The following is a 51,749-nucleotide window of genomic DNA, read 5'->3' on the forward strand; positions in this document are numbered from 1 at the left end:
ACGTTACAATTACTGAACCGCAAGTCTCCTAATCCAACAAATAACTCGATCCAAAACCAGGCGCTGCATTTTTTTAAAAAAACATGAGTTGCGTCTTTTTTAGTGTTGCCATTTTTGCGAAGTTTGGAGTTTTATTTTCATGGGAGTTGAATAAGGAAGTTCGCACCATCCTTAATTATTGTTATACAATTCAACTATTCTTTTCCCATCGGTTTTTCCAATAATAGTAGTTAGGGGAACGAGGTTGATAACCACGTTAAAATAAGATACAAAAATGAAACTATCTAAATAGTTACGAAAAACCCAAAATTCATATCCTGTAAACAAATCTAAGATCAACGCAGACAAAAAATTAAAAATTACTCCACCCAAGAAAAAAAATAATTTTTGTTTCTTACTAAATACCTCCTCATTTTCGGAAACAACCCTTCCTCCTGCGAAATAAGCTTTCTTAATAGAAAACGCCTTGACTTTCCATAATGTCTCTCCATTACCTATGGCAAATTCTTTTATTTTCCCTCCAAATAATTTGATAAAAAAAGCGTGACCAGACTCGTGAATTAGTGCAATAAAAGGAAAAATAAATAAGCCAATTATTACGAAGTTTATTAAAAAGTCCATCTTTTAACCCCCTTTATAATCTCCACGAGAATACGGAGTGAATATTCAATAATTTTATCACTAACCTGCACCGTTAGTTTAAGTGAACACTTTCACAATCTTATATTGATTTTAACATAAATAACCAGTGCCGTTATTATATAGGTAAATCCATTTTCCATATTCATTAACGATTAATCAACCTTTTCCTTTAACAGAGTTAATAAAACAAACCGCACTTCTAGTTATCCTTTTAATGAAAGTAATTGAAATGCGAAATACGCTTGCCTAAATAGACCAACCAGCGCAGGCGCATCTTCGTGGTAGCCGAAGCGATAAGACGGAAAGTGCTCTTCTTTCCGGCTTATCGCGAGAGGCATCCACAAAGCGGCGAAGCGGTAATAGTGGAATTACTAATTCTATCCATGTATTGGCACTGTCGTTAAATGCATTCACTCAGTTGATGTACAATATTCGATATTTCAACCTAAATAGTAGTGAATTAAATAGGTTTCAGGCCTAATCCCCGATAAAGAAATGCGATCTCTAAATAGAACATCCAGCGCAGGCGCGTCTACGTGGTAGCCGGAGCGATAAGACTGAAAGCGCTCTCCTTTCCGGCTTATCGCGGGAGGCATCCCCAAAGCGGCGAAGCGGTATTAGCAGCAATTCTAATTCGCTCAATAAATTCAATTCACTCATTAATATTCTTTTAATTTAAAAAAGAACAGCTGTAGCACCTATAAACGGGTGCAACAACTGTTCCTTTTAGTCACTCTGGTTGATCTATTCTTTTTTCGCATTATAACAAACAAGCACAGAACCCGTTTTTGCTTCACCAAAGATATGAAGGGGTGATGTATTTCCTTCCACGTCTTTCTTAAAGCGTATTGTCCGTTGCAACAATTGTTCTAGCTCAACAGTCCGATTGACATCATCCAATTGAAGGTCAAGGCGACCCATGTTGGACGCGATTTCACCTGATAAGGCAGAACCAGCGGGAATATAAATTTCAACCGATCCGCTCATTGTTTTTGCTTCAATTTTTTCTGCGGCAGGATCCGTTGTTGTAACAACGACATGTCCGTTTAGCGATTGTGCTTCTACATCTTTAACAGCCCCGTCGATATACACACGGCCATTCAGTGTTTCCGCTTCAATCGTATTACCCGTAACGCTGTTTAATGCAATTGCACCATTCACCGTTTCAAATTCACCGTTTTTAAACGTCAATTCTGCAATCTCAATTTTCCCATTTGCAGTCTTTACACGCACTTTATCCGCTGTTGCGTCTTTCATCTTAAACGAACCGTTCATCAATTGGACCGATATTTTTGCATAGTCTTTTTTCGGGATATATAATTCAACATTCACTTGTGCCATTTTCATATCACTTGAAAGTCTAATTTTCCCTTCATCGTTAACGAACAACAATTTTTCAAGAAAATCTTTTTTGGCTTTTTCTTCTGATTCACTATTATAACTTTTAACCGTAAAGTCTGCGCGAACTTCTTCCGTTTCACCAGTGTGAATTGTTACTTTACCATTGTCGACATCAATCACTACTTTATCGATACCGCTAGCATTCTTGGCCATCGTATGGGTGAATGTTTGAGAATTTCCAAACGGTGAATCGAATTCAAATGTTTTCACTTTTTGTACGGCAGTCTGCATGAATTGCATAAACCTGTCCCCAACATTAGAGAAATCTTTTCGTAAATCCTCAAGGAATTCATCCATTGAAGGATGTCCCTGTTCCTTATTCTCAGCGTTTGGTTCTACTTTTTCGAACGGATCAACCTTATCCTGTTTTTGGCTCAAAGGTTCTTCGTTAGACTCATATGTTTTCTTTTCAATTGGTTGTGCAGTTGCTGGTTGGTTCGTCTGTCCCAATGTTTCTAGAAGTGTCAATGCTTCGTCAGTCGTGATTGTACCGTTTTCCAACATTGTTAAAATCCGTTTCCGTTCAGTTTGCATAATTACTCCTCCTAGTATGGTGGTGATTCGGATTTCTCCGTAAATTTACATCTAAGTATATATACGAACAGATGTAAAAAAAGTTTCATTTCACAACTTTTTCAGCATCCTCAATCATAATCTCCATCCTTTTTCTTTCCCGTTCAAGAATCGGTTTTAAATAGTATCCTGTATAGGAATCGCTAGATTCAGCTACTTTTTCAGGAGTACCTGTCGCAATAACTTTCCCGCCTTTGTCACCGCCCTCAGGACCTATATCAATAATGTAATCAACGGTTTTTATCACATCAAGATTGTGTTCAATTACCAACACAGTATTGCCCGTATCCACAAGTCTCTGTAACACAACTAGTAATTTGGCAATATCATGGACATGCAAACCGGTGGTCGGCTCATCAAGGATATAAAACGACTTTCCGTTTGAGCGTTTATGCAATTCAGATGCCAGTTTCACACGTTGTGCCTCACCACCTGACAATGTTGTCGCAGGCTGTCCAAGCTTTATATAACCTAGCCCCACATCTACAATTGTTTGAAGTTTACGGTTTATCTTTGGAATGTTTTCAAAGTACAATAATGCGTCATCCACCGTCATCGCTAGAACATCCGCAATGTTTTTCCCTTTATATGTTACTTCCAGTGTTTCACGATTATATCGTTTTCCGTGACAAACCTCACATGGTACATAAACGTCTGGTAAGAAGTGCATTTCTATTTTAATAATCCCATCACCGCGGCACGCTTCACAGCGACCACCCTTAACGTTGAAGCTGAAACGACCTTTTTTATATCCCCGAACTTTTGCCTCATTCGTCGATGCAAAAACATCCCGGACATCATCGAACATGCCCGTGTAGGTCGCAGGATTGGACCTAGGCGTACGTCCGATTGGCGATTGATCAATTTCAATAACTTTTTCAAGTTCCTCAAGACCAGTTACAGTTTTATATTGTCCCGGCTTCTGCTTTGATCTGTTCAGTTTCTGGGCAAGTACTTTATAGAGTACTTCATTGACTAGTGAACTTTTCCCTGAACCTGAGACGCCTGTAACCGCTATAAATTGCCCTAGCGGAATATCTACATTTACATTTTTTAAATTATTTTCAGAAGCGCCCTTAATAACGACTTCACGGCCATCAGGTTTACGTCGTTCCAAAGGCAGCTGTATGAATTTTTTGCCACTTAGATACTGACCTGTCAGTGATTTCGGATCATTCATCACGTGTTCAGGCGTACCCGCAGAAACGATTTCTCCGCCTGCGACACCTGCACCTGGTCCTATATCTATCAAATAATCGGCCGCCATCATAGTATCCTCATCATGTTCAACGACGATTAGTGTGTTGCCAATATCACGCATACTTTTAAGTGTACTAATCAGCCTATCATTATCACGTTGGTGGAGTCCTATTGATGGTTCATCCAAAATGTAGAGGACACCTGTCAGTCTCGACCCAATTTGTGTTGCCAATCGAATTCGTTGCGCTTCTCCTCCAGAAAGAGTTCCCGCTGCTCTTGAAAGCGACAAGTAGTCGAGTCCTACATTAATAAGGAATCCAATCCGCTCTTCGATTTCTCGTAAAATGAGTTTCGCGATTTGTGTATCTTTTTCAGATAGTACAAGGTTTTTGAAAAACCGGTCTGCTTCAACAATGGAGAGTTCCGTCACTTTCCCGATATGGACATCGTTTACTTTGACCGCGAGTGATTCCTTTTTCAATCGATAACCTGCACACGTAGGGCATGGTCGCTGTGACATGTACTTCTCCATTTGTTCACGTATATAATCAGATGATGTTTCCTTAAAACGGCGTTCCACATTTGCTAAAACACCTTCAAAATAAATGTTGTTATCCCGCGTTCCCCCGAATTCGTTTGTATAACGGAATCGGATCTTTTCATCGTCTGAACCATTTAATAGTTTATCAAGGTCGTCCTGTGCTAATTCACTAACCGGCACATTCATGGCTATACCAAAATGATCTGCGACAGTTTTTAAAAGTTCCGGATAGTATTGAGAACTTGTCGGAGCCCATGGAACAATTGCATTATCTTTTAAGGTAAGTGTTAGATCTGGTATCACTAACTCCGGATCTACCTCTTGCTTTGTCCCTAGCCCGTCACATTCCTGACAAGCACCAAACGGACTATTGAACGAAAACATTCTCGGTTCCAATTCACCAATTGAAAACCCGCATAATGGACAAGCATGGTGTTCACTAAACAGGATTTCTTCTCCATCCATAACGTCAACCATTACAGTTCCTTCAGCGAGCCGAAGAGCCGATTCAAGAGAGTCACTCAGACGCGGTGCTATGTCTTCCTTAATGACAATCCGGTCAATGACGACTTCTATTGTATGCTTCTTGTTTTTGTTCAATTCGATATTGTCATCCAAGTCAATGATTTCACCATTTACACGTATACGCACGTAACCTTGTTTCTTTATATCTTCAATCAGTTTGACATGCGTTCCCTTTCGACCCGAAACAATCGGTGCAAGCACTTGAATTCGTGCACGATCTGGCAGTTTCATCAGATGATCGACCATTTGCTCAATTGTCTGCGATGAGATTTCTGTTCCATGAATTGGACAGATTGGTTTCCCTACACGTGCATAGAGAAGTCGTAGATAATCATATATTTCAGTTGCAGTTCCGACAGTAGAACGAGGATTACGACTTGTCGTTTTCTGATCTATTGAAATCGCGGGCGATAGCCCTTCAATAACATCAACGTCAGGCTTGTCCATTTGTCCTAAAAACTGTCTGGCATAAGAGGACAAGGATTCAACGTACCTTCTTTGCCCTTCAGCGTAAATTGTATCGAAAGCAAGTGAAGATTTCCCGGAACCGGAAAGGCCGGTCATAACGACCAGTTGATCACGAGGAATCTTCACATCTATATTTTTCAAGTTATGCGCACGTGCGCCCTGTATGACAATTTCTTTATTTTTCATAAAATCCTACCTTTCAGACTTCAACTCCAAGATCGTATCCCTTATTTCAGCAGCACGTTCGAAGTCGAGTGCTTTTGCAGCTTCTTTCATCTCTTTCTCCAGAGTTACTAATAGTGTCATTTTTTCGTCCTTCGTCAGTTTCTTGCCTTGTGTCACCTTTTCTAGATAAGTAATTGCTTCTTCAGATACGAGCGTTGCACGGATGACGTCGCGAATTTCTTTCTTGATAGTTGTCGGTGTTATGCCATGTTTCACGTTATATTCTCTTTGAATATCACGGCGTCGACGGGTTTCATCAATCGCTTTCGTCATGGAATCCGTCATTCGGTCGGCATACAGGATGACGTGACCATTCGAATTACGTGCTGCACGCCCCATCGTCTGGATGAGTGCACGCTCGGAACGAAGGAATCCTTCCTTATCCGCGTCTAGAATCACAACAAGTGATACTTCCGGAATATCGATTCCTTCTCTCAAAAGGTTAATGCCGATTAGCACGTCATATGTTCCAATTCTCAGTTCCCGAATGATTTCAATTCGTTCAAGCGTCTTGATCTCAGAATGAAGATACTGTACTTTTATACCAATTTCTTTTAGGTAGTCAGTTAAATCCTCTGACATTTTCTTCGTCAATGTCGTAATTAGTACCCGTTCGTTATTTTTCGTCCGTTCTCTAATTTGACCAATCAAGTCATCTATTTGTCCATTAATTGGACGGACTTCAATCGTCGGATCCAGTAGACCTGTTGGACGAATAATTTGTTGAATCATTTCGGGTGTATGTTCAATTTCGTAAGGACCGGGTGTTGCAGAAACATAAATAGCTTCATGTACATGACCTTCAAATTCCTGGAAAGTCAGCGGCCTGTTGTCAAGCGCTGAAGGTAAACGAAAACCATGTTCCACAAGTACTTTCTTCCTTGCCTGGTCACCGTTATACATTCCACGTATTTGAGGAAGTGAGACATGACTTTCATCTACAATGACTAGGAAATCATCTGGGAAATAGTCAAGGAGAGTGTAGGGTGTTGCCCCCGGCGGACGAAGTGTCAAATGGCGGGAATAGTTCTCTATACCAGAACAGAAGCCCATTTCCCTCATCATTTCAAGGTCATATCGCGTCCTCTGTTCAAGGCGCTGCGCTTCTAAAAGCTTATCTTGACTACGGAATTCTTTCAAACGTTCTTCTAGTTCTATTTCAATATTTTCAATTGCCTTTACCATTTTGTCATCACCCGTAACGAAATGGGATGCTGGAAAAATGGCAACGTGTTCTCGTTCACCCAGGATTTCACCAGTAAGTGAATCCACTTCACGAATGCGTTCAATTTCATCGCCAAAAAACTCGATGCGGAGGCATTGTTCGTCCTGTGAAGCTGGCAAAAGTTCGACAACATCGCCGCGCACCCTGAAAGTACCGCGTGTAAAACTTACATCATTCCGTTCGTATTGAATATCTACAAATTTACGGAGCAACTCATTGCGTCCAATCTCCATTCCCGGTCGCAGCGATACTACATGTTCATTATATTCTGTTGGGGAACCGAGACCATAAATACATGAGACGGAAGCGACGATTAGTACATCATTCCGTTCGAATAAAGAAGATGTAGCTGAGTGTCGCAACTTATCAATTTCATCGTTTATACTTGAGTCTTTTTCAATGAAGGTATCTGTATGAGCGATGTATGCTTCCGGCTGATAGTAATCATAGAAACTGACAAAGTACTCAACAGCGTTATCAGGGAAAAACTCTTTAAATTCACTATATAATTGACCAGCAAGTGTTTTGTTGTGGGCAATGACAAGTGTTGGTTTATTAATTTCTGTTAAGACATTCGAGACTGTGAATGTTTTTCCGGTTCCAGTTGCACCGAGTAAAGTCTGGTGCTTCTCTCCCCGTTCATGACCCTCCAAAAGCTTCGCAATTGCATACGGCTGATCGCCTTGCGGAGTGTAAGGGGCTTGCAAATTAAATTTTTGGTTCATCGAAGTCACTCCCATATATACTACTTCTATCTTATCACTTTACCCATCTTTTGACGAGCAAAAAGCGAACATACGTTTTTTGATGGATTTATTTTCTAATTAAAGCGAAAAAAACGCTGCATGTCTATTCAACATGTAGCGTCAACTCACTTTTCAATCATTCTCTTCAATTTTAACAAGTCTTTCTGAATACAATAAGAAGGCGCTTTCATCCCGACAATCGAGTGCTGCATCAATTAAAACCGCGAGTCGATACTTCGTCTGCTCCCTGTGTAAATGTTTTAAGAAAAGATCCAAATAAATTTCATTCAACAACTTTTCCGCTTGAAGCGAAGAACTGTTTTTTCCGACGGCCTTCAAAAACTCGGCATATGAATAGTTGTTCTCCATCGCTCTCACCCCTGATGCCTTTTATATAGTATATCTAATTTCAGAGAGAAGTTGCAAGGGTTTTTTGAATATTCTATTTTTAATCTTTCGCAAAAGATAAATCCCGTCTGCAGTTACTTACAAACGGGATGAATTGACCTTATTCGTCTTCCTTCTTTTCCCCAGTCAATCTAATAGTAGCTTCAGAAGTAATGAGAATGACAGCCCCTACTAGAAATGGTATTGTCGAGACTCCATAAAGATATAGGGAAGCAACTGTAACAACTGCTGCTTGAATCCATTGAACCGAACGAACGATTTTCCTAATTGAGCCAGGTCGCGTGTCTTCCTTCTCAGGAAACAGCATATCCATTCGGAAATCATCCCCCGCCCGCAATGCATAAATAAGCTGAACTGCCGAGGCAAATGCAAGCGCCCCTGAGAAAATGAATACAACGATTGGGAATGGAATGAATATTGCACCAAGTGTTGAAATTACAGTCAACCTCACCCATAACCAAAAAATATCATCGGTTCGAATAAATGTACGCTTAATCAGGTAGGTCTGTGAAACACTCTTGCCGAAAGTGGGAGAACCTGTTATAAATCCAAGCCAACCTCTTCTACTAACGGATCCTTTCAGATGCGGAACGTCCGTAAAGTAGTTAGCGAACCGGTAAAACCGCATCATACGATTCTGTTCAAGTGAAATAAAGTGATCGTATGGGAAAGGCTTTACCATCCTCTTTTTCCGCCAGTAGAAATTGTACATTCCGATAAGGACTGCAATAACTGGAATGTAAAGGAAACTTCCCACAAGGAAAGCATAAATAAGTATTCCCGCCAATAAAAACCGCACGGCCCTGTCCAACCAGACCTTATCTCCTTCTAAAACATGTCTAAAATTATATTCCGACTCAACGAATGCCCACTTAATAAGCACTATGAAGATTGCGATGGCGATGAATTCTGTTTTCGTTCCAGTACCCGTGGCAGAAAGTAACGGGAGTGCCACTATATAAAGAATAAAAGGCAATGGCAATTGTGAGAAAAAGCTCCAACTTAAAGATCGTTTTATATAAGAACCTAGTTTAATTTCTAGCGGCAAAAAGTATACTGTATCTGCCGGTTTCAAGAGTGTCACGGGTGGCGATATAGCAAGGACAGCACCAAGTAAGACAGCCGTCAGTAGAGCCGCTGGAAAGTCTGCTGGCACTTCTTTTAGCCACTCACTATACGTGTATCCCCCCGCTCCAATTGTAAAAACAAGAACAATTGCCAAGTGTCCCGTAAATACATACTTCAAATACTTTTGAAGTTCGGTTATATAATGGACGAACCGAGAACCCCATATTTCACGCAAATTGTTCATTGTCATGATCCTCTGTCATCGCAATATACAAGTCATCCAATGATGCTCCTGGTCGTCCGAATGCTTTTCTCAAGTCATCCATCGTCCCTTCCGCCCGCACTCGTCCTTCGTGCAGCAAAATGATCCTGTCGCAATGTTTTTCCGCGGTCGACAAAACATGGGTCGACATGAGGATGGAAGCCCCGTTTTCTGTTCTTTCCGTCATCTGTTCCAACAGAGATTTGATAGCAATCGGATCAAGACCTACAAATGGCTCATCAATAATATATAAAGAAGGATTAACGAGAAATGCACACATAATCATTACTTTTTGGCGCATCCCTTTTGAAAAATGTGCAGGAAACCAGTTTAAACGCTTCTCCATACGGAATTCTTTCAATAACTCACCCGAACGAGCATCAAACACTTCTTTATCAAGACCGTACGCCATTGCCGTTAACTCCAGATGCTCCTTGAGCGTCAACTCTTCATAAAGAATTGGCGTTTCTGGAATATAAGTGAACGCCTTTCTATACTTCTCGGAATCCTCGCTGAACGTCACCCCATTCACTCGGATTTCTCCGCTATGGGGATTCATCAATCCAATAATATGTTTAATAGTCGTACTTTTACCCGCCCCATTGAGCCCAATTAGACCTACTAGCTCACCTTGTCCGATGTTAAAGGATAAATCATGCAGGACAGGCTTGCGTGTATAGCCTCCTGATACGTCTTTCAATTCAAGAATTTCCATACCCAACCTCCATTCTTCAATTCATTTTAGCAAAATACTGTGCAAAAAGCTTTCTACTTCATGCAGCTGCTAGTTAAAAATATGCTACACTTGTCCCATTCATGAAAAGGAGTGACGAAATGACTGCATGTATTTTTTGTAAAATCATTGAAGGCACCATCCCTAGCGTCAAAATCTATGAAGATGAGCACGTAATCGCTTTCATGGATATTATGCCTGTAACGAAAGGGCATACCCTAATCATCCCTAAAACACATCGCGAAAACATCTATGATTTAACTTCGGAAGAAGCGGCCCAGCTGTTTTCGGTTGTTCCGAAAATTGCCAACGCACTAAAAGATGAATTCAAACCTTCAGGAATGAATTTACTCCAAAACAATGGTGCCCCCGCCGGTCAAGCCGTGTTTCACTTTCACTTGCACCTAATCCCTCGTTACGATGAAACGGATGGGTTCCAACCGACATTTGAGACAAATGAAGCAGAATCAGACAAAGAACGCATTCAGGAAATTGCACAAAGCATCCGCACAAAGTTGAGAAGTTAAGCTTGCAAAGTTTCTGAAAACAGTGTAATATTTGTAATAAGTTTTTCGTTGCCGATCATGAGGATACGTCAAGAAAAACTAAAATACTAGATGAGCCGAGGAGAGATTAGAAATGAAAACAAAAAATCTTGTGTTGATGTCATTATTGACTGCTGTGGGTACTGCATTATATTTAATCATTCCCCCAATTGCCGGTGGAATGAAGCCTGATTTCATGCTAACAATGATGTTTATTGGCATATTGTTATTTCCGGAAGTACGTAGTGTATTTTTACTAGGAATGACAAATGGTATCCTATCTGGAATGTTTTCATCCCTTCCAGGAAGTCTAATCCCGAATGTTATCGATAAATTAGTAACTGCATTTGTAGTCTATCTGGTTATTATCGCCTTCAAAAAGATTGCTAGCAACCTAGTAGCTGCTACTGTCGTTGCAGGGCTAGGTACATTATTATCAGGAACTATTTTCCTTTCAGTCGCAATTTTCATATTCAACATAAATCTACCATTTTCAGTTTTATTCCTAACAGTTGTACTTCCAGCTGTTGCAATGAACGCAGTTGCCTTTTTCCTGATCTATCCAATCGTTACAAACTTGGTAAAACGATCTTCGTTCAAAACTGCATTATCCAATTAAAATGACTACTCAAGCTTTCTGTCTACAAGAGGAAAGCTTTTTTTGATTGCTCAGAAACCTTATAAGTGTTTTAATTAAACTATAGCAAGGAATACTATTCATATACAGGAAGGAGTGCATTTTAGAATGAAAGCATCTACATTTTTCACCGGACTAGCAGCAGGTTCAGTCGCGGCTGCGGTTACGGTATTATATTCAACACCGCAATCAGGAAGACAACTACGAACATCTGTAAAAAGCGCTTCCAGCGACATGAAAGAGATGTTTAAAGATGTAAAAGTTAAAGTTGCTGATTTAAAAGAATCCATTTCACATTTGAAGAAAGAATCACGTGAAACTGTTCCCTCTGCAATTGAAGGGATAAATGATTCTGTTGAAAAATGGCAACAGTCTACTGAGCCAAATAGAGAACGGATGGAGAAAGAAATTGCTGCAATCCAAACCGCTCTTGAAGAACTCGAACAGACTATCGCGGCACAACAAAAATAAATTTAAATCCAATAATGCAGTCAGATTCTCACTTGAAGACTACGCTTTGCAGGTCTTTTTCGTGTGATTGTGACTGCGTTTTTTTCTTTTTACTGCTATTTCCCACTAAAGTTATTATCTAATTAAAAGTTTTTTTGCAATTCTTACTTTTTTCTTCTTTGCTTTCCTGCTATAATAAAAAGAAGCGTAAAAAAATAGGAAGTAGGTGTTACAATGGCAGATCAAAGATATTCACCAAAAGAAGCAATGATTTTCAGTCAAAGGGTTGCGCAGATGTCAAAAGCACTTTGGAAAGCTGTTGAAAAAGATTGGCAACAGTGGATAAAACCTTATGACTTGAATATTAATGAACATCATATTTTATGGATTTCCTACCATCTTCAAGGAGCTACAATTTCCGATATAGCTAAATTTGGAGTTATGCATGTATCGACCGCATTCAACTTTTCGAAGAAGTTAGAAACACGGGGTTATTTGCGCTTTTATAAAAAAGACGATGACCGACGTAATACATATGTAGCAGTGACAGATGAAGGTGAAAGACTCATACTCGAAATGAACGAAAACTACTATAACACCAACCATGGTATTTTGGAGGGCTCTCTGCCGATAAAAAATCTTTACGGCAAATTCCCGGAATTCCTGGAGGTCATGTCTGTGGTTAAAAATATTTATGGTGAGGATTTCATGGAAATCTTTGAACGCGGTTTTGAAAATATTAAAGATGCTTATGATGATTCCACAGGCGAAATGATTGCAGTTAGTCAAACAAAAGATTCCGAAGAATCTAAAAGCCCAGTATTTTCCTCAGAGGAAAATTAATTTCATTTTATACTCACTTCTGCTATGATTACCTTGGTACGTTAAAGGGGAGGAATAGATTTGATCCTATTTATCACAATTCTGTTCTCATTATTCTATCTGTTTCAGATCAATAAAATGACATATGCGCTTTGCGAGTCCAAAGAGATTCCCGAGGAAAAGCAACCGAAAATATACACGACCGTAAACGTTCTTGTAACAATACTGATTGTGTCATTTTACCTAGAAATTCTGTTACAAGTATAAAAAAAGTCCACTCCCTTTTGTACGGGAATGGACTTTTTTCATTTTGAAGCTTCTGACACTAGCGATTTAACGCTTTTCTCATCTTAGTAAACGAAGGCTGCACCGACAATGATTAGTAAGATGAACAATACAACAATCAACGCAAAGCCCGAAGAACCCTGGTTATATCCGCTCATAAGAGCACCCCCTCTCTCTCTATGTATCCTATGCGGAATCATTGAGCCTTTGTAGGCAGATTATCCGAGGGGAACCTTTTTGTTTTAGAATCGTTTTATGATATAGTATCTACTGTTGCACATAAAAGTTAGGGGAGATTTCAAAATGAAAAAAACTGTTTTAGCACTTACAATGGCTGCATCTGTTCTTGTACTTTCAGCATGTAGTGACAAGAATACTGATGAGGAAATCATTGCTACTTCTAATAATGGCGATATTACAAAAGCAGATTTATATGATGAAATGAAAGATGCAATTGGAATCCGAGTTGTTGAAAACCTAATTCTCCAACAAGCGATTGAAAGTGAATATAAAGTTTCAGATGAAGAAGTAAAAGAAGCGATTGCATCACAGAAAGAACAATATGGTGATAGCTTTGAAATGTACCTATTGCAAAATGGCATGACAGAAGAGTTCTTCGATAAAAATGTTAAATCCCAATTGATTCAACAAAAAATGATTGAATCCATTGAAGTAAGTGATGAAGAAATCAATGAAGGTATTGCTAACAAGAAAAAAGAAGTCAATGCACGTCATATTTTAGTAAAAGATAAAAAGACGGCAGACGAAGTTCTTGTTAAATTGAAAGACGGTGGTGATTTCGCGGAACTTGCGAAAGAATACTCCACTGAAGAAGTTGCACAAGAAACAGGTGGCGATTTAGGTTGGTTCGGACCTGGTAAAATGGTACCTGAATTTGAAGAAGCCGCATTCGCACTTAAAAAAGGAGAAATCAGTGAGCCTGTAAAATCAAGCTTCGGTTTCCATATCATTGAACTAGTTGACACACGTGAAGCTAAACTTGAGCAAACAGATGAAGAACTCAAGGCAGAAGTCACGGACGGTCTCAAGAAAGTTAAATTCGAAGAGAAACTTGTCAAGCTGTTAAAAGACTCGGAAATCGATATTAAATCGGAAGAGTTTAAAGATGCGCTTGAGGGTTACCTTCCAGCTGAAGAAGAAGCAAAAACTGACAAGAAATAATACATTAGATAAAGTCACTCGGATGGCTTTCAAATAAAGGCATTCGCGACTTTTCATAATTTCATACCCAACGAAAAAAGCTGTCTCCGTATGTGGGAGACAGCTTTTTTCTATACTCATTAGTCAATCGTTGGTTTATAAAACGAACGGTTGTCGAGTGGGAATATTCTTTCAGTGAATTCACCTGGAGCCGTCTTGCCTAATGCACGATTCAACATATTCATCTTCGCGTCAATATTATCGATATAATGAAGAATTTCTGCCTCTTTCAGCATTGGCCGTTTTGGGCTTCCCCATTCTTCCTTACCATGATGAGATAGAACCATATGTTGGAGCAACATGACTTCTTCCCCAGCTATTTCAAGTTCGTCCGCCGCTTTTGAAATTTCAGTGACCATGATTGTTATATGGCCAAGAAGATTTCCTTCAATTGTATATTGTGTTGCAATCGGCCCAGAAAGTTCAATTACCTTCCCTATGTCATGCAATATAATTCCCGCATACAATAAATCTTTATTAAGCGTTGGATATAAATCTGCCAGTGCTTTTCCAAGTTTCAGCATGGAGACGACATGATCAATTAGACCGGAAACATAGTCATGATGATTTCTAGTTGCGGCCGGATATGTCATGAAAGCAGTCTGATGCTTTTTCAGTAAATGACGTGTAATTCGTTGGATTTGCGGATTTTCCATTTCAAAGAAATACTGCATCAATTCTTCGTAAAGGACTTCTTTACTTGTTGCTGATGACGGGACTAGGTCTGCAATTGCTACTCCCTCAGCCTCCTTTACCGGGCGTATGCTTTTGATGCGCAGCTGATTTTTCCCACGGTATTCATGCACTTCCCCGCCAACTTTGACAATCGAAGCTGCGGCATATGTTTGCGCGTGCTCATCTGTCGTATCCCATAGCTTCGCTTCAATATCACCGCTTTTATCTTGCAAGATAAGAGTCATAAACGGTTTACCTTGTGTGGTAACTCCTTTTGTTGATTGCTTAATTAGTAAGAAAATTTCAAGCGGCTCACCTGCATTATATTCTGCAATTTTCTTCATAAGACGTTCACTCCCTGTGCGTTCCCGATATCGGAAACGTTTAATATTGTTGCCTTCTGCCATTTATCCTTCATCGCTTCGTGGCATGTGAAATAAATGAACTGATGCTTGTTTTGTAGATTGTCCAGTAGTTTAATCATACGCGAAAGTCGCTCTCCGTCAAAGTGAACGAACGGATCGTCCATCATTATTGGAAAAGGAGCAGTAACTAGCATAGATTCCGCCAGGGCTAATCGAAGAGATATGTATGCCTGCTCTTTTGTCGCTTGGCTAAGCTCCACAATCGGGTAGCGCATCCCATCCTTCGATAAAACTTCAAAATGCCCAGACTCCGTTACGGTTAGCGATTCATAGTTCCCTCCCGTTAACTCGCAGAACAATTGCTCCGCTACTTCAAGCACTTTAGGCAGCTTTTTTTCTTTCAAATCGAACATCGTACGTTTGATGGCTTCCGAAATCGCTTTGCGTTCAGACCACTTTCGAGAAAGGTCCGTAAGTTCCGATTTTTTCATTTCAAAGAGTTGCAGTTTATGGCTGTAGTTTTCGTCAGTTAAAAGCTGTTCCGTTTTATTGATAAGTGTAGCCTTCTCATTAACAAGAACACTCAACTCCTCATCGATAGATGATTGGGCTGCGGTATTAGACTCCGCTTTTGTTGTCAGGTCCTCTACAGTAGTTACTTCGCTAGGTAGTTCTAGAGGTCCGTGGGTCGCCAATTGCGCCTTTACATCTTCTAGTTGTCCTTGTAACTGAAGTGATTCCTGGTGCATGTCATATGCGTTGTAAAACGCTTCTTCCGTGTCCGTTTTTGCTTCAGCCAGCAAATCCTGCACCTTTCCTTGCAATGAGCCTGCAAGAGCCGACATATCTTTTAATTCCGTTCCTTTGCGTTCCTGGTTGGACTTCAATGACTTCATTGTTTCCGCCCGTTCCTTCAGTTGAATAAGGTCTCTTCTCAAAATCTCATAAATCGCTTCTTGGGGTACTGCTTTCTGCAATGCTCTTTCAACTGCGTCTACTCTTTCCGTCATATGTTGTCGTGTCATTTGTCGGCGTAAGTCAGCATCATTCAAATCTCGGTTAACCTCTTGAACTTCCCGTATCATCCGGAATAATTCCGGGACAATTCCGGTTGATGGCATTTCCTTGAAACCGTATAGCTGTAAAAACTCTGCTAGTTCCAACTCAATTTGCTGTCTAATGGTATATGCATTGTCTAGTTCGTTTTTCAGCGTATGATGCTTTTTCTTAAGCGCTATTAATGCTTCTTTCAACTCTACTGACTTTCGCTTATGCATAAGGATACGCTCTGTGAGTTCTTCCATCTGCCACTCGTTTCCATCATATGCGGCAATTACGCTTTCCATCTCCTGTTGCTTTGAAGCGTTTGAAGTCTGAGTTTCTTTTTTTGGATATAAAAAGAATCCTAGTCCCGCAACAAGAACCCCAGCTACACTAATGATCCATTCTTTTTGGATGAGACCAAAGATGATGAAAACGATAGCAAGTAAGAACAGAAGTATAGGTACCACTAACACTTTCTGTTCAACAGGTCTCCCACCTAGTAAGATGTATGCTTTCGCTTCAGCAAGTTGCTGGCGTATTCTTGGCCAGTTTTGTACACGTTCTAATTCCTCCTCAGAAGGCGCATGACGTTCACTATCACTGATTTCAGATTCTTTATCCGACAACTCATTTTCTAGTTGCACAAGCTGACGATTTATATACCCAATTTGCTGATCACTATCAGTTAGACCGTGGATAATTTTGTGCATCTGTTCTTCCTTTTGAATTGAAACATCTGCCTGGAATAGAGATTGCTCTGCTTCAACTTCCCTGACACCTAGTCTGTCGAGTAGACGTCTTTTTAAACTGGTTAACTGACTCACTTCGTCATCTGCAGCAGCAACCGTAGTTTGCCATCTATGCCACTCAGATTCTTTGGCCAGCAAAACTTCAAGTTCAGTGATGGATTCAGACTCCTGTTTTTCAGGCATGCGTGCCGCCACGATTGCCAATTCTTCTTCCAATCGTTCTATAGACGCTTCGACTTCTGTCAGCTTTCCGACCAGTGTTTCATAACGTCTTATACCCTCTGAAGGAAAGGTTACGTTTCCAAATTGTGAAAGTCGCGCTTCAATAGCTCGTTTTTTTTGAAGGAGGGGGAGCAGTAAACGCATAACAGCAAGCCTCTGTGCATTTTGTGACAGTACTTTTTCCTGGCTTTGTAACTTAGCTAGACGTTCATCAATTTCCTGGATTCGTTCAATCGAAGGTGCATACTCACCTATTTTTTCCTGTTCTTTCTTCAGTTCGATTTCCAAGTCTCGAAGTTCCGCAATTTTAACGTTCATTTGTGGAATTCTACCTGTCTTTTTAAATAACTCCCCCAACTCTTTGTCCATTCGGCCACCAAGCCGCAATAAGGAGTCAACTCCAGTTGTCCCCGACGCAAGAAGAGTTCGGCTTAACTCGTCTTCATCCATTTTCTCGAATCCCTGCAACTGTAAGAGAGAGAACGAAAAGATAGACTCAAATGAAGCGCGGTCGTACTGCCGAAGGAGCATTTTCAACTCCTCGTCTCCGCCCTTCGTTCCATCTTCAAAATAAACAGTGACATCACCAGCGGATTTCCCGCGGATACGCTCGACGATGCATTTTCCATAGATATCATCTAAAAGATGCACTTGACCGCCGTACTTACCGCCCGATTTCGGTTCGTAGCGTAAGAGCACATTGTTTTTCAGTGGGAACCCAAATAAGATATGAAGGATAAACTGCTGAATCGTCGTTTTTCCAGCTTCATTCAACCCATAAAACACAGTAGTGGCTGGACCAAAATCTACAACGACATTTTCGTGTTTGCCAAATCCAAAAATGTTCAGTCTTTCAATTTTCATATAAACACCTCATTCCATTTCTGACATTTCTGCCGCAAGCAATGCATTCGCCCCAGCTTTTACTTCCTCTATTTCACCATCAGTTAAAATTTCAAGATATTTGACACCCCGTGCGTGCTGATAGACGTCTTTTAAAACATCCTTCCAGTCATCAACCGTCCAGTCGTCCATTAATCCTACAACAGACTGTACAAGCGCACTTGAAGCCGTTGTGAGATTCATCTGTCTGGCAAATGAAATCTTCTGTATCCAGACGTACGGTTCGTTATCCCCGACAAAATCGCGTAAAACTTCGAGCCATTCTTCTTCAGGCGATTGGTCGAAAAGAATTACGGACTCACTATCGATATCAATCATCAATAGCTCTACAATTCCCGCTCCATTCTGTTGTCGGAATAACTCAAGCGCTTTCGAACAAGCTGACAGCCATTCATTGGCATGACTCATTCCCGCACACGACACTTCTAATCTGCCAAATACAATCGCTGACGCCTCGATAAAATGAAGTGAGGATTCTGTTTTCGAAAGTTCGACTTCATAAAAACCTTTTTTACCTTGTTCGTTGCGATGACGTCCCTGCAAGTTACCAGGGTAGACGATAGGAGGGGCATTATGTAACTGTTGCCGTAGATGAATATGCCCAAGAGCCCAGTAATCATAGTGCTTGGCAAGTAAATCACTTTTTGTAAAGGGCGCATAGACTGCATGTGTTTCATCTCCCGCTAAACTGCCATGCAGCATACCGATATGAAATGGTTCATGATTTTCAGCAACGGGATAACGGTCGATCACCCTATCACGAATATGCCTTTCTTTATAGCTGAAACCATGAATTACAATGTCTTGTCCTTTCACGGTGAGTTGAACCGATTCAACCTCCTCAGTGAAAACATGGGTATTGGGCGGCAAGTCAAATCGAGTCCATCTTCCACCAAGGTGATCATGGTTCCCGTGCGATATAAATACGGGAATACCCACTGCATCCAATTTCTTCATTCCTTCGTGAAATTTCATCTGTGCTCGTAAACTACGATTTTCACCATCATAAATATCACCCACGATTAAAACAAAATCTGGTTTCGTTTCTACCGCATGATCAATCAATTTTTTGAATGCGGAAAAAGTACTCTCGCGTACTTGAGTCAAATGATTTTCCGCAAGTCCTGTCATACCTTTAAAAGGGCTATCGAGATGCAAATCAGCCGTGTGGATAAATCGAATTGTTGACAAATGAAACACCTCCTTAATTCAACGAATACTTGTTCTAATTTTACCATATATAAAAAGAATCCGTGAATGAAAGTCTACATGTCTACTTAAATCTCTCATTAACAAAAAAGTTGCAGGTCAAATCAATATGACCCACAACTTACATTGAACCTATTATTCCTTACCGAGTTGGATTGCTTTTTTAATATCCTTCAATGAACGTGACGGACCGTACATCAGAACACCGCCTCGGTAAACGCGTGCGCCGAAGAAGCCAAGAAGGAAAATCGTCACAAGCATAATTCCAATTGCTAATAGCGGTTCCCATACTGGTAATTCAAGCATACCGACGCGTAAGAACATAACAAGTGGAGCAAAGAATGGGAAGAAGGAAGCATATTTTATATACGCCATCTCAGGATTCCCAAGTCCCGTTGCTGCAATCATGAACCCTGCCACAATTAACAGTGTCATGGGCATGATGATTTGCTGGACATCTTCCGTACGACTTACCAAAGACCCTAGAAGAGCCGCTAACGTCGCATAGAGGAAGTATCCTAACAGGAAGAAGATTACTGCATAAACAAGCGTACCGATATTCATATTTGAAAAGCCGAAAACAGAAAATAACCCATCTGCCATTTCAGAAGTTGTTGTTTTCAAAGCAATGAATCCTGCTAATCCAAGCAGCACCATTTGCAAAAGACCGAGTGACCCTATCCCTGCAACTTTTGCAAACATATGTTTAACCGGTGAAACACTAGAGATTAGTATTTCCATAACACGTGACGATTTTTCTGTTGCCACTTCAGTAGCAATCATGCTCGCATAGACAATGACCGCAAAATAAATTAAAAACATTAATACATAGACGAGACCGCGTGCCTGGCTTAGCTCTTCTTCAGACTTCGCTGAAGGAGATACCGATTGCTGTTCAAACTGTATAGGGGCAAACAACGTTTGAACTTGTTCACCGGACAATGAGAGCTCTTGCGCTTTCATCTCCGTCTGAATTGATTGGAGTGCATCTTGCAACATCATCGGAAGGTCAAATTCCATGGCACTCATCGATGAATAACTTGCTTGAATCGTATTACTATCGTTCAGGTCAAGCGTCAAAAAAGAATCAATTTCCCCTTCTTTTACCTGAGCTGTCAGACTCTCTTCCGACTTTGTGGAGACTTCCATCTTAATATCTGAGTCATTCGCATCGAACTGCAGTTTCAGTCGATCCGCAAGTACCCCACTGTTATCGACAACTTGCAACACTTCCGTTGATTCACTGTCTCCACCAGTCATGCTATTAACCTTATCGATGATTTTTCCCATATTTGCAAAAAGAAATACTGCAGCAATCATGATGGTCGTTGTGATAACGAATGATTTTGTTTTCGCTTTCGTCATGAAAGCCTGCTTAAAGATGATCATAAATTCACGCATGTTGTTTTCCCACCTTTTCGATGAAAATGTCCTGCAGCGACGGCTCTTCAATTGCAAAGTGGCGAATTGGTCCGGATTTCAAAGCCTCTGTCAGGAGATTGTCCGCAACCATTTCGGATTCCACTTGGTAAAGCGCGCCTTCTATGGATTTATGTACGGATGTTACACCTGCAATTGAGTCCAAAAGCGATAAGTCATTGTCTGAATTTATACGTACATTCTGCTTTCCAAATGATCGTTTTACATCACGCAGAGTGCCACTTACAATTTGTTTCCCTTTATCAATAATACTTAGTTGCTCACATAATTCTTCAACGTGATCCATTCGGTGACTCGAGAAAACAATCGTCGCGCCTTCGTTTCTAAATTCTATTATTGCTTTTTTCAGCATTTCAACGTTAACGGGATCCAAACCTGAAAATGGTTCATCAAGGATTAACAGCTGAGGATTATGCATGAGAGAAGCCACTACTTGTATCTTTTGCTGATTTCCCTTGGATAACTCTTCAACTTTTTTATTGGTATAATGCGTAATTTCCATTCGCTCCAGCCATTTATTCATTGCTGCTTTGGCATCCGACTTTTTCATCCCGCGCAATTGGGCTAGAAAAATGAGTTGTTCTTCCACTTTCATTTTAGGATAAAGCCCACGTTCTTCAGGCAAATAACCGATCTCAGGACTTGTTGCATAGGAAATCGGTTTCCCGTTCCAGGTTATCCGTCCTTCATTGGCGTTCAATAAACCAAGAATCATCCGAAATGTTGTCGTCTTGCCCGCTCCATTCGCCCCTAGAAACCCGTACATCGTTCCTTTGCCGACGGAGAGTGTTAAATCATCTACTGCAGTGAAATCCCCAAACCGTTTTGTTACATTTTCAAGTAATAATGACATCTTATTGCTCCTTTCATCTTCCCTATTGTTAACTATACGTATCTAGTACGCCGAAGTTTCAATTTAATTACTTTTGTTAAAAATCAGTTTCACTATACGAAGTGTTCAATTCAAATTTCTTTTCCGATTTTTTAGTAGTATAATGAAGGTAATTAGAATGGAAAGGATGAATTAGGTGAGGACATATAAATTGACAGCTTTCGAACCAACAGGGGAATTAATTATTGAAGAAACATTCATGTCTGATACAGACGATGAAGCTAAAGAAAAAGGACAAGTAATACTAGAAGAGAAAAGCCTTTTAGAAAAAACACACCGCCTCGCATCTCCTGCAGGTAAGTTACTATTATTCCATTCATGACAAATAGCACTTCTAAGTAGTTTTAACTTCATAGATGTGCGTATGATTGAAGCAATCATATTTGGTTTAAGCCGAAGTCATTCTATAATAGAAGTAAATATTTATTGCTCAAACCTATAAAAGTGAGGTGCGTAAAATGGAAATCGCATTAATAGCACATGATGAAAAGAAAAATGAAATGGTGAATTTTACGATTGCTTATGAACATATCTTTTCGAAACATACTTTATTCGCAACTGGGACAACTGGAAAAAGAATTATGGAAGAGACCGATTTAGTTGTCACACGATTAAACTCAGGACCTTTAGGAGGAGACCAGCAAATCGGCGCAATGGTTGCGACAGGCGAGCTGGATCTAATCTTATTTTTCCGCGACCCCCTGTTTGCACAGCCTCATGAACCAGACGTCAGTGCATTGTTGCGTCTGTGCGACGTTTACGGAATTCCACTCGCTACAAATATCGCAACAGCTGAGCTTCTGATTCGCTCTGTTGAAGAAGGCTATTTTTCATGGCGTGAAGTGACTGATAAATACAAGTAAGTTGTAGAGTATAAACAAATCTCTGTGTTTGAGAATAAAGTAATTTGATCAAACACTGGGTACTACGTGTATAGTTGTCTTTGGATCGCTTTGGATTGAACAACTTCTATACCTTTATCGAGATGTTTTAATAAGTAGGGATGCGACTTCGTCGCATCCCTACTTATTTTTCCAATAATCGTATGGTATTTGTTCATCCGTCGCTCTCCAAAGACACGGCTACAAGAAGTACTAAAGCTTTTTGGGACGAAATAATAGCTCGCTTCTCAAATGGAGAGAAGCGTCCAAAGATACAATTTTGGACGCTCGAGTATTCTACTATAGTTTCTCTATTTTTATTATAAGGAAGTGTCACTTTCTATTAGAGCATCCCATAGTTTTTGCTAAAAGTAAGTAGACAATAAAATGCGCAAGGCGCAAGAGTGCCCGAAATTACATCTTCGGGCACTTACACCCTATATAGAAAGCCATCTATTCACTTCTTCCAAAGAACCTGCATTTTTCACTTGTATATTGTAGGACCGCGACAGGCGATTGATCACAACAAGATAACCGAAAAATGTGTGGCTAGAAGTGACGGAGTCACTTCTAGCCACACTTGCTCCTTGGTTAAGGTGTCATGATTAATTAGCCGAAAGCGGGCCGAAAATAATCCAGTGAAAATGTCGACTTCCAAGTCCTACTCTCTAGTGTTTTACGCAAATACATAGTTAATCAACAGACGTACTGCACAAAATTACTTTCCTGTAAAATCAGGTTTGCGCTTCCCTATAAATGCTTGCACGCCTTCTAGGTGATCTTCCGTTTTCCTCATTGCTACTTGTGCTTCACTTTCCATTTCCAACACACTTTCAAGTTCTTTCGTTTTTTGTTCATGAAGTATATTCTTCGTTGCAATCATAGCAGCAATCGGTGATGCAAGTAGTTTATGGGCAAATTTCTCTCCGGTTTCAATGCTTTTTCCCTCTGCAGTCACTTCATCAATTAACCCTTTTTCAAGTGCCTCTTGTCCATTCATCACTTTTCCTGACCAAATAAGGTTTTTCGCTTGAGGAACTCCTACACGTTCTTTTAAGAAGAAATGACCGGCTCCGTCCGGAATTAGGCCAATACCAATAAAATTCATTGCAAGTTTAGTCTCTTCTTCAACAATAATGTGATCACAACCAAGTACCAAGCTAAACCCAAGTCCCGCTGCTGCACCGTGGACGACTGCAATTGTAATCTGTGGTAACGTGTAAAGCGCTTTTGCAAGGCGGCTCACATCCACCATTACTTCACTGATTTCAAATGGACTGTCCGGATCCACCATCGCCTTAATATCTCCGCCTGCCGAAAATGCGCGACCCGCCCCATGAATTATCAGTACTTGTACCGTCATATCCTTTTTCAAGTCTTCAAATGCATCAGCAATCTCTTTCATCATTAACATGTTCATAGCATTCATCGATGTCGGTCTATTCAACGTAAGACGCGCAAGACGCCCTTCTTTTTTCAATTCAATTGTTGTATACAAAAAAACGCCCCCTGTATGAAATGAATTACCATTCACTTCTTACATTCGATGTTTTTTCTGTAAATCCTTTATTTAGTGACAATCTTCGGAAAAATTGAATCTAGATGAGCGAGCTTTTTTTCGATTGACTCTTCATACGTCAGAATATAAGCCGCAGGATCTTTCGGATTGTAGAATTGTGTGATTTTCCCTGAGATTGGATCGATGAACTTACTTGAAGCCCCGCATCCAACACCAATGATCGTCTGTACTTCTTCCATAATAATGATATTATAGATGCTTTCTTCATTTGGTTTTGCGTATCCGACATTTTCCAAGTTGCCTAAAATATTTTTTTGGCGATATAAATAATAAGGTTCATAACCATTCGCCGCGTTCCACTCTTCTCCGAGATGCATCATCTGTTCAACCGTTTCACGATCCGCTACTTTGTATTTATCTTTATTGCGCGTCATTTCAGATGCCCGTTTAAATGATAATGTATGAACAGTCAGTGATTCTGGTTGCATCTTTTCAGTCTCTGCTAGTGAATGCCTGAACTCATCCATTCCTTCATTTGGTAAACCAATAATAAGATCCATATTGATATTTTTCATGCCCATGTTACGGGATAACCAAAACTTATCAATTGTTTCTTGGACAGAGTGATGACGTCCGATTGCTTTCAATGTTTCATCAGTATACGATTGTGGATTGACACTAATTCGGTCAATACCCCATTTTTTCAGCACATCAATTTTAGCAGGTGTAATCGTGTCAGGACGACCCGCTTCTACTGTGATTTCCCGTACTTTATCCATATTCGGGAATGAAGCATACATGGTTTCATATAGCGCATCCATTTCTTCCGCTTCTATAGAAGTAGGTGTGCCCCCACCGAAGTAAATCGTAGTAATCTTCGTATCATGCTCTGTCATCCATTTTCCCATTTCTCGGATTTCATCATGTAATCCGTCTAGGAAAGTTTCAACTCGTCCATTTTTCCGATTAATTGCATAGGCCGGGAATGTGCAATAGGCACATTTCGTTGGACAAAATGGGATTCCGATGTAAATACTTACTTCATTTCTTAGGTCATGCAGATCAGGTACTGTTCGTAACTGCACATTGGCAATTTTTGCGAGAAGTGCACTTTTTTCACTTGAAAGGCGATGCCGCCTCATCAGCAATTGCTGGGCTTCTTCACTGCTATGTCCTTCAAGGCGATATTTATGATACAGCTTCATGGGACGGATTCCGGTAAGAATTCCCCACGATTGTTGCATTCCTGTTGCCTGTTCAAGCGTTTCAAGAAAGACGTGTGAATAGATTCGTTTCAACTGGCGGGTTATCACTTTTTCATCGTCAGTTTCTTCCATTTCAGAAAACACGGCAGAATATTCTTCGCCTTCCCACGTAAGAATTGCCTTCCCCGAAAGGTGCCCATCAAGCGTCCGCTCCAATGTGAGCTCTGCCAGAATTGCACCCTCTTCGTCTTCATCGACTATTTTTGATTGTTCAAAGAATAGGTTTGCAAGATGTGTGAACATCCTAATCCAACCCTGTTCATATTTTTCTTTCATGACTATTTTTTGCATTGTGTAAACCCAACTTTCTATTGATAAAGTGAACCCTTTTATTACGCCTTTTGATTAACTAAGAATATCCAGTAAATAATTTGATCGACCTGGGCACTACGTGTAGAGTTGCTTAGAATCGCTTTGAATTGAACAACTTCTATACCATTATCGAGATGACTTTATATGTAGGAACGCGACAGGCTAATAATCACAATAGTAAAACCGAGATGAGTGTGGCTAGAAGTGACGGAGTCACTTCTAGCCACACTTGCTTCTCGGTAAAACCGTCGTGATTAATTCGCCAATAGCGGGCCGAAAATAGTCCAGTGAATATTGCGGCTTTCAAGCCCTACTCACCAGCGTTTTATGCTAGTAAATGGTCAATCAACAGACTTGCCCTTTTGTAGAGGAATATACCATTCATTATAGCAAATTTACGGGATGAATGAAGAAAAACCGGCCGAGGCCGGTTTTTAGATGGATTCGTATAATTGTTGAACTGGTTTCATAAGTACGCGGTTAACTTCTTCAATTAGACCGCTCAAACCCATTTCTGACTCAAGCATTTTCATTATCTTAGGATTTTGCTGTGCAAGCTGTGCCGTTTTTTGCGCATACTCTAGTTCTTCAGCTAGCGGTTCTTCACCAGCCATTTGTTTTTCCTGCAGACTCAATTGGATTTTACGGAAACTCTTGAACAATTCAAGTGCGTCTTTATCGGCTTTCACTTCTTCAACCGCTTGTGCTACTTCTTTAAACTCCGCTGTTTGTCTAAGCGTTCCTTCTAACTTGTTTAAATCATCGTAAATATTTACTGTCATTTAAAGTCCCCCTAAGCTAAATTTGTTGCATAGACGATAAGGCCTTGAACAATTCCAATCACACCGCCAAGTAATGCCCCGAGTACGGTAATCATCTTAAATTCCCGTTTCGAAATACCTAGCATGAGATCCTCAAGAACAGCAACCGGAAACGTATCGACTTGCTCCTTAACCATATCATCTATTTTCAATTTGCGGAGCGATATTTCTATTTGTTCTTCTGCTTGTTTGAATGCAAAACTCGTCAACGCTGGTGTCACATTGACAGCTGTCCATTCAGACCCTTCCGGCCAATAATCTCGGATCGTCTTATTCAGCCGGTCTTCCAATACAAGTTCTTCTTTCGCATAAGTTCGAATCGAATCGAACAATCCATTCCAATCAAATCCTGAAAGAAGTTCTTCGACTGGACGTGTTTGAAGCTTTTCCCACTCATTTAGTATAATCGTGTTTACAAGCTCGTAAGTACCTGGAGCTGCGACAAACTTCAATGCTTCCCCTTGCACTTTTCCAACCAGTGATTCCGATTCTCCAAAAAACATGTTTACCATGCTTCCAAGTTTACCTTTGGATGCTAGGAACTCATCAATCATTTTACGGAACATTGCTTTTCCTTCATCCGATTCGAAATATTGTTCCGACCTGCCTAAAATATATGCTGTCACATCCGGAATGCGCCCTGCTGCTTCAACCCGCCACTTTTGCGGTAGCACCTCTTCTACCGATCCCGTCGTCAGTTTTGCACGAACGGCGTTAAGCTGGGTATCGAGTACTTCCAACACTTTCCGCTCTGCTTTAACGGCTACGTTTGTCGCTCCGGCAGTATCGAGCCAATCATTCAACGTTCTATCGGAGAGGAGAATATGTTGCTCCAGTTTTGCCTGTAGAAAGTCTTCCGTTTTTTTCTCCATGTCAGGTGTCAACAATTTTTTTCGAAACGTTTCCGGTGTCAATAAATAATTCGTTACTGTCTTGCCAAGTTGCGTTGCCAGTTCGCCACGCCGTTTTGGTATCAAGCCCGGTGTGAATGGCAAGCGCCATTTCCCAATATATTTCGCTTCATGCGGCCTGAATAACATTTTAATCGCCAAATGATTTGTAAGTCCACCGATTAATGCACCAATGAAGGCCATAAATAACAATGTCCATAAAAAGCCCAATTTCTTCACCTTTTCCCGTTTCATTAAGTCCTAATTATAGCAGAACTCAACCCAACGGAAAAATGACAAGCCTTGTTAAAGTGCATTGTACATTGTTGACATACGAATGGCATGCTCCATCTCATCATGCATAGCAATGAATAACGGATTGTAGGCATGCTGAATAGGAATGGTCAGTAACATTTCTTTATAGGTTTCAACTGCTTCCAACTCATCTACAAGCGCTCGTTGGACACATACCTTCAGGTTATAACAAGGCAAAGGTTTCTTAGGGTTTTGTACAAATGTCCCCGTCATCATATAATAGAGTTGTTGGAACATTTCATAGTGGCTTTTTTCATCTTCGTACATATGTGTGAGGAAGTCTTGCCAGAGCGGATCATTTGTCATGCCGTGCATGGATTTATAAAAATAATAATCTTTGTACTCGTCTTCGATGGCCTGCTTTAATTTATCAACAAACAAGTCAGCACCCTTTCGCTTTCTTTTCTTGATTTTATGCGGTTGGGCGACGTCTTATGAGAGGAGTATTATATGCTACAGCATTTCAGTTACAAACCAATGTTTGAGAATACACAATTGCCAGGATGGACATTTTCATTTTTCTACCGTAATTCAAGGTATACGGGTGAATATATGCCTGATGGCGCAATTACTTGGAGCGGAAACACACCCTCTGAAGAAGAAAATCTAAAAAAGATGATTCATGAATTAATGATTTTTCACGTCTACGACTGAATCATGGTAATGTCGGGAATACTACGCTTGATGACGAATAAGGAGGCGCAGTATGAACAAAGAAAAATCCCCTGAAGAGTTGCTCAAAGAAAAGGAACAGTTAAAAGTACAAGATCAGAAAACCGAAAATGTATTTGAAGATAAGAGTCGCGTTCCCAATGAGCAAAACGCTTGGAAAGAAACGCAATATAAAAGAGGCGAATAAGTACAAAACTCCCTGCATATTCGTTGCAGGGAGTTTTGTTTTCATTTCACAATTCTCGTTTTTTTTTGCAAAAAAAGCAGGGAGTCCCCCACTCAATTAAGTTTCAATTTGAGTGGAAGTACCTGCCTGCAATTTATACATTTGTGCATACTGCCCGCCTAGAGCGAGCAATTCATCATGTGATCCTTCTTCGACAATCTCTCCGCGATCTAACACTAAAATACGATCTGCGTTTTTAATGGTGGAGAGTCGATGGGCAATAATGAAAGTTGTACGCCCTTTTTTTAGAACGTCCATTGCGTGTTGGATAATTTCTTCTGTTTCCGTGTCAATGTTGGAAGTTGCTTCATCCAGTATAAGAATGGCTGGGTCGAAAGCTAGTGCCCTTGCGAATGAAATTAATTGGCGTTGTCCAGAAGAGAGCGTGCTCCCTTTCTCGACAACTTCCTCGTCAATTCCACTTGGCATATGCTTCAATACGCGTTCCCCTCCGACTGCATCAAGAGACTGCTGCACTTTTTCACGACTGATACGTGAGTCTCCTAGGCTTATGTTAGATTCTACAGTTCCGCTAAATAGATACGGATCCTGCAAAACGATGCCCATATGATCACGGACCGTTTGGCGCGGCATTTCGCTGATATCCATGTCATCAATCGTTATTTTCCCTTTTGATGCATCATAGAAACGAAACAGCAAGTTCATAATCGAACTTTTTCCGGATCCAGTATGGCCGACTAGCGCTACCGTTTCTCCCTGCTTCGCTCCGAACGCAAGATTTTTCAAGACATATTCATCTTCGTTATAGGCGAACCAAACATTCTCAAAACGGACATTTCCACTGTAGCGAGCTATTTTATCGTCGCTTACGGGCTCACCAATACGATCCAACAATTTAAATACCCGCTCCGCAGCTACTAGTGAATGCTCCAGGTTCGCGAATTGGTTAACGATACCCGTGACAGGATTGAACAGCCTTGTAATGTAATCCACGAATGCATAAAGCATCCCCACTGAGATGACGCTTGTGACAGACATCGATGCGCCGCCAAAATACCAGATAAAGAATACAAACGTTAATGATCGGATAACGTCGACAAGATTATGTGATGTAGCCGCCTCCACTTTCAATAACTTGTTCTGGTAACGGAAATGCTCATCATTCAACTCCTGGAATTCATCTTCCATCTGCTTTTCACGACGGAATGCCTGAATGATTGTCATGCCATTAATTGATTCATTGATCATTGCATTCATATCACTTACTTTTCCACGAATGATATGGTTCACTTTCGAAGCAAACTTCCTATACGTTTTCATCCAAATATACAAAATGGGTAGGACAAATAAAGTGATGGCACCCATTTTAGGTTCTAAGATAAACATCGCAATGAAAATACCTAAAATGTACATCCCACTAATCGCAAACTGCGAAACAACTGTTACATATAGATTACGGATTGCCTCCGTGTCATTTGTAATTCGTGCCACAACTTTACCGGCAGGCAAATTATCAAAGTAACGGATCGGCAATGTCTGAATATGTTCATATAAGTCATTCCGCATTTTTTGAATTATACGGTTAGCCGCTTTTTGCATCAAAAGATATTGAAAATACCTCATAATTGCAGTAACAACAGCTAGCCCGAAAAAGACCGCTAGCAGTTTAAAAATCGGATTAAAATCAATTCCACCACCAGGAGCTCCGGCAATATGTTCATCAATGATTTTCTTAGCAATCATCGGTCCCATCAAATCCGCCGCGACTGCGATCCCAAGAAGGAGAAGACCTGTAATAATTATTTTTTTATAGACCAGTGCATATTTTACTAATCGTTTGCCAGTACTCATATTATTCAACCTCCCCAGTCTGTTGGCGGTCGAATTGTTCTTTGTACCAGCCGTTCATCCGAAGTAAGTCCTCATGTGTTCCTTCTTCAATCATTCGACCATCATCGAGAACGATAATCCAGTCCGCATGCTGTATGGCAGACAGACGGTGCGTGGTAATAATTGTTGTTTTCCCAGCTCGTTCTGCTTGGATATTTTCTATAATTTTTGCTTCCGTTTTTGCATCAACTGCAGAAAGCGAGTCATCTAAAATGAGTATTTCAGGATTTTTCACAAGTGCCCGAGCGATGGAAATTCGTTGTTTCTGTCCCCCCGAAAGTGCGACACCCTTCTCTCCAACAAGCGTTTCAAGTCCTTTAGGAAGCATTTCAAGGTCTTTTTCAAAATAAGACAATCTAATTGTTTCTACAATTTCTGCTTCCGTTGCATCAGGCCGGCCGAATAAAATATTCTCCCTGACCGATCGTGAAAACAGAACATGATCTTGAGGAACATAACCAATCCAATCCCTCACTTGGTTTTTTGTCATGGATTGCAAAGGTACACCTGAGAAGGCAATTTCTCCTTCACCTGGAGGATATTCACGTAATAGTTGTTTGACGAACGTTGTCTTTCCGCTACCTGTTTTCCCAACAATACCAAGCGTGTCACCACGGTTCAAATGAAGTTTTATCGCTTCTAAATTAATCGAATGTGAGGTTGGGTACGTGAACGTAACGTCCCGGAAACCAACACTATCAGGATGCTCCACTTTTATTGGATGTTCGGGGTCTTTCACATCTTCCGCGCTATCTAGCGTCTCTGTCACACGGTCAAGTGATGCATTGCCGCGTTGAAGGACGTTGATCAGTTCACCAATCGCAAACATCGGCCAAACGATCATTCCGAGATAGACATTGAAGGTAACGAGTTTTCCGAGCGTCATATCACCTATCGATACGAGATAAGCACCATAACCGAGCCCAATCATATACGTTAGACCTGTCAATACTTTCGAAATTGGCATGAATAGCGCATCAATCTTCTCGACATGCATATTTTTCTGATATACGTCTTCCGTCATTTCTGCAAATCCTTTTTCAGATGCACGCTCCTGAACGTAGGCACGAACAACTCGGACTCCAGCAACTGCTTCCAGGACGTTATCATTTAAATCACCGAATGCTTGCTGAGCTACCATGTATCTTTCGTGGATTTTCTTTCCTAACACTTGCATGATAAAAGCGAGTAGTGGAAGCGGTAAAATTGCAGCAAGTGTTAATTTCCAAGAAACGAGAAAACCCATTGTCAGAATGAGCGTCATCAGGTAGAGTGTCGAATCGACAAGTGTCATAATGCCGAAACCCGCTGTCTCAGAAATCGCCCTTAAATCATTGGTCGATCTTGCCATCAAATCGCCTGTCTTATTTTTTTCATAAAACGTTGGGGTCATCCTCAAAAATTGTTGCATGAGTTTCCCGCGTAGTTGCCGTTCAATTACATAAGCCCCACCAAACAACTGGTATTGCCAGACGAAGTTACAAGCATAATTGAAAATCATGATAAAAATCATAGAAGCTATAAATATAATAAGTAATCTTGCAGTCAATGATTGCGTATAAATCGAGTCAATCGCTTGACCAATCAGCCACGGGGGGATAACGACTAGAATATTCGTCACCATCAGTAGGAGTAGTGCTACAACGTACCTTTTTCTATTTTCTTTGAAAAACCATTTCAATTTAAATAACACTGAGAACATAATTCAATCTACCTTCTTCCATATTCTCTTACAGCTATCCGCTTTCAAGAGATTCCTTTTTCAATAGTTTCCTTTGCTGTTTGATGATTAACATCGTCAACACTCCTTTTCTATTTTTTTATGAAACACGCAAAGCGTGATAACACCGAATTTTCTTTAAACTTAAAATTAAAAAAGAGCACACGCCTTTTAAAATAAGCGTGTGCTCATAGAAAGGAACGGTATTGCACCGCTCCATCTGATATTAGTGACAGATTACTAGTGTATGAGTAGGCACGGCTTTTCTATGCAATTGTTTTTAGTCATCATACCTTTTTTCATTTTCCGTACCTCCCTTTCTATTTCGAGTATCTAACTATTCCAGATTAGCATTTCCATTTCCTAGTTGTCAATACCTTTTGAAAATGAGGATAGTTCCTAATAGTGGCACACTACCGATTATCCAAAAGTAACTTGATTAAACACCGGGCACTACGTGTAGAGTTGGTTTTGGATTGCTTTGGATTGAACAACTTCTATAGAATTATCGAGGTGTCTTAGTAAATAGGGATGCGACGTTGTCGCATCCCTATTTACTTTTTCGGTAATCGTATGGTGATTGTTCATCCGTCGCACTCCAAAGATACTAATACAAGTATTGTCTAAGCTTTTTGGGACGAAAGAATAGATCGCTTCTCACATCGAGAGAAGCGGCCAAAGATACAATTTTGGCCGCTCGTGCCTTCTCTAATAGTGTCTCTACTCTTAATTTAGGGATGTCATCACTTACTAACAGAGTATAGTAAAGTAGAGAATACATTATCCAGCGTGCAATAGTGCCCGAAATTGCATCTTCGGGCACTTACACTCTTTAAAGAAAGGTATCTATTCGTTTCTTTAAAAGCAACAGCATTTTTCACTTGAATAGTGTAGGTACGCTGCAGGCAGTTATTCACAACAAGATAACCGTAAAGGGTGTGGACAGAAGTGACGGAGTCACTTCTGTCCACACTTGCCCCTTGGTTAAGATGTCGGGATTAATTCGCCGAAAGCGAGCCGGAAATAGTCCGTGAAAACATTGGCTTTTAAGTCCTTCTCGTCAACCTTTTCTACACGTAAATACTAATAGAAGTTCCTTGGTTTCCTACAATTATACGCTAGAAAAGCGTAACTAATTGTTTTTTTCTTGTAAATAAATTATCATAGACTTAACTAACGATTTTACTACTATAGGAGGTGTACACTTTGTTCTCCCCCTCATCTGGGTTTGGAACAAAGGATTTACTTGGAAATTGCCATACGATTGACAGCATTTGCTGTCTTGATCGCTCTCACCGCATTTTTTGTTGCGAGTGAATTTGCAATTGTAAAGATTAGAACTACACGGATAGACCAACTGATTGCGGAAGGAAATCCACGTGCGGTAGTTGCGAGAAAAGTGGTCGGTAACCTGGACGAATACTTATCCGCTTGCCAATTGGGTATTACCATTACCGCTCTAGGGCTTGGGATGCTTGGGGAACCTACGGTCAAACTTATGCTAGCTCCCCTTTGGGAAAGCTTAAACATTTCAGCTAGCACTTCAAGTATTATTTCGTATATTATTGCTTTTTCAATCGTCACATTTTTGCATGTGGTCGTTGGTGAGTTGGCTCCAAAATCGATTGCAATACAAAGAGCGGAAGAGATTACTTTAAGCTTTTCAAAACCGCTTATTATCTTTTATCGCATCGCCTACCCAATCATCAGAGGAATGAACGGTTCTGCTCAATTTCTTATTAAACTTTTCGGATATAAGTCAATGTCCGAATCAGAAGTCGCCCATACAGAAGAAGAACTTCGGATGATTTTGTCCGATAGTTTAAAAAGCGGTGAAATCAATCAGGCTGAATATAAATATGTAAATAAGATCTTTGAATTCGACGATCGAATTGCCAAAGAAATCATGGCTCCTCGGACAGAAATGATTACAATAGAAAAAGACATGACATTACGTGAAGTGTTCGAAGTAATGGGTGTTGAGCAATATACGCGCTACCCAGTGACAGACGGCGATAAGGACCATATCATCGGTCTCGTCAATATGAAGAACCTTTTAACCGCATTCATTAAAGATCCCGACACTGCGGGTAATCAAGCGGTGACAAGCTATATGCTACCGGTTATACATGTGATTGAGACAATGCCAATCGGAGACTTGCTTCTTAAAATCCAGCGAGAACGGATTCATATGGCAATTTTGATGGATGAGTATGGTGGTACATCCGGTCTTGTAACAATCGAAGACATTCTCGAAGAAATTGTCGGTGATATTCAAGATGAATTTGATATGAACGAAGTACCCGAAATTCAAAACCTCGGAGAAAACCATTATATTTTAGATGCAAAGATTCGGATTGAACATGTAAATGAAATTCTAGGCATTTCGATTGATGAAGAAGATATCGATACAATCGGCGGTTGGTTCATGACACAACGTTTCGAAGCTATACAAGGTGAAAAAATTATCGAACAAGGATTTGAATTCACTGTTAAAGATGTGGAAGGTCATCACATTCTTTACTTGGAAGTTATGAAATTTGAAGAGGAAGAAACCGACGACACTACGGAATTATCGATGTAATCCTAACTTTAGGTGGTCTCCTTTTTGGAGGCCGCTTTTTTGTTATGTATTTGAGTGTAAGCAAACCAATCTTCAGTCCGTTACTTCCTTATACCTTTCATAACTTCACAAAACGCTACAAAACGACGCAATTCGAAACGGCTCATTTTTTCCTTTTTTGGAACAAAACTACAATTTACATTTCCACTGCAATAATTTTAGTCCCTTTTCTAAAAACTATGCAAAATTTTGATTGCTAAAATGAAACTATCAAGTTATAATTACCCTAGTTACACCATTCGTACAATTGTACGTATAACGTACAGCCATTATTCTCTATTTATAACATTTCAGAATTGCAAATTTCCACTAATCTTTGAAAAGAAATGTAAGGGGTTACATGACTGACTATTTCTTTATAAAGAGCAAGGATAACTTGCACAGATTACTAGTTACACCCAAAGAGCCATTTATCATGTCACCGGTGGCCAATCACTGCGAAAAATGTCAGTTCTACACTTATTACTGATTTTGCATGATTAAAACGAACAATTTGGCATCGCGACACTTTGTGTTGGTGGAGGTCAAGGAAAGTCAGTTAGAATCCCTTCAGTCATGATCGGTTCTTTCACTACAAACTTAGGAGGTATTTTTATGACAACGCAGCTTGATCAACAACTTCTTCCACCAAAAACGATTGGGGAAAAATTGAGAAATATCGGTCCAGGGATTGTTGTTGCAGCTACTGGGGCAGGAACAGCGGATTTAATCACTTCGCTTGTAATCGGGACTCAATTTGGAATGACATTTGTTTGGGCCGTAATCGTCGGTTCTATTTTGAAGTATTTTTTGAACGAAGGCGTTGGTAGATTCACCTTGGCAACTGGCAGAACCATCTTAGACGGATGGCAGCAGCTAGGAAGTTGGGCTACTGGTTATTTCGGGGGGTATTCGATTATTTGGGGCTTCGTCTACGGCGCTGCCGCATCTTCAACATCCGGAATGGCGATGCATGCTATGTTCCCTATCATGCCAATTTGGGCATGGGCTATCATACACGCGGTCGTCGGTTTTATCTTAATTTGGTTTGGTCGCTATCTCCTCTTTGAAAAAGTTATGACTGTCTTAATTGGCGTCATGTTCGTTACGATAATCGGAACAGCAGCCCTTTTCTTACCGAGTTTCGGTGAATTTGCATTCGGCTTAGTACCTCGTGCTCCGCAAGGTTCCTTTATTCTCATGCTCGGTTTAATAGGTGGTGTGGGTGGAACGATTACGATGGCATCCTATGGGTATTGGCTAAGAGAAAAAGGTTGGAGCGGTAAACAGTGGATTCCCGCAATGCGAACGGATGCAAAAATTGCTTATATCCTGACTGGTCTTTTCACATTAGCTGGACTTATCATAGGTGCACAGTTTTTAGCTGGAACTGGCGTCAGCATTCGAGATGATGAAGGATTGGTTAAATTAGCGGGTATGCTTGGAGCTGAGTTCGGAACTCCAATGAAATGGATGTTCCTAGTCGCATTCTGGTCCGCAGCCTATTCATCACTTCTAGGCGTATGGAATGGCGTGCCTTATCTTTTTGCTGATTTTGTGAAAACTGTACGTAAAAAGAAACAACCTGGGAAACAAGAAGTGTCCGCAAAAGATCCTGCTTACCGATTTTATTTGATTTGGCTGACATTCCCTCCATTGATTTTAATGTATTTCGGAAAGCCTGTTGAACTCATTATTCTATACGGCGCATTAGGAGCTCTGTTCATGCCGTTTTTGGCAGCTTCATTGCTATTCCTATTGAATTCGAAAGATGTAGAAAAAGAATCAAGAAACAAATGGGTGCCAAACACAGTCTTAATTGGTTGTCTTATCATGTTTGGATACCTTGGTGTGCAAGAACTGACTAAACTAATTATGAGATTTATTTAAAAGAGACTAGTAAGTTAAATGAGGCTGTCCAGAAAGTCAGTACACTGACTTGTTGGACAGCCTTTTGGTTTTCTATCAAAATTAATCCCAAAATATCTTCGCTAAGAGCAGAATTTAGTGTGACCTGTTTGGAATGTGTTGTTAAATTCAGGGAAAGTTTTTTCTTCTATAAGTAGAGTGAAAAGTCTGCATTGACTTACCTCTTTCATTTTGTTAATATTAATTCATCTTACAGAAAGCAGGTGAAGTTTTATGGCTAATTTAAATGTACCTAATGTCAATTTGATCGGACCCATACTTTCACCTGCCGTGCTTTTTTAGTAAGCATGCTTCTTCTGTTATGCGCGTGAAAGCCGTGGTGTCCGATCAGGACCTACGGCTTTTTTATTGTTTAGCGCTCTGCGCTTTTCTAGCATGCACATAATAGGAGGAAAACAAATTGATTAACTTAAACGAGTACGGTTGGAATATATCCCACGAAGCTAATTGGGCAAAATTAAATGAAAACGCAAAAATGAATAAATACGTCCCTGGGCGTGTCACACTTGAACATAAGAGGATGTATCGCGTTGTTACAACTGAAGGTGAATGGCTTTCTGTTTGTTCAGGTACGATGCAATATGTTGCTGATGATCGACGGGACTTCCCTGCTGTCGGTGATTGGGTTGCGGTTGAAAAGATGCCAGGTGAGGAACGGGGCATCATTCATGCCATTTTACCTCGCACGTCACTGTTCTCCAGAAAAGCGGCGGGTTCAACAATTATCGAACAGATTATAGCAGTCAATATTGATGTTGTTTTTCTGGTTATGTCGATGAATAAAGATTTCAATCCACGACGATTAGAACGGTATTTGGTTGCTACCTATGACTCAGGTGCAAGCCCTGTTGTTGTTTTAACAAAAAAAGACGTTTGCGATAACCCATCACATTATATAGAAGAAGCACGTAATATTGCACTGGGTGCCGATGTTTTTGCAGTGAGTAACGTCACGGGTGAGGGTATTAAAGAACTAACGACACTATTAGTAGGCGGTAAAACTGCTGCGCTGTTAGGCTCCTCTGGCGTTGGTAAATCCTCACTAACAAATGCCATTTGTGGCGGTCAAACAATGGTTGTACAAGATATTCGCGATGATGACGACAAAGGGCGGCATACAACGACACATCGTGAACTTGTTAAAATTCCTGGCGGTGGTGTACTTATCGATACGCCAGGAATGAGAGAGTTCCAGCTCTGGGATAATGGCGAGAGCTTGGATTCAGGTTTCAAAGACGTGGAAGCATTTGCAGATGCATGTAAATTCAACGATTGCCAACATAACAATGAACCCGGATGCGCTGTGCAGGAAGCACTTGCTACCGGCGCTTTACCCGAAGACCGCTATGCAAGCTATTTAAAGCTTCAAAAAGAATTAGCATTCCTCGAGCGCAAAATGGACACCGCCGCTCAAGCTGAAGAACGAAATAAGTGGAAAAAGATTACAAAAAGCATGCGGAATCATCCTTCCAAGAAGAATTAATTCAACAAAAAAAGCGCCACGCACACCGGATTTCTCGGAATGCGTGGCGCTTTTCAACTATTAATCCTTCTTATACTCAATATGATACACGTCATGCCTTCTATCTTTCAATTGCTTAACAGTTCCATCTTGACGCTGACGGCGTAATATCTCAAGGTCGACATCACCGATAAGAACCATTTCCAAGTTAGCATTCGTTTCACCGACGATGCCATCACGGGCAAATTCGAAATCGGATGGTGCGAATATGGCTGATTGCGCATATTGGATGTCCATATTTTCCGTTTGTGGCAAGTTGCCGACTGTCCCTGATATCACGGTATAAATTTGATTTTCAATGGCACGGGCTTGTGCACAATAACGGACGCGTAAATAACCTTGGCGGTCTTCAGTACAGAATGGTGTGAAAATAATATTAGCACCCATATCGGTCGCAATACGTGCGAGTTCCGGGAATTCGATATCATAGCAAATCTGAATCGCGATTTTCCCACAGTCCGTATCAAACACGCGCACCGCATCACCTGCACTAATCCCCCACCATTTCCGTTCATTTGGCGTAATGTGAATCTTATATTGTTTTTCAATTGAACCGTCTCGACGGAACAAGTAGGAGATGTTATAGATTTCTTCATTCTCTTCTTCTACAAAGTGGGATCCACCGATAATATTCACGTTGTAACGCACCGCTAAGTTCATAAACATCTCAATGTATTGTGGCGTATACTCTGTCATTTTACGAACCGCTTGGCTCGGTGATACTTCATCCATAAAGGACATGAGCTGGGTCGTAAATATTTCCGGAAAAACCACGAAATCAGAATTGGCATCCGAAGCGACATCCACGAAGTATTCACACTGATGAGCCATCTCTTCAAACGAATTGATTTTACGCATTAAATATTGAACAACACAAATACGGACGGGATAACTCGTTTTAAAATGTCGTTTTGTCAGTGGTTTATAATCAACATTATTCCATTCCATAAGTGTTGCATATTTCTTAGATGCTTTATCATCCGGTAAATAATTCGGATTAACCCGCATCAATGTAAAGTCGTTCATCAACTGAAAAGTTAGTACAGGGTCATAGATTTTATGGCGTGACACAGAATCCACATATTCTCGTGGGGACATTTCATCCGCAAATTTATGATAGTTCGGAATACGCCCTCCGAGGATAATCGACTTCAAGTTGAGCTCTCTTGCAAGCTCCTTACGCGCTTCATACAAACGCTGACCGACTTTCATACGTCGATAGTCCGGATGAACCATCACTTCAATACCGTACATATTATAACCGTCGGGATTATGATTGGTTATATACCCTTCATCTGTTACATCATCCCATGTGTGCCGGTCGTCATACTCGTCGAAGTTGATAATCAGACTTGAACAAGAACCTATGATTTCTCCATCTAACTCAGCAATTAGCTGTCCTTCTGGGAACTTCTCCAAATGACTTTTCAGATGACCTTCTTCCCATGGATCCATACCCGGAAAACACAATTCCTGCATACCTAAAAGCTTCTTTATATCCTCAAATTTCATCTGACGGATAATCATACTAATTTCAAAATTGGACAAATCAAATTCCTCACTCACCTGAAACACCTCTTCCAAACTTGTTTGTATTCATTATATCGCAGTGTCCCGTTAGTTAATAATATTTTACTTGATTCACTTCACGCTCTATAATCAAACATGTATGAAGTTACTAAAGCGGGAGTTGAAACTATGCAAAAACGAATGGAAAACAGTCTAATTCTTATTTGGACAGTTTCGCTGGTGGCAACACTCGGTTCGTTATACTTTTCGGTAGTAAAAGGGTATGAACCATGTACCTTATGTTGGTACCAGCGGATCCTGATGTACCCTATCGTACTCATTTCAGGTATTGCCCTTTTCCAAAAAAATGCGAAGATTGCTTTAACCACAGCAGTTTTTTCTATTATTGGAGGCAGCATTTCTCTATATCATTATGGACTCCAAAAAATTAGTTTCTTGGGCGACAGTGCGCCGACATGTGGAAATGTTTCTTGCACCGGGCAATACATAAACTACCTAGGATTCATCACTATTCCTTTTTTGGCGTTAACAGCATTTTTAATCATCTTTATCACAAGCCTTTTCATGTTAAAATGGCAGAAGGAGTCGAAGTAATTTGAAAAAACTATTGATTATCGGCGGAGTTATTATTGCTATTTTTATTCTAATTGTCGTCTTAGCGAACAAAGCAAACGAAACAAAATTGAAAGACAATCCTTATGATACGGACAATCTCGAGAAATCAACCATTGATTTGATTGGCAATGAAAACTATAGCAATATCGTACAACCAGATGAACTTTTCAAAAAAATCGAAGCTGGTGAATCAGTTACTGCTTACTATTTCCATCCTGAATGTCAATATTGCATAGCAATGACGCCCGTAATGATGCCAATCGCCAAGGAAATGAATGTCAATGTACAGCAATTTAACATGCTAGAATATGGAGATAAAGTAGGAATGAATACAGACTACAAAATCGAATCTTGGCCAGCACTTGTCCATTATGAGAATGGAAAAGAAGTTGGACGAATGCTTGGTGGACAACCAGAGGAAAATATTCGTGCGTTTTTCAATGAATTCGAAGGAAAATAATGAATACGTGTAGGAAGGTTGATTTGGATGACGTTATTTCATTATAAGACAACAGAAGACAATATGACGGTCGAGCATTTGCTCAAGGATAAATGGCAGGGTGGGAAAAAGACAGTCCATTTAATGCGAATGGGGAAAAGTGTACTAGACTCAACTGGCGAGCCTGTCGATGATTGGCGGGAACCCCTCGTTTCTGGTACAGAGTTGGTTTTCACTTTTCCCGACGCAGCATCAACATACGTTCCTGACGAAGAAGTCGACGTAACTGTGTTATTCGAAGACGAACATATCCTCGCAGTCGTAAAGCCCGCCGGCATTTCAACCCATCCCGATGGACCGCGTGAAACCGGTACACTGATGAACGCTGTCATGGCGTATATAAAAAGCAATGGCGGTACATATGCTGAGCATATCCATCGTCTCGATAAAGGTACTTCCGGTGTCGTCCTTATTGCGAAGCATCCAATTGCGAAAGCACTTTTCGACCGGATGATTGAGAATAACGACATCAGCAGAAAATACATTGCAGAAGTAGACGGATACCTGAAAAGGCCTAAAGGTTCAATCAGACTGCCTATCGGACGCGATCGACATCATCCAGCGAAACGTTTGGTCTCAACGTCAGGACAATCTGCTGTTACAAACTTTCGACTCATTGAGCGCAAAGAAGATACGTCCATTGTTGAAGCTGAACTGGAAACAGGACGCACACATCAGATTCGTGTGCACTTGTCTCATCTTGGACATCCCGTTAAAGGCGATACATTATACGATGGCAGTGAAACGGAAGATGGCAATTATCGATTAACTGCAGCTGCAGTATCGTTCATCCATCCATTTACAGAGCAACAGACACTAGTTGAAATGAAAGATATGTAAAAAATGCCATGGAGGGTGTTTCTCCATGGCATTTTTTTTGTATTATAAGGTCAATTGACAGATGCCAATCTCAAAACGCTCGTCCATTTTCAACTTAATAAGTATCCGGATCAGTTCCCGTTCGTTCGTCGAGATTTAGTGCATTAATCGAATCCATCTCTTCAGGCCTTAGTTCAAAATCGGCAACTTCACTATTCTCCCGAATTCGTTCAGGCGTCACTGATTTGGGTATGACGATAAGATTATTCTGCAGATGCCAACGAATAATTACTTGTGCAGCGGTTTTATCATATTGTTCACCAATTTGAAGAAGTGTTGGTTCCATAAGCAATTTCCCACGTGCTAGCGGAGACCAAGAAGTGACAGCAATGTCGTTCTCTTTACAAAACATACGTAGCGGTTCCTGCGTCAGATGTGGATGAAGTTCAATCTGATTTACCATTGGTGCAACATTCGCTTTAACAAGTATTTTTTCAAGATGATGTATGTGATGATTGGAAACACCCGTTGCACGAATGAGCTTCTCATCATATAGTCGTTCGATTGCTTTATATGTATCCGTGTATTTTCCAGTGATTGGCCAATGTGTTAAATAGAGATCCAAATAATCTAAGTTCAATTTCTTTAAGGAAGTCTCAAACGCACGCAATGTATCATCATATCCTTGATCCGTATTCCAAACTTTTGATGTAATGAACAGCTCTTCCCTTGGAACTCCGGAATGTCGAACAGCTTCTCCTGTTTCTCTTTCATTGTCATAGATGGCCGCTGTATCGATTGCACGGTATCCAGTTTCGATTGCATAGGAAATTGCTTCGACCGTCTGCTCGTGTTCTGTCATTTTATAAACACCAAGACCTAATTGTGGCATTTCCACACCATTTCCAAGCTCAATTGTTCCAGTAAATCGTTTTGACATTGTGTATTTCCCCTTTCTAACCTTTATACTACTAATTGTACAAGCGTCATTCGAATAGTACGAATTCCCTGATTAAAAGTCAGAGTTGAATTTAATTGTAAAAACGAATATTATTGTAATTGAACCTCATTTCGTTCGTATTTTGAAAGGAGAATTACGTTGTTCCATTTAAAAAAGAATAATACCACAGTAAAAACTGAACTATTAGCCGGTATGACTACTTTTTTAACAATGGCTTATATCGTCATTGTTAACCCCATTATACTTGCTGACGCAGGTGTACCGTTCGAACAAGTATTCATTGCGACGATTATCGCGGCTGTTGTTGGTACACTCTGGATGGCCCTTTTCGCCAACTATCCAATTGCGATTGCTCCTGGGATGGGATTGAACGCTTATTTCACATCTATTATTCTTGCCTCTGATGGACAACTCGATTATATGACCGCTTTTTCCGCAGTTTTCGTTGCTGGACTATTATTTGTTCTCTTATCATTGACATCTTTCCGCGAAAAATTAATCGAATCCATTCCCGAGAGCTTGAAACTGGGAATTACGGCCGGGATAGGATTATTCATTGCCTTTATTGGTTTACGGCTCTCCGGACTCGTTGCTCCACATGAAGCGAATCTTGTTAAGCTTGGCGACCTCACCTCACCACCGGTTCTACTTGCTTTATTCGGCCTTCTAATTACGATAATTCTTATGACGCTGAATATCTATGGCTCGATTTTCATCGGAATGATTTTGACGGGAATTGTCGCAGCATTTACAGGTCAGCTTAAATTTGAAGGCGCTTTATGGAAAATGCCTCATTTACCTGAGGGTATTTTAGTCTGGAATCCCATTACGGCAGTCGGGGATGTTATCTCACACGGTTTGTATGGTGTCGTCTTTGCCTTCCTTATCGTGACCTTGTTTGATACAACTGGTACGATGATTGGCGTTGCAAAACAGGCTGGCCTGATGAAAGGAAACAAGCTACCACGTGCACGTCATGCATTACTTGCAGATTCTATTGCAACGACATTTGGCTCCATGTTTGGAACGAGCCCTACATCAGCTTACATTGAATCTTCCTCTGGCGTAGCAGTAGGTGGCCGGACAGGTTTGACAACACTGACAGTGTCAATTCTATTCCTTGTCGCGGCATTTTTTGGTCCGCTCGTAAGTTCGTTATCGAGTGTCTCAGCGATAACCGCTCCTGCTTTAATCATTGTCGGAAGTCTGATGATTGGCGCTGTCAAAGATGTAGACTGGGATTCTTTCGATGAAGCATTCCCGGCATTTTTAGTTATTCTGACGATGCCGCTTACTTCAAGCATTGCGACAGGTATTGCACTAGGCTTCATCACCTACCCGCTTTTAAAAGTGGTTAAGGGGAAAGGGAAACAAGTTCCTGTGCTGTTGTATATTTTCGCAGTACTGTTCACCTATCAACTGTTCTTTTTACCACATTAAAAAATGCGCTTCCGTTTTTAGGCGGAAGCGCATTTTCTTATATCTTTACTCTGCGGCTAGAAGTGATTGCCGATAGTAAGAGCGCTCCTGCAGTCAGTAGGTGCATGAACCAGCCTATAAGTGGGATGGCACTCACTACGCTTGTTACAAGACCTAGGATCGATGCAGACTTGCCTTGCATCTCACGGATTGAAAGAATTAACGTAATTGCGTGTAGTACAAACATGACGACAAGTGCCGAATAGCCAGTACCTATGACAAAAGCTCCCCCAATGAGTGGAATTGCGAGAAACCCTTCAGCAATTGCTGTTACCCATTTCATTCCTGTAGAACAATTCATATATATCTTACCTCCATATCGTTTTAGTCGTTATGTTATATACGGACAAGCGAACAAAAAGTTTCACTATTCTCTGCTCTGTCACAATTTTTCCAGACGGTCGTTTCAATTCCAATAAAAATAGGGTATACTTAATAAAGCTACTAATGAATTTACAGGAGGTACCTATCATGACAGTAATTCTAATTATAGGTGTTTGCTTCGCATTCCTATCTGCAATTTTTACAGGTGGATACGATGATAAGCCTGGTAAAGTTAAGATACCTGGTCAAAGAAAATAATGATTAATACACGGGACATGCCTTCTGGCTGTCCCGTTTTTTCATGCCAGTCCTGGATAATTTTGCTGTCTAAGTGCTTCATAAATAAGAATAGCAGCAGCATTCGATAAATTGAGTGACCGTATATTATCATTCATTGGAATCCTAAGACATCTATCTTCGTTTTCACGTAAAACGTCATCAGGTAGTCCGCTCGTCTCTTTTCCAAAGACGAAAAATATATCTTGTGAAACATTTGAATAATCAAAAGCAGTATGAGGTTTATCTCCATGCTTCGTCAAAAAATAAAACAGGGCATCGGGATTATCTGCAAATAATTCACGAATTCCTTCATGATACGTAATATCTACATGTTCCCAGTAATCAAGCCCCGCCCGTTTCAACATTTTATCATCTGTCGAAAAACCGAGTGGCTTGATAAGATGCAATTTTGTTCCTGTTCCCGCGCATGTCCGTGCAATATTCCCTGTGTTTGCAGGAATGAGCGGTTCAAATAATGCTACATGTATTGCCATTTCAACACTTCCTCCACTTAAACTCTTTCTTTCCAGCTATTTGCCGCCTTTTCTAATTCAGCGCGCACTTCCGGATCTTCCTCTTTCAATAATGCTTCCTTAATAGCTACATGTCCTTCTTCCAAACCAATTCGACCAAGTGCCCAAGCAATCGTACCACGAATGACGGGCCTCGGATCATTCTCTAGCATACTGATTAATTCAGGTACCGCAGACTCCTCCTTGAAATGCGCGAGTGCAATGATTGCATTTCGTTGAATCGGGTTTTTTCCGCGCCAAGATCCTGATACATGGCCAAACTTCTCTTTAAATTCACGATTCGACAACTTAAGAATCGGCTGAAGAAGCGGCTTAGCCAGTTCAGGGTCCGGTTGGAAAGCGTGCTGATGTAAATTATGCTTACCTTTATTTTTCGGACATACCGTTTGACATGTATCACACCCGTACACTCGATTACCAAACTCCATCCGAAATTCTTCCGGGATTGGGAGTTTCGACTGTGTTAGGAAAGCAATGCAACGCTGCGCATTTAACTGCCCTCCTTGAATCAAAGCACCCGTTGGACATACGTCAAGACAGAGTCTACATTCCCCGCATTCATCTTCCATCGGAACGTCTGGCGCAAATGGGATATTCGTGATCATTTCACCTAGGTATACATATGAACCAAACTCCGGTGTAATAATTGAACAGTTTTTTGCAGACCAACCGATGCCTGCTCGTTCTGCAACAGCACGATCAGAAAGTTCCCCCGTATCGACCATAGACTTTACTCTAGCGGTGGGTACTTGTTCCAATATAAATTTCTCAAGAAGTCCCAACTTCTCCCGTAAAACCGTATGATAATCTGTACCCCAGGATGCACGGCAAAAGATTCCTCTTCTTTCCCCTTTTTTCCCTTTCGGTGAATCAGCCATTTTGGATGGATACGCAATAGCTATTGAAATGATACTCTCTGCTTGATCTAGCAGAAGTCCAGGTTCAGTCCGTTTGTCTAAATCTTTTTCCTCAAAACCCGACTGAAAGCCAAGATCTTGCTGGCGCTTCAAGCGGTTTTTCAATTCACGAAATGGTGCAGCTGTTGTAAAACCGACTTTATCAATCCCAATCGACTCCGCATAAGCCCTCACCAACTGTTGCACTAGAACAGCATTCACACTGTATCACCTCCACTATGCTACTATTGAATTAAACTATATAAAGGGTGAATTTATTGAATATTAAATTAGCGAAAGACCTATTAGAAGCCGTGCCCGATTTAAAATTGGGCATTAACCATTATACCAAAATTACAGTGTCAGAATCGCCTCAAATGTTAAAAGGAAAATTGCAATTATTCCAAGAGCAACTTTTCTTTGAATTTGAGGATAAATCTATTACTGATTTACCCGCTATTAAGGAATGGCGTACGATATGGAAAACACTTGGCGCGGATCCAAATCGCTACCGCAATTCTTCAGAAGCACTTATGCGTCGGATCAAACAGGAAAACTTCATTAACCCATTCCATAATGCCGTCGACTTAAACAACTTCTTATCCTTGCAGCATTCAATTCCAATGGGCATCTATGATTTCCAAAAAATCGTCGGTGATGTATTGGTTACGACAGGTACCAACGATGATGGATATGATGGGCTAAATGGCCGTTTCAATTCGTTAAAAGACATTATACTCTTGAAAGATGATTATAGCTCATTTGGAAGTCCCTATGTCGATTCAATCCGAACAGCAGTAACTGAAGAAACGACTGAAGCAATGCATATCTACTTTCTACGCCCATCCATGGATGCGGCTAAAGCTTTTGAACTGACGAGAGCATGTGGAAATATGTTCACAAGCCTTAGCGGCGGAGACGTTCGTTCTTATGTTTTACATAAGGAACAGACATCTATTGAAGTAGGCTGATAGTGTTTATAATTGAGGGGAATGAACCGAAAAGCTACCAAGCTAACTGCAATGGTCAACCCCAATGTAGTATAATCTGATCTCCCATAATGGAAATCGCCCCTTCCGCATCGACGGAAAGGAGCGATTTTTTTAGCTTCAATTTTTGAATGGCTTTGTTTTCTCACCATCGATGAGTAATGTCCAGGTGCCATGCTCTGGTAATTTTAAATTCCCTTGATAGTGATAAATAAATGAACCCGCTCCAATATAGCTGCCGCCTTGGGCAAAAACATGTTCAGACACTATACTTCCTTTCTTATTCAGTAACTTCACTTCTATTTCCTTCCCACTATCCACTGAACTTTCAATTGTGATTTCAGTCTCCTCACCTACTTTAAGTTCCATTGGTTGATTAATCAAAGTATAATGTTCGGTCTTTGGAAATGGTGGAAGGACTTCAATTGTGAATTCCTCTAGTAATTGATCATTCACAAGGAAGGAAAGTTGCCATTCACCCTCTGTCGGAAATGGTGGAAAACTAGTCAATATCTGTTGAATATCTTCAGCAAATAAAAACCCATCAAAAATCCCTTCAGACATTGTAATCTTTTTATTGTAAGTATTTCTAGCTTCAACTGTGTAATTTTCACCTGCGAGTTCTGACGCATCCCCCCAAAAGTAGAGCATCATCTTTGCTCCTCTTCTAGCATCTTCTGCAACAAATTTCTCGTTAAATAACATTCCCACCTTACCTTCAATTCCAGTCACTTGATAATTACTATCTGCTAAGTTGAAGGTTTCCGCTTCTCCCGATGTAAATTCGACTTGAGGCTGAAACGACTGTCTCAGTTCATAAAACCAATTATTTGATAGGGCAAGAACAAATACAGTCGCACATAGTAAAGTGAATACAATGATAGGGTTAACAAATTGTGCTCTCTTTCTAGATTTCGTCCTCCTTTTCAAAGCCAGGCTGACTCTTTCTTTCTGTTCTACATTCAATGTGTATTTAGGAAGGTTTTTCAGATTTTCTTGTAAGTTCTCCACCCTCTTCATTAGCATAGCCCTCCTCCACAAGTATTTCCCTTAGTCTCTTTAACGCTCGATGAAACGTGACATTCACTTGATTCACATTACTTTTCAGTATTTCACTCACTTCTTTAGGCGTTAGCTCTAATATGCCCCTAAGTATTACCACTTCTTTATATCGCGGAGAAAGTTGATGAATTGCTTTGTATAATTGGATAATCTCCTGGTTCTGAATTGTTTGGTCTTCCAATTCATTTGAATGTCTTTGCTCACGGAAAAATAAGTATTTGATTTTCCCCCATACTTTCCTTCTGCGATATTCATCGACGACCTTGTTCCTTGCGATTGAAATCAACCACGTTTTCGGATGGGATTGATTTTTGAAGCTAGACATCTTTTTCATAGCAATCATGAAGGTCTCTTGTACAAGGTCCTCGACGTCCAGTGAACCTGTATAGTAAGTTAGGAAACTCGTGATATCCCTTTCGTACAGTCGAAACCACTCCTCGATTTTATGGTTCGTCACACAATCTCCCCCCCTTTAATTATTAGACGATTTATTATGTAAATTATTACAGATAAATAAGAAGACATGTTACTTCAAAGGTTAGAATGAAACTTCGCCTATTTCTTCCCCCAAAAAACTCCCTTTACCAATTTAAAAAAAGTTTTGGTAAAAGGAGTTTTTTCACTATATTAGTTTAAATATTGAATCCGGTTAATAGCCTGAGCGTAGGTGCCCTAAAAGGTCTAGTCGAAGCGGGTTGGAAGGAATTCTTGATTTCAATTTATATAGTAGATAAATTCAATACTTATTTATCAAGTCACCTTTTCGTGACGAAACACCCGTTACTCACTTTCTGCAATATCCTTCAGAGCTATAGCCCGACTCATGATAAAATTCTTCATATAGCTTTCCAAGAACAACTTATCTGCTATAACACCAATCAGTCCAAAAGGTGATGTATATTGAAATCTGTCAATCATCAGAGTGCCATTATCCTTTTCAATAAACTCATGAATATGTGTGAAAGAGTGAAAGGCGCCTTTCACCAATATATCTTCAAACAGATAGGGTCTATTCATTACTGTTATTTTTGCAGTCAGCCTTTGCTTTATACCGAAATGAACAGCTTCCCATGTGACAACATCCCCAGCCGACAATAAACCTGTCGTAATGCCACCCACGGCTTTCTCTTTCGTACTTTCTGTTGTACGAGTATGAATATCCACATCACGTGTAAGATCAAAGCAGCGTTCAATAGGGGCATGAATAAACTGCTGATGTTCTATTAAAGGCATATTGATTCCTCCACCCGATTTTCTTTCAATCACTTTAGAAAAACCATACCACAGTAGTTAAAAGTAAGCATAAAAAAACACAACCGAAGTTGTGTTTTTTCCATATGATACCCGAGGCCGGACTTGAACCGGCACGCCTCGCGGCATCGCATTTTGAGTGCGACGTGTCTGCCATTCCACCACTCGGGCATAGTAATATTCATTTTCCATACTGTAGTAATAAAATATGGAGGCGGCAACCGGAATCGAACCGGTGGTAAGGGTGTTGCAGACCCATGCCTTACCGCTTGGCTATGCCGCCGTAGAAATTGGAGCGGAAGACGGGATTCGAACCCGCGACCCCGACCTTGGCAAGGTCGTATTCTACCACTGAACTACTTCCGCAAAACTGGGGTAGCTGGATTCGAACCAACGAGTAACGGAGTCAAAGTCCGTTGCCTTACCGCTTGGCTATACCCCAAAAAGATAAATGGGGCGACTGAAGGGAATCGAACCCTCGAGTGTCGGAACCACAATCCGATGTGTTAACCACTTCACCACAATCGCCATGATATCTCATTTGAATTGAAAAAATATAAAAATGGGGCGGCTGAAGGGAATCGAACCCTCGAGTGTCGGAACCACAATCCGATGTGTTAACCACTTCACCACAACCGCCATGATGTTTATTTTGATTTGAGAAAGTGTAAAAAATGGGGCGACTGAAGGGGATCGAACCCTCGAATGTCGGAACCACAATCCGATGTGTTAACCACTTCACCACAATCGCCAAAATAATAAGTTGAATTAAAAAAATGGCAGGGGCAGTAGGAATCGAACCCACATCAAAGGTTTTGGAGACCTCTATTCTACCGTTAAACTATGCCCCTAAATGGAAATTCATTTCAACACATAATTCATGTTAAAAAAAGTTGGTGGTGGGGGGCGGATTCGAACCGCCGAACCCGTAGGGAGCGGATTTACAGTCCGCCGCGTTTAGCCACTTCGCTACCCCACCACAATAGGTGTATATGGTGCCGGAGAAAGGACTTGAACCCTCAACCTACTGATTACAAGTCAGTTGCTCTACCAGTTGAGCTACTCCGGCATATTAAGTTAAATGGTGGCTCAGGACGGAATCGAACCGCCGACACAAGGATTTTCAGTCCTTTGCTCTACCGACTGAGCTACTGAGCCACATGTTTGGCTTTTGTTAAGCTATGCACCTTTATGTCTAATTCAATCATTCGGTCAGTCACGTAACTACATACGTTCTATCCTATATTCGATTGCTTCAACTATCTGCTTGCTTATTCTAAACCTTTAATATAAAAAATGGCGGTCCCGACCGGGATCGAACCGGCGATCTCCTGCGTGACAGGCAGGCATGTTAACCGCTACACCACGGGACCATTTGGTTGCGGGGGCAGGATTTGAACCTGCGACCTTCGGGTTATGAGCCCGACGAGATACCACTTCTCCACCCCGCGACAACAATATAAAATATCAATAAATGTATATGAACCTGAACCTTCTATTGTACAAGAATTGTGTATAAAAGGCTGTATTCACAATAAAATTTGGTTGCGGGGGCAGGATTTGAACCTGCGACCTTCGGGTTATGAGCCCGACGAGATACCACTTCTCCACCCCGCGACAATAGTATTTATATAAGTAAATATATGGAAGTTTATTTAAGCGGTGGATCTGCTTAAAAAACTTAATGGTGGAGAATGACGGGCTCGAACCGCCGACCCCCTGCTTGTAAGGCAGGTGCTCTCCCAGCTGAGCTAATCCTCCTGGGTAAAATATTGATAAACTCTTTTTAAAACTTCGTTTAAAGTACTTATGGATTACTCTTTTCAAAACTTCGTTTTGAAAAAGCATTGGTGACCCCTACGGGATTCGAACCCGTGATACCGCCGTGAAAGGGCGGTGTCTTAACCGCTTGACCAAGGGGCCATTATTATGAAAGTAAATTCTGGTGGAGAGCAAGGGATTTGAACCCTTGAAACAGCGTTAGCCGCTTACACGATTTCCAATCGTGCTCCTTCAGCCACTCGGACAGCTCTCCTAAATGGCTCCGCAGGTAGGACTCGAACCTACGACCGATCGGTTAACAGCCGATTGCTCTACCACTGAGCTACTGCGGAATAATATAAAGATCATACAGTAAGTATGTTCTTTTGGAATAACAGACCAGCGACGTCCTACTCTCACAGGGGGAAACCCCCAACTACCATCGGCGCTGAAGAACTTAACTTCCGTGTTCGGTATGGGAACGGGTGTGACCTCTTCGCAATCGTCACTAGACTATTTTCCACAAGACAAGATTAATTATATCAAGACTTGTTGGCTATTGCAAGCGTTTTTACAAAATAATTAATTTTGTTCGCTCAAAACTGAATGAAACAGACATTGTGTGCATGAATCAGGGTAATCAAACCTTCTTCAAAATGGTTAAGTCCTCGATCGATTAGTATCCGTCAGCTCCACACGTCGCCGTGCTTCCACCCCAGACCTATCAACCTCATCTTCTTTGAGGGATCT

47 protein-coding genes, 18 tRNA genes, 2 rRNA genes and 1 pseudogene are annotated in these 51,749 nt (G+C 40.7%); 18 read left to right on the forward strand and 50 right to left on the reverse strand.

Annotated elements, in window-relative coordinates; genetic code table 11:
- Nucleotides 1-171: 171 nt before the first annotated feature.
- The 7 genes from AC1TO4_RS16675 to AC1TO4_RS16705 form a co-directional block, all read right to left on the reverse strand.
- Nucleotides 172-621: a site-2 protease family protein gene (locus AC1TO4_RS16675; RefSeq protein ID WP_482106247.1), complete on the reverse strand. Its 450-nt coding sequence runs from the start codon at nucleotides 619-621 to the stop codon at nucleotides 172-174.
- A 765-nt stretch (nucleotides 622-1,386) separates the two neighbouring features.
- Nucleotides 1,387-2,577, reverse strand: coding sequence for a DUF4097 family beta strand repeat-containing protein (locus tag AC1TO4_RS16680; RefSeq protein ID WP_482106248.1), 1,191 nt, complete (start codon nucleotides 2,575-2,577; stop codon nucleotides 1,387-1,389).
- An 85-nt stretch (nucleotides 2,578-2,662) separates the two neighbouring features.
- Entirely contained in the window at nucleotides 2,663-5,536 is a 2,874-nt protein-coding gene (gene uvrA / locus AC1TO4_RS16685; RefSeq protein ID WP_482106249.1) for an excinuclease ABC subunit UvrA, read from the reverse strand.
- A gap of 6 nt (nucleotides 5,537-5,542) precedes the next feature.
- The gene (gene uvrB / locus AC1TO4_RS16690) at nucleotides 5,543-7,525 is read right to left on the reverse strand and encodes an excinuclease ABC subunit UvrB (RefSeq protein ID WP_482106250.1); all 1,983 of its coding nucleotides are present in this window, start codon (nucleotides 7,523-7,525) and stop codon (nucleotides 5,543-5,545) included.
- Between the two features lie 153 nt (nucleotides 7,526-7,678).
- Nucleotides 7,679-7,915 (reverse strand): IDEAL domain-containing protein, encoded by a 237-nt coding sequence (locus AC1TO4_RS16695; RefSeq protein ID WP_482103283.1) that lies wholly within the window; start codon nucleotides 7,913-7,915, stop codon nucleotides 7,679-7,681.
- 139 nt (nucleotides 7,916-8,054) lie between these two features.
- Entirely contained in the window at nucleotides 8,055-9,266 is a 1,212-nt protein-coding gene (locus AC1TO4_RS16700) for an ABC transporter permease (RefSeq protein ID WP_482106251.1), read from the reverse strand.
- Nucleotides 9,250-9,999, reverse strand: a complete 750-nt coding sequence (locus AC1TO4_RS16705; RefSeq protein ID WP_482106252.1) for an ABC transporter ATP-binding protein — start codon at nucleotides 9,997-9,999, stop codon at nucleotides 9,250-9,252. Before AC1TO4_RS16705 ends, AC1TO4_RS16700 begins: the two co-directional genes overlap by 17 nt.
- A 119-nt stretch (nucleotides 10,000-10,118) precedes the next feature.
- Here AC1TO4_RS16705 and AC1TO4_RS16710 point away from each other — a divergent pair, with 119 nt between their 5' ends.
- The 5 genes and pseudogenes from AC1TO4_RS16710 (at nucleotide 10,119) to AC1TO4_RS16730 (ending at nucleotide 12,738) form a co-directional block, all read left to right on the forward strand.
- Nucleotides 10,119-10,544 carry an HIT family protein gene (locus AC1TO4_RS16710; protein ID WP_482103280.1) on the forward strand — a complete coding sequence of 142 codons (426 nt, stop codon included), beginning with the start codon at nucleotides 10,119-10,121 and terminating at the stop codon, nucleotides 10,542-10,544.
- A gap of 112 nt (nucleotides 10,545-10,656) precedes the next feature.
- The gene (locus AC1TO4_RS16715) at nucleotides 10,657-11,181 is read left to right on the forward strand and encodes a tryptophan transporter (RefSeq protein WP_482106253.1); all 525 of its coding nucleotides are present in this window, start codon (nucleotides 10,657-10,659) and stop codon (nucleotides 11,179-11,181) included.
- A gap of 126 nt (nucleotides 11,182-11,307) precedes the next feature.
- Nucleotides 11,308-11,670 carry a YtxH domain-containing protein gene (locus tag AC1TO4_RS16720; protein ID WP_482103278.1) on the forward strand — a complete coding sequence of 121 codons (363 nt, stop codon included), beginning with the start codon at nucleotides 11,308-11,310 and terminating at the stop codon, nucleotides 11,668-11,670.
- Between the two features lie 213 nt (nucleotides 11,671-11,883).
- A pseudogene (locus AC1TO4_RS16725) lies at nucleotides 11,884-12,391 on the forward strand (HTH-type transcriptional regulator Hpr); the annotation flags it as partial.
- A gap of 161 nt (nucleotides 12,392-12,552) precedes the next feature.
- Nucleotides 12,553-12,738: a hypothetical protein gene (locus tag AC1TO4_RS16730; RefSeq protein WP_482103277.1), complete on the forward strand. Its 186-nt coding sequence runs from the start codon at nucleotides 12,553-12,555 to the stop codon at nucleotides 12,736-12,738.
- An 83-nt stretch (nucleotides 12,739-12,821) separates the two neighbouring features.
- On the opposite strand, the gene AC1TO4_RS16735 is transcribed toward AC1TO4_RS16730, so the two are convergent.
- Nucleotides 12,822-12,914, reverse strand: a complete 93-nt coding sequence (locus AC1TO4_RS16735) for a YjcZ family sporulation protein (RefSeq protein ID WP_179393195.1) — start codon at nucleotides 12,912-12,914, stop codon at nucleotides 12,822-12,824.
- Between the two features lie 145 nt (nucleotides 12,915-13,059).
- On the opposite strand from AC1TO4_RS16735, the gene AC1TO4_RS16740 reads away from it, so the two are divergent.
- A complete protein-coding gene (locus tag AC1TO4_RS16740) occupies nucleotides 13,060-13,938 on the forward strand; it encodes a peptidylprolyl isomerase (RefSeq protein WP_482106254.1) in 879 nt (292 codons plus the stop codon).
- Nucleotides 13,939-14,057: 119 nt separating this feature from the next.
- Here AC1TO4_RS16740 and yhaM read toward each other — a convergent pair whose 3' ends face one another.
- From yhaM to AC1TO4_RS16765, 5 genes are all read right to left on the reverse strand, one after another.
- Nucleotides 14,058-14,996 carry a 3'-5' exoribonuclease YhaM gene (gene yhaM, locus AC1TO4_RS16745; protein WP_482106255.1) on the reverse strand — a complete coding sequence of 313 codons (939 nt, stop codon included), beginning with the start codon at nucleotides 14,994-14,996 and terminating at the stop codon, nucleotides 14,058-14,060.
- Nucleotides 14,993-17,896 carry an ATP-binding protein gene (locus tag AC1TO4_RS16750; RefSeq protein ID WP_482106256.1) on the reverse strand — a complete coding sequence of 968 codons (2,904 nt, stop codon included), beginning with the start codon at nucleotides 17,894-17,896 and terminating at the stop codon, nucleotides 14,993-14,995. Before AC1TO4_RS16750 ends, yhaM begins: the two co-directional genes overlap by 4 nt.
- Nucleotides 17,897-17,905: 9 nt before the next feature.
- Nucleotides 17,906-19,126, reverse strand: a complete 1,221-nt coding sequence (locus AC1TO4_RS16755; RefSeq protein ID WP_482106257.1) for a metallophosphoesterase family protein — start codon at nucleotides 19,124-19,126, stop codon at nucleotides 17,906-17,908.
- Between the two features lie 153 nt (nucleotides 19,127-19,279).
- Nucleotides 19,280-20,545 carry an ABC transporter permease gene (locus AC1TO4_RS16760; RefSeq protein ID WP_482103272.1) on the reverse strand — a complete coding sequence of 422 codons (1,266 nt, stop codon included), beginning with the start codon at nucleotides 20,543-20,545 and terminating at the stop codon, nucleotides 19,280-19,282.
- Nucleotides 20,538-21,437 (reverse strand): ABC transporter ATP-binding protein, encoded by a 900-nt coding sequence (locus AC1TO4_RS16765; RefSeq protein ID WP_482106258.1) that lies wholly within the window; start codon nucleotides 21,435-21,437, stop codon nucleotides 20,538-20,540. Before AC1TO4_RS16765 ends, AC1TO4_RS16760 begins: the two co-directional genes overlap by 8 nt.
- A gap of 175 nt (nucleotides 21,438-21,612) precedes the next feature.
- Between AC1TO4_RS16765 and AC1TO4_RS16770 the strand changes: the two genes are divergently transcribed.
- Both AC1TO4_RS16770 and mgsA read left to right on the forward strand, forming a co-directional pair.
- Entirely contained in the window at nucleotides 21,613-21,798 is a 186-nt protein-coding gene (locus AC1TO4_RS16770) for a YhzD family protein (RefSeq protein ID WP_482103270.1), read from the forward strand.
- Nucleotides 21,799-21,934: 136 nt separating this feature from the next.
- On the forward strand, nucleotides 21,935-22,339 hold the full coding sequence (gene mgsA / locus AC1TO4_RS16775) for a methylglyoxal synthase (protein ID WP_482103269.1): 405 nt from the start codon (nucleotides 21,935-21,937) through the stop codon (nucleotides 22,337-22,339).
- Between the two features lie 62 nt (nucleotides 22,340-22,401).
- Here the strand turns inward: mgsA and AC1TO4_RS16780 are convergent, their stop codons facing one another.
- From AC1TO4_RS16780 to AC1TO4_RS16805, 6 genes are all read right to left on the reverse strand, one after another.
- Nucleotides 22,402-22,536 (reverse strand): hypothetical protein, encoded by a 135-nt coding sequence (locus AC1TO4_RS16780; protein ID WP_482103268.1) that lies wholly within the window; start codon nucleotides 22,534-22,536, stop codon nucleotides 22,402-22,404.
- A 539-nt stretch (nucleotides 22,537-23,075) separates the two neighbouring features.
- Nucleotides 23,076-23,855 (reverse strand): enoyl-CoA hydratase, encoded by a 780-nt coding sequence (locus AC1TO4_RS16785; protein ID WP_482103267.1) that lies wholly within the window; start codon nucleotides 23,853-23,855, stop codon nucleotides 23,076-23,078.
- Between the two features lie 68 nt (nucleotides 23,856-23,923).
- Nucleotides 23,924-25,432, reverse strand: coding sequence for a coproporphyrinogen III oxidase (locus AC1TO4_RS16790; RefSeq protein WP_482106259.1), 1,509 nt, complete (start codon nucleotides 25,430-25,432; stop codon nucleotides 23,924-23,926).
- 455 nt (nucleotides 25,433-25,887) lie between these two features.
- Nucleotides 25,888-26,235 carry a YlbF/YmcA family competence regulator gene (locus tag AC1TO4_RS16795; RefSeq protein ID WP_482106260.1) on the reverse strand — a complete coding sequence of 116 codons (348 nt, stop codon included), beginning with the start codon at nucleotides 26,233-26,235 and terminating at the stop codon, nucleotides 25,888-25,890.
- Nucleotides 26,236-26,246: 11 nt separating this feature from the next.
- Complete coding sequence (locus AC1TO4_RS16800; RefSeq protein WP_482106277.1) at nucleotides 26,247-27,404, reverse strand: DUF445 domain-containing protein; 1,158 nt, start codon at nucleotides 27,402-27,404, stop codon at nucleotides 26,247-26,249.
- Nucleotides 27,405-27,470: 66 nt separating this feature from the next.
- Nucleotides 27,471-27,860: a ferritin-like domain-containing protein gene (locus tag AC1TO4_RS16805; RefSeq protein WP_482106261.1), complete on the reverse strand. Its 390-nt coding sequence runs from the start codon at nucleotides 27,858-27,860 to the stop codon at nucleotides 27,471-27,473.
- 69 nt (nucleotides 27,861-27,929) lie between these two features.
- Between AC1TO4_RS16805 and AC1TO4_RS16810 the strand changes: the two genes are divergently transcribed.
- A complete protein-coding gene (locus AC1TO4_RS16810; protein ID WP_482103262.1) occupies nucleotides 27,930-28,133 on the forward strand; it encodes a YheE family protein in 204 nt (67 codons plus the stop codon).
- Nucleotides 28,134-28,185: 52 nt separating this feature from the next.
- The gene (locus AC1TO4_RS16815) at nucleotides 28,186-28,338 is read left to right on the forward strand and encodes a hypothetical protein (protein WP_482103261.1); all 153 of its coding nucleotides are present in this window, start codon (nucleotides 28,186-28,188) and stop codon (nucleotides 28,336-28,338) included.
- A gap of 96 nt (nucleotides 28,339-28,434) precedes the next feature.
- Here the strand turns inward: AC1TO4_RS16815 and AC1TO4_RS16820 are convergent, their stop codons facing one another.
- The 3 genes from AC1TO4_RS16820 to AC1TO4_RS16830 all read right to left on the reverse strand — a co-directional run bounded on the left by AC1TO4_RS16820 (nucleotide 28,435) and on the right by AC1TO4_RS16830 (nucleotide 32,536).
- Nucleotides 28,435-30,189, reverse strand: a complete 1,755-nt coding sequence (locus AC1TO4_RS16820; RefSeq protein ID WP_482106262.1) for an ABC transporter ATP-binding protein — start codon at nucleotides 30,187-30,189, stop codon at nucleotides 28,435-28,437.
- 1 nt (nucleotide 30,190) lies between these two features.
- Nucleotides 30,191-31,930: an ABC transporter ATP-binding protein gene (locus tag AC1TO4_RS16825; RefSeq protein WP_482106263.1), complete on the reverse strand. Its 1,740-nt coding sequence runs from the start codon at nucleotides 31,928-31,930 to the stop codon at nucleotides 30,191-30,193.
- Between the two features lie 471 nt (nucleotides 31,931-32,401).
- Nucleotides 32,402-32,536, reverse strand: a complete 135-nt coding sequence (locus AC1TO4_RS16830; protein ID WP_482106264.1) for a hypothetical protein — start codon at nucleotides 32,534-32,536, stop codon at nucleotides 32,402-32,404.
- 658 nt (nucleotides 32,537-33,194) lie between these two features.
- On the opposite strand from AC1TO4_RS16830, the gene AC1TO4_RS16835 reads away from it, so the two are divergent.
- The 3 genes from AC1TO4_RS16835 to rsgA all read left to right on the forward strand — a co-directional run bounded on the left by AC1TO4_RS16835 (nucleotide 33,195) and on the right by rsgA (nucleotide 37,962).
- Nucleotides 33,195-34,532, forward strand: a complete 1,338-nt coding sequence (locus AC1TO4_RS16835; RefSeq protein ID WP_482106265.1) for a hemolysin family protein — start codon at nucleotides 33,195-33,197, stop codon at nucleotides 34,530-34,532.
- Nucleotides 34,533-35,165: 633 nt separating this feature from the next.
- Nucleotides 35,166-36,440, forward strand: a complete 1,275-nt coding sequence (locus AC1TO4_RS16840) for an Nramp family divalent metal transporter (RefSeq protein ID WP_482106266.1) — start codon at nucleotides 35,166-35,168, stop codon at nucleotides 36,438-36,440.
- A gap of 442 nt (nucleotides 36,441-36,882) precedes the next feature.
- Nucleotides 36,883-37,962, forward strand: coding sequence for a ribosome small subunit-dependent GTPase A (rsgA, locus tag AC1TO4_RS16845; RefSeq protein WP_482106278.1), 1,080 nt, complete (start codon nucleotides 36,883-36,885; stop codon nucleotides 37,960-37,962).
- 60 nt (nucleotides 37,963-38,022) lie between these two features.
- Here rsgA and AC1TO4_RS16850 read toward each other — a convergent pair whose 3' ends face one another.
- The gene (locus tag AC1TO4_RS16850; RefSeq protein WP_482103256.1) at nucleotides 38,023-39,567 is read right to left on the reverse strand and encodes a GNAT family N-acetyltransferase; all 1,545 of its coding nucleotides are present in this window, start codon (nucleotides 39,565-39,567) and stop codon (nucleotides 38,023-38,025) included.
- 132 nt (nucleotides 39,568-39,699) lie between these two features.
- Here AC1TO4_RS16850 and AC1TO4_RS16855 point away from each other — a divergent pair, with 132 nt between their 5' ends.
- The 3 genes from AC1TO4_RS16855 to AC1TO4_RS16865 are packed head-to-tail and all read left to right on the forward strand — an operon-like array spanning nucleotide 39,700 to nucleotide 41,485.
- Nucleotides 39,700-40,125, forward strand: a complete 426-nt coding sequence (locus AC1TO4_RS16855; protein WP_482106267.1) for a disulfide oxidoreductase — start codon at nucleotides 39,700-39,702, stop codon at nucleotides 40,123-40,125.
- 1 nt (nucleotide 40,126) lies between these two features.
- Complete coding sequence (locus AC1TO4_RS16860; protein ID WP_482103254.1) at nucleotides 40,127-40,606, forward strand: thioredoxin family protein; 480 nt, start codon at nucleotides 40,127-40,129, stop codon at nucleotides 40,604-40,606.
- Nucleotides 40,607-40,633: 27 nt separating this feature from the next.
- Complete coding sequence (locus AC1TO4_RS16865; RefSeq protein ID WP_482106268.1) at nucleotides 40,634-41,485, forward strand: RluA family pseudouridine synthase; 852 nt, start codon at nucleotides 40,634-40,636, stop codon at nucleotides 41,483-41,485.
- 94 nt (nucleotides 41,486-41,579) lie between these two features.
- On the opposite strand, the gene AC1TO4_RS16870 is transcribed toward AC1TO4_RS16865, so the two are convergent.
- On the reverse strand, nucleotides 41,580-42,404 hold the full coding sequence (locus AC1TO4_RS16870; protein WP_482106269.1) for an aldo/keto reductase: 825 nt from the start codon (nucleotides 42,402-42,404) through the stop codon (nucleotides 41,580-41,582).
- A gap of 159 nt (nucleotides 42,405-42,563) precedes the next feature.
- Here AC1TO4_RS16870 and AC1TO4_RS16875 point away from each other — a divergent pair, with 159 nt between their 5' ends.
- Nucleotides 42,564-43,865, forward strand: a complete 1,302-nt coding sequence (locus tag AC1TO4_RS16875; protein WP_482106270.1) for an NCS2 family permease — start codon at nucleotides 42,564-42,566, stop codon at nucleotides 43,863-43,865.
- A gap of 37 nt (nucleotides 43,866-43,902) precedes the next feature.
- Here the strand turns inward: AC1TO4_RS16875 and AC1TO4_RS16880 are convergent, their stop codons facing one another.
- From AC1TO4_RS16880 to queG, 3 genes are all read right to left on the reverse strand, one after another.
- Nucleotides 43,903-44,205 carry a hypothetical protein gene (locus AC1TO4_RS16880; protein WP_482106271.1) on the reverse strand — a complete coding sequence of 101 codons (303 nt, stop codon included), beginning with the start codon at nucleotides 44,203-44,205 and terminating at the stop codon, nucleotides 43,903-43,905.
- 322 nt (nucleotides 44,206-44,527) lie between these two features.
- Entirely contained in the window at nucleotides 44,528-45,001 is a 474-nt protein-coding gene (trmL, locus tag AC1TO4_RS16885) for a tRNA (uridine(34)/cytosine(34)/5-carboxymethylaminomethyluridine(34)-2'-O)-methyltransferase TrmL (protein WP_482106272.1), read from the reverse strand.
- A 17-nt stretch (nucleotides 45,002-45,018) separates the two neighbouring features.
- Entirely contained in the window at nucleotides 45,019-46,158 is a 1,140-nt protein-coding gene (queG, locus tag AC1TO4_RS16890; RefSeq protein ID WP_482106273.1) for a tRNA epoxyqueuosine(34) reductase QueG, read from the reverse strand.
- 47 nt (nucleotides 46,159-46,205) lie between these two features.
- Here queG and AC1TO4_RS16895 point away from each other — a divergent pair, with 47 nt between their 5' ends.
- On the forward strand, nucleotides 46,206-46,907 hold the full coding sequence (locus tag AC1TO4_RS16895) for a B3/B4 domain-containing protein (RefSeq protein ID WP_482106274.1): 702 nt from the start codon (nucleotides 46,206-46,208) through the stop codon (nucleotides 46,905-46,907).
- 138 nt (nucleotides 46,908-47,045) lie between these two features.
- Here AC1TO4_RS16895 and AC1TO4_RS16900 read toward each other — a convergent pair whose 3' ends face one another.
- From AC1TO4_RS16900 to AC1TO4_RS17010, 23 genes are all read right to left on the reverse strand, one after another.
- A complete protein-coding gene (locus tag AC1TO4_RS16900) occupies nucleotides 47,046-47,945 on the reverse strand; it encodes a hypothetical protein (RefSeq protein ID WP_482103246.1) in 900 nt (299 codons plus the stop codon).
- Nucleotides 47,899-48,444 (reverse strand): RNA polymerase sigma factor, encoded by a 546-nt coding sequence (locus tag AC1TO4_RS16905; RefSeq protein ID WP_482106275.1) that lies wholly within the window; start codon nucleotides 48,442-48,444, stop codon nucleotides 47,899-47,901. Before AC1TO4_RS16905 ends, AC1TO4_RS16900 begins: the two co-directional genes overlap by 47 nt.
- Before the next feature lie 323 nt (nucleotides 48,445-48,767).
- A complete protein-coding gene (locus tag AC1TO4_RS16910) occupies nucleotides 48,768-49,220 on the reverse strand; it encodes an SRPBCC family protein (RefSeq protein WP_482106276.1) in 453 nt (150 codons plus the stop codon).
- 108 nt (nucleotides 49,221-49,328) lie between these two features.
- A tRNA-Leu gene (locus AC1TO4_RS16915) sits at nucleotides 49,329-49,409 on the reverse strand.
- Nucleotides 49,410-49,447: 38 nt separating this feature from the next.
- Nucleotides 49,448-49,521 (reverse strand) — tRNA-Cys (locus tag AC1TO4_RS16920).
- 8 nt (nucleotides 49,522-49,529) lie between these two features.
- Nucleotides 49,530-49,604 (reverse strand) — tRNA-Gly (locus tag AC1TO4_RS16925).
- A 4-nt stretch (nucleotides 49,605-49,608) separates the two neighbouring features.
- Nucleotides 49,609-49,680: transfer RNA gene (locus AC1TO4_RS16930), tRNA-Gln, on the reverse strand.
- Between the two features lie 10 nt (nucleotides 49,681-49,690).
- Nucleotides 49,691-49,766 (reverse strand) — tRNA-His (locus AC1TO4_RS16935).
- A 35-nt stretch (nucleotides 49,767-49,801) separates the two neighbouring features.
- Nucleotides 49,802-49,877, reverse strand: a tRNA-His gene (locus tag AC1TO4_RS16940).
- 36 nt (nucleotides 49,878-49,913) lie between these two features.
- A tRNA-His gene (locus tag AC1TO4_RS16945) sits at nucleotides 49,914-49,989 on the reverse strand.
- 26 nt (nucleotides 49,990-50,015) lie between these two features.
- A tRNA-Trp gene (locus tag AC1TO4_RS16950) sits at nucleotides 50,016-50,089 on the reverse strand.
- Nucleotides 50,090-50,132: 43 nt separating this feature from the next.
- Nucleotides 50,133-50,217 (reverse strand) — tRNA-Tyr (locus tag AC1TO4_RS16955).
- A 14-nt stretch (nucleotides 50,218-50,231) separates the two neighbouring features.
- Nucleotides 50,232-50,307 (reverse strand) — tRNA-Thr (locus AC1TO4_RS16960).
- A gap of 13 nt (nucleotides 50,308-50,320) precedes the next feature.
- Nucleotides 50,321-50,396: transfer RNA gene (locus tag AC1TO4_RS16965), tRNA-Phe, on the reverse strand.
- A 139-nt stretch (nucleotides 50,397-50,535) separates the two neighbouring features.
- A tRNA-Asp gene (locus AC1TO4_RS16970) sits at nucleotides 50,536-50,611 on the reverse strand.
- Between the two features lie 3 nt (nucleotides 50,612-50,614).
- Nucleotides 50,615-50,689 (reverse strand) — tRNA-Met (locus AC1TO4_RS16975).
- A 91-nt stretch (nucleotides 50,690-50,780) separates the two neighbouring features.
- Nucleotides 50,781-50,855, reverse strand: a tRNA-Met gene (locus tag AC1TO4_RS16980).
- A gap of 68 nt (nucleotides 50,856-50,923) precedes the next feature.
- Nucleotides 50,924-50,999: transfer RNA gene (locus AC1TO4_RS16985), tRNA-Val, on the reverse strand.
- 87 nt (nucleotides 51,000-51,086) lie between these two features.
- A tRNA-Glu gene (locus tag AC1TO4_RS16990) sits at nucleotides 51,087-51,161 on the reverse strand.
- Between the two features lie 20 nt (nucleotides 51,162-51,181).
- Nucleotides 51,182-51,273, reverse strand: a tRNA-Ser gene (locus AC1TO4_RS16995).
- Nucleotides 51,274-51,277: 4 nt separating this feature from the next.
- Nucleotides 51,278-51,352: transfer RNA gene (locus AC1TO4_RS17000), tRNA-Asn, on the reverse strand.
- A 44-nt stretch (nucleotides 51,353-51,396) separates the two neighbouring features.
- Nucleotides 51,397-51,512, reverse strand: a 5S ribosomal RNA gene (gene rrf, locus AC1TO4_RS17005).
- A 143-nt stretch (nucleotides 51,513-51,655) separates the two neighbouring features.
- Nucleotides 51,656-51,749, reverse strand: a 23S ribosomal RNA gene (locus tag AC1TO4_RS17010); the annotation flags it as partial.

Source organism: Sporosarcina sp. Y838, assembly GCF_056786515.1.

Bases quoted from the DNA above. Each gene is read 5' to 3' on its own strand.
- AC1TO4_RS16675 (WP_482106247.1), bottom strand. From the start codon at position 621: ATGGACTTTTTAATAAACTTCGTAATAATTGGCTTATTTATTTTTCCT.
- AC1TO4_RS16680 (WP_482106248.1), bottom strand. From the start codon at position 2,577: ATGCAAACTGAACGGAAACGGATTTTAACAATGTTGGAAAACGGTACA.
- uvrA (WP_482106249.1), bottom strand. From the start codon at position 5,536: ATGAAAAATAAAGAAATTGTCATACAGGGCGCACGTGCGCATAACTTG.
- uvrB (WP_482106250.1), bottom strand. From the start codon at position 7,525: ATGAACCAAAAATTTAATTTGCAAGCCCCTTACACTCCGCAAGGCGAT.
- AC1TO4_RS16695 (WP_482103283.1), bottom strand. From the start codon at position 7,915: ATGGAGAACAACTATTCATATGCCGAGTTTTTGAAGGCCGTCGGAAAA.
- AC1TO4_RS16700 (WP_482106251.1), bottom strand. From the start codon at position 9,266: ATGAACAATTTGCGTGAAATATGGGGTTCTCGGTTCGTCCATTATATA.
- AC1TO4_RS16705 (WP_482106252.1), bottom strand. From the start codon at position 9,999: ATGGAAATTCTTGAATTGAAAGACGTATCAGGAGGCTATACACGCAAG.
- AC1TO4_RS16710 (WP_482103280.1), top strand. From the start codon at position 10,119: ATGACTGCATGTATTTTTTGTAAAATCATTGAAGGCACCATCCCTAGC.
- AC1TO4_RS16715 (WP_482106253.1), top strand. From the start codon at position 10,657: ATGAAAACAAAAAATCTTGTGTTGATGTCATTATTGACTGCTGTGGGT.
- AC1TO4_RS16720 (WP_482103278.1), top strand. From the start codon at position 11,308: ATGAAAGCATCTACATTTTTCACCGGACTAGCAGCAGGTTCAGTCGCG.
- AC1TO4_RS16735 (WP_179393195.1), bottom strand. From the start codon at position 12,914: ATGAGCGGATATAACCAGGGTTCTTCGGGCTTTGCGTTGATTGTTGTA.
- AC1TO4_RS16740 (WP_482106254.1), top strand. From the start codon at position 13,060: ATGAAAAAAACTGTTTTAGCACTTACAATGGCTGCATCTGTTCTTGTA.
- yhaM (WP_482106255.1), bottom strand. From the start codon at position 14,996: ATGAAGAAAATTGCAGAATATAATGCAGGTGAGCCGCTTGAAATTTTC.
- AC1TO4_RS16750 (WP_482106256.1), bottom strand. From the start codon at position 17,896: ATGAAAATTGAAAGACTGAACATTTTTGGATTTGGCAAACACGAAAAT.
- AC1TO4_RS16760 (WP_482103272.1), bottom strand. From the start codon at position 20,545: ATGCGTGAATTTATGATCATCTTTAAGCAGGCTTTCATGACGAAAGCG.
- AC1TO4_RS16765 (WP_482106258.1), bottom strand. From the start codon at position 21,437: ATGTCATTATTACTTGAAAATGTAACAAAACGGTTTGGGGATTTCACT.
- mgsA (WP_482103269.1), top strand. From the start codon at position 21,935: ATGGAAATCGCATTAATAGCACATGATGAAAAGAAAAATGAAATGGTG.
- AC1TO4_RS16780 (WP_482103268.1), bottom strand. From the start codon at position 22,536: ATGAACAAATACCATACGATTATTGGAAAAATAAGTAGGGATGCGACG.
- AC1TO4_RS16790 (WP_482106259.1), bottom strand. From the start codon at position 25,432: ATGCAAAAAATAGTCATGAAAGAAAAATATGAACAGGGTTGGATTAGG.
- AC1TO4_RS16795 (WP_482106260.1), bottom strand. From the start codon at position 26,235: ATGACAGTAAATATTTACGATGATTTAAACAAGTTAGAAGGAACGCTT.
- AC1TO4_RS16810 (WP_482103262.1), top strand. From the start codon at position 27,930: ATGCTACAGCATTTCAGTTACAAACCAATGTTTGAGAATACACAATTG.
- AC1TO4_RS16815 (WP_482103261.1), top strand. From the start codon at position 28,186: ATGAACAAAGAAAAATCCCCTGAAGAGTTGCTCAAAGAAAAGGAACAG.
- AC1TO4_RS16820 (WP_482106262.1), bottom strand. From the start codon at position 30,189: ATGAGTACTGGCAAACGATTAGTAAAATATGCACTGGTCTATAAAAAA.
- AC1TO4_RS16825 (WP_482106263.1), bottom strand. From the start codon at position 31,930: ATGTTCTCAGTGTTATTTAAATTGAAATGGTTTTTCAAAGAAAATAGA.
- AC1TO4_RS16830 (WP_482106264.1), bottom strand. From the start codon at position 32,536: ATGAACAATCACCATACGATTACCGAAAAAGTAAATAGGGATGCGACA.
- AC1TO4_RS16840 (WP_482106266.1), top strand. From the start codon at position 35,166: ATGACAACGCAGCTTGATCAACAACTTCTTCCACCAAAAACGATTGGG.
- AC1TO4_RS16855 (WP_482106267.1), top strand. From the start codon at position 39,700: ATGCAAAAACGAATGGAAAACAGTCTAATTCTTATTTGGACAGTTTCG.
- AC1TO4_RS16865 (WP_482106268.1), top strand. From the start codon at position 40,634: ATGACGTTATTTCATTATAAGACAACAGAAGACAATATGACGGTCGAG.
- AC1TO4_RS16870 (WP_482106269.1), bottom strand. From the start codon at position 42,404: ATGTCAAAACGATTTACTGGAACAATTGAGCTTGGAAATGGTGTGGAA.
- AC1TO4_RS16880 (WP_482106271.1), bottom strand. From the start codon at position 44,205: ATGAATTGTTCTACAGGAATGAAATGGGTAACAGCAATTGCTGAAGGG.
- trmL (WP_482106272.1), bottom strand. From the start codon at position 45,001: ATGGCAATACATGTAGCATTATTTGAACCGCTCATTCCTGCAAACACA.
- AC1TO4_RS16900 (WP_482103246.1), bottom strand. From the start codon at position 47,945: ATGAAGAGGGTGGAGAACTTACAAGAAAATCTGAAAAACCTTCCTAAA.
- AC1TO4_RS16910 (WP_482106276.1), bottom strand. From the start codon at position 49,220: ATGCCTTTAATAGAACATCAGCAGTTTATTCATGCCCCTATTGAACGC.